The organism is Noviherbaspirillum malthae, from assembly GCF_015352985.1.
GTDB classification, from domain to species: domain Bacteria; phylum Pseudomonadota; class Gammaproteobacteria; order Burkholderiales; family Burkholderiaceae_D; genus Noviherbaspirillum; species Noviherbaspirillum malthae.
Genome location: NZ_JACYXF010000041.1, coordinates 1 through 54943, shown reverse-complemented (window position 1 = coordinate 54943; position 54943 = coordinate 1). Strand labels below are relative to the sequence as shown.

The window sequence follows — 54943 nt, the reverse complement described above, 5'->3', positions numbered from 1 at the left end:
AACCTCAAACCTCAAACCTCAAACCTCAAACCTCAAACCTCAAACCTCAAACCTCAAACCTCAAACCTCAAACCTCAAACCTCAAACCTCAAACCTCAAACCTCAAACCTCAAACCTCAAACCTCAAACCTTCCTAACAACACCCCCAAACACCACCTGCCCGCACGGATTCCCCCCAATCCCGTAAGCCAGCTCCCCCGGCCGCTCCACCTCCCACAGCGCGAAATCCGCCGCCTTTCCCACCTCCAGCGTACCAATTTCCCCGCCCAGCCCCAGCGCCGCCGCCGCATGGCGTGTCACGCCAAGCATCGCCTCCAGCGGCGTCATCCTGAACAGCGTGCACGCCATGTTCATCACCAGCAGCAGCGAGGTCATCGGCGAGGTTCCGGGATTGCAGTCGGTGGAAATTGCAATCGGCACGCCCGCTTCGCGCAAAGCGGCGAGCGGCGGCAAGGTCGTCTCGCGCAGGAAGTAGAAAGCTCCCGGCAGCAGCACCGCCACCGTGCCTGCCGCAGCCATCGCCGCGACGCCTTCCGGCGACAGATACTCCAGATGATCCGCCGACAGCCCGCGATATCGCGCCGTCAATGCCGCACCGCCCTGGTCCGACAGCTGCTCCGCATGCAGCTTCACCGGCAAGCCATGCCGCTCTGCCGCCTGGAATACCCGCTCGGTCTGCGCCGAGGAGAAACCGATCTTCTCGCAGAAGGCGTCGACCGCATCGACCAACCTTTCGCTCGCCAATGCCGGGAGCATGCGGTCAGAGACTTCGTCGATATACGCGTCCGCCTTGCCCGCAAACTCCGGCGGTAGCGCATGCGCGCCGAGAAACGTCGTCTTCACCCGCACCGGCAGCTGCTCGCCGATACGCCGCGCCGCGCGCAGCATCTTGCGCTCGGTCTCGAGATCAAGACCATAGCCGGACTTGATCTCGAGCGTGGTGACGCCTTCCGCCAGCAGGCTGCGAACCCGGCGCAGGCTGGCCTGCATCAGCGCATCCTCGCTTGCCGCGCGCGTGGCGCGCACGGTGGACATGATGCCGCCGCCGCTGCGCGAAATCTCTTCATAGGTCGCGCCGTTGAGGCGGGCTTCGAACTCGCCGCTGCGGTTGCCGCCGTACACGATATGGGTATGGCAGTCGATCAGGCCGGGCGTGAGTAGACGGCCGCCGCCGTCATGCTCAACCGCAGCGCGCGCGCCGGCCGGCAATGCGGATCTCGGCCCCAGCCAGGCGATGCGGCTGCCGCGCACGGCAATCGCCGCATCGCGGATCTCGCCGTAGCCCTGCGCATCGGCCAGCGTGGCAAGGTGGACATTGGTCCACAATGCATCCCAATTCAATTCATGTTCAGTTGTTGTCGGCATTTCGTTTCTGCATGAGGCGCGCGATGTACAGCATGGCAGCGGCCTTGGCGGACAGGTCGATGTGTTCGCCGTCGCTGGCGTCGATCAGCACCGATTCGCCTTCGCCGATCCCGGCTTCGCGGCCTGCCAAAGTCTTGCACTGCACGGCATCGCCGCGCGCGTTGAAGATGAAAACAAGATCGGCCTGCATGTCGCATTGCAAGCTGCCGCTGAATTGCAGCTTTTCCAGCGTATGCGTCCAGCAGGCGCGGCGGGTAATGACATTCAGATCCCTGATCGGCCCGTCGAACAGCGCCGCATGCACCTGCTGTTCGCCGCGAAAGGCCAGCGGCTTGTTGTCGGGCGTCAGGATGGTGGCGTGCAGGCTGTCGAGTTCCAGCATCAGCCCGTTGCCTTCCAGCACGGCCAATGAGCGGTCGAAGCCTGCGAACAGGGAAAACGGACCGGAACTGTCGACGTCGGCGCTGCTGATACGCCATTCGAAACTGCTCAGGTCCGCGCCTTCCGGCGCGATCGCCAGCTGCAGGGTGTGGCCGCCGCCGTTTTTCCACGGCATCGATACATAGTCGTCGCGTGTGAATTTGCGCATGGTCTCCTCATGTCCCGGTGCGCTCCGCGAGCCTTGCCAGCAGGCGGGCGGCGACCCGGGCTGTCCTTTGGTCGATGTCCCGGCCGGGATTGAGTTCGGCAATATCGGCCAGGCGCAGCTTGCCGCTGACTGCGATCAGATCCGCAATCGGTTCGACAACGTCCAATGGTACGCCACGCGCAGCCGGTGCGCTCACCCCGGGCGCCACGCCCGCCGGCAGCACGTCGAGGCAGATCGTGAAATACACATGGTCGACTTCGGACAGGAAGGCTTCGACCTGCGCGCGCACCGCATCGAAGCGCGCGGCGCTCATGTCTTCGTCCAGCATCCAGCGCACGCCGAGCTGCCGCGCGCGTTCGAACAGGGCCTGCGTATTGGCAAATTCGCTGATGCCTAGGCAGCAGTAGCTGAAGGGCCAGCCGCGCGCCGCGCAGTCTTCGGCGATCTGCCGGAACGGCGTGCCGGAACTGGCGCGCTCGGCCTGGCGCAGGTCGAAATGCGCATCGAGATTGATGACGCCGATGCGCGGCTTGCCTTCCTTCTTTTCCAGATGCCGCGCCAGACCGCCGAAGGAACCGAAGGCGATTTCATGCCCGCCGCCCATCGCCAGCGGCAGGTAGCCGGCATCGAGCAGCTCGGCAAGATGCGCCGACAACTCCTGCTGCGCGTCTTCGAGCGCATCGTCCACGCAGGCCACGTCGCCCGCATCGACAATCACTGTACGGCGGCGCACCGGCATGTTGCCGAGCATGGCGCGGATCGCCGCCGGCCCTTCGGCAGCGCCGGTGCGGCCATGGTTGCGCGCGACGCCGGCATCGCAGGCGAAGCCGATCAGGGCAACGCCCTTGCCATTGCCGCTGCTGCCAGCGGTATCCGGATCGAAAACCTGCACGATCTGGTGCCAGCGCCTGCCGCCAAGACCTTCTGCTTCATCGATGCGGCCTTGCCAGCGGCTCATGTCGGCTTTGCGGTACATGGTGCTTCCTTTTGTTCAGTTACTCAGTTCGAATACAGCGGCAGGAACAGGTCGTGGCAGCCGGCACTCAGGTCGCCGCGCAGCACCATCTGCCGGGCCGCCTCGATGTCGGGTGCGAACAGGCGGTCCTTGTCATAGAAGGGCACGCGCTGGCGCAGGTGCTGGTGCACGTCGGCCAGCAGCGGCGAGGTCTTCAGCGGGTTGTGGAAGTCCACGCCCTGCGCGGCGGCTAGCGCCTCGATGGCGACGATGGTGGCGGTGTTGTCGGCCATCTCGTTCAGGCGGCGGCCGGCGAAGGTAGCCATGCTGACATGGTCTTCCTGGTTGGCCGAGGTCGGCAGGCTGTCGACGCTGGCCGGATGGGCGAGCGACTTGTTTTCCGAGGCCAGCGCGGCGGCGGTGACGTGGGCGATCATGAAGCCGGAATTGAGGCCCGAGGAAGCCACCAGGAAGGGCGGCAGGCCCGACAGCGTGGCATCGATCAGGAGGGCGATGCGGCGTTCCGACAGCGCGCCGATTTCGGCGATGGCCAGTGCCAGCGAATCGGCGGCGAAGGCCACCGGTTCGGCATGGAAGTTGCCGCCGGAAATGACATCGCCTTCTTCCGCATAGACCAGCGGATTGTCGGTGACGGCATTGGCTTCGATGAGCAGCGTGCGGGCCGCATTGCCGATCAGGTCGAGGCAGGCGCCCATCACCTGCGGCTGGCAGCGCAGGCTGTAGGGGTCTTGCACGCGCTCGTCGTTTTCCAGGTGCGAGCGGCGGATTTCGCTGCCCTGCAGCAGGGTGCGGTAGATCTGCGCCACCGCGATCTGGCCGGGCTGGCCGCGCACGATGTGCACGCGCGGGTCGAAGGGGGCGTCGCTGCCTTTTGCGGCATCGACCGACAGCGCGCCGGCCACCGTCGCGGCTTCCAGCATGCGCTCGGCGAGGAAGAGGCCGTTGAGGGCGAAGGCAGTAGAGACCTGGGTGCCGTTGATCAGGGCGAGGCCTTCCTTGGCGGCGAGCGTGACGGGGGCGATGCCGGCTTTCTCGAGCGCTTCCTTCGCGGGGACGATGCGGCCGTCCACGCGCACGTCGCCTTCGCCCATCAGGGCCAGCGTCATGTGCGACAGCGGGGCGAGGTCGCCGGAGGCGCCTACCGAGCCCTTGCTCGGGATGCAGGGCATGATGCCGGCGTTGTAATGGGCGATCATGGTGTCGATGACCGAGGCGCGGATGCCTGAGTAGCCGCGGGACAGGCTGCCGATCTTCGTCGCCAGGATGAGGCGGGCGATGTTGTCTGCGATGAGTTCGCCGCTGCCTACCGAGTGGGAGAGGATGAGGTTGCGTTGCAGCTCTTCCAGCTGGTCGTTGGGGATGTGGGTTTTGGCGAGTTTGCCGAAGCCGGTGTTGATGCCGTAGGCGGGGGCGCCTTTTTCCACGATTTTCTGGATGGTGGCGGAGGAGGTGTGGATGGCTTGATAGGCGTCTTTTGCCAGTCCCAGACTGACTGTGCCGCGCCAGATTTGGCGCAGGTCTGTGAGGGTTAATTTCCCTGGATTGATTGTTAGAGTGTTCATGGTGATGGCTCTTCCTGATGCTGTGTTCGGGTCGCTCTTCGGTGATGCGGTGCGATGGGTTCTTCGGACGGGCTTGCCGGGTCTGGCCCCGGCGGGCCACCTACTTTCTTTGCTTCGCCAAAGAAAGTAGGCAAAGAAAGGCGACCCCGTTGCCGGCGCCCCTTCGGGGTTCCCAAAAGAGCGTTGCACAAAGCGGGAAGCGCAGAAACTCGCCTTCGGCTCAGACAGTCTGCGCTTCTTTTTCCGCTTTGCGTAACGCTCTTTTGGCGTCGGCAAAGGGGGAAAGGCACAGCCTCTTTGTTTTGCCTTGGTCTGTTTTGCTGCTGCCCGCTTTTTCTTTCCTTTTATTTCACCATCGGCAGGTTCAGTCCGTTGCGCTTCGCGCATGCTACGGCTGTTTCATAGCCGGCGTCTGCATGGCGCATGACGCCGGAGCCGCTGTCGTTGACCAGCACTCTTGCCAGGCGCTTCGCTGCAGCTTCCGTGCCGTCTGCGACGATGACCATGCCGGCGTGCTGGGAGTAGCCCATGCCGACGCCGCCGCCGTGGTGCAGGGAAACCCATGTCGCGCCGCCTGCGGTGTTGAGCAGGGCGTTGAGCAGGGGCCAGTCGGAGACGGCATCCGTGCCGTCCTTCATGCTTTCCGTCTCGCGGTTGGGGCTGGCGACGGAGCCGGTGTCCAGGTGGTCGCGGCCGATGACGATCGGGGCCTTGAGTTCGCCGTTCTTCACCATTTCATTGAAGGCCAGGCCTGCAATGTGGCGCTCGCCCAGGCCGAGCCAGCAGATGCGGGCGGGCAGGCCCTGGAAGGCGATGCGCTCGCGCGCCATGTCGAGCCAGTGGTGCACATGCTTGTTGTTCGGGAACAGTTCCTTGATCTTGGCGTCGGTCTTGTAGATGTCCTCGGGATCGCCGGAGAGCGCGGCCCAGCGGAACGGGCCCTTGCCTTCGCAGAACAGCGGGCGGATATAGGCCGGAACGAAGCCGGGGAAGTCGAAGGCGTTGTCCACGCCGGTGTCTTTCGCGACCTGGCGGATGTTGTTGCCGTAGTCCACCGTGGGAATGCCCATCGCGTGGAAGTCGAGCATTGCCTGCACATGCACGGCGCAGGATTTGGCGGCTTCGGCGGTGAGGCGGGCGTGCTGGCCGTGGTCCTGCTGCGCGGCCTTCCATTGCGCGACGCTCCAGCCCATCGGCAGGTAGCCGTTGATCAGGTCGTGCGCCGAGGTCTGGTCGGTGACGAGGTCGGGCTTCATGCCGCCGGCCTTTGCACGCTTCACCAGTTCCGGCAGGATCTCGGCGGCGTTGCCGAGCAGCCCGATGGACACCGCTTCCTTGCGCTCGCAGTGGTGCTTGATCAGCGCCAGCGCATCGTCGATGTCTTTCGCCTGCTTGTCGAGGTAGCGGGTGCGCAGGCGGAAGTCGATGCTGCTCTGCTGGCATTCGATGTTCAGCGATACCGCGCCGGCGAGGGTCGCAGCCAGCGGCTGCGCGCCGCCCATGCCGCCGAGGCCGGCGGTGAGGATCCAGCGGCCGGACCAGTCGCCGTTGTAATGCTGGCGGCCGGCTTCGACGAAGGTTTCATAGGTGCCCTGCACGATGCCCTGGCTGCCGATGTAGATCCAGCTGCCCGCGGTCATCTGGCCGTACATGAACAGGCCCTTGCGGTCGAGTTCGTTGAAGTGTTCCCAGTTGCCCCATTTCGGCACCAGGTTGGAATTGGCGATCAGCACGCGCGGCGCATCGGCATGGGTGCGAAATACGCCGACCGGCTTGCCGGACTGCACCAGCAGGGTTTCGTCGTCTTCCAGCTTGCGCAGGCTGTCCAGGATCTGGTCGAAGCATTCCCAGTTGCGCGCGGCGCGGCCGATGCCGCCGTAGACCACGAGGTGCTTCGGATTCTCGGCGACTTCCGGGTCGAGGTTGTTCTGCAGCATGCGGTAGGCGGCTTCGGTCAGCCAGCTCTTGCAGGACTTGTCGCTGCCGCGCGGTGCGCGGATCACGCGGCTTGCATCCCAGCGCGGGTCAGTGGAGAGTTCGATGTTGTCGGTAACGGTATTCATTGTTGTCTTCCTTCCATTAATGCAAGCCGAGATAGGCTTCCGTGAGTTCAGGGTTGTTGCGGGCGTCGGCCGCCTTGCCTTGCCAGACGGTGCGGCCGGATTCCAGCACGCAGACCTCCTGGGCGACGGACAGCACGCGCTCCGTGTTTTGTTCCACCAGTAAAATCGTCATGCCGTCGGCCTGCAGCTGGCGCAGCGCGGCGTAGCAGAGGTCGATGACCTTGGGCATCAGTCCGAGCGAGAGTTCGTCGATCATGATCAGCTTGGGACGCGTCATCAGCGCGCGGCCGATGGCCAGCATCTGCTGCTCGCCGCCGGACAAATTGCCGGCCAGCGAATGCAGCCGCTCGCCCAGGCGCGGAAACAGGCCGAGCACATAGTCGCGGTCCTTTGCGAAATGCCCGGCCGGCTGCACCAGTCCGCCCACGCGCAGGTTGTCTTCCACGGTCAGGTCCTTGAACAGGCGGCGGCCTTCGGGCGAGATCGCGATGCCGCGCCGTACCCGTTCGTTGGGCGCCAGCCTGCCGATGTCCTGGCCGTCGAAGCGGATGCCGCCGCCCTGCAGCGCGACATGGCCGGCGATGCACATCAGCGTCGACGACTTGCCCGCGCCGTTGGCGCCGAGCAGGCCGGTGATGGTGCCGGGCTGCAGCGACAGCGACAGGTCGCCTACCGCGTGGAAGGCGCCGTAGCCGCAGGAAAGATTGTTCAGTTCAAGCATGGACGCCTCCTGCGGTTTCCGGTTTGGCATGCTGTTCCGACAGCGTGTCGCCGCCGAGATAGGCGCTGCGCACCACCGGATCGTTCATCACGGCGCGCGGGTCGCCGCTGGCGATCTTGCGGCCGTTGTCGAGCACCACCAGGCGCTGGCAGATGCGCATCACTTCGCCGAGGTTGTGCTCGATCAGCACGATGGTGACGCCTTGCCGGTTAATCTCGGCGATGGTGGTGGCCAGGGCATGCGCCTCTTTTGAGTTGAGGCCGGCCAGCGGTTCGTCGAGCAGCAGCAGCTTCGGATTCAGCGCCAGCGCACGCGCCATCTCCAGGCGCTTCAGGATGCCCAGCGGCTGGATGCCGGGTTTCTGGTCGGCATAGGCTTCGATGCCGACCCGCTTGAGCAGCTCACGGCCGAGCGCGGCTTCCTTTTCCTGCGATACATGCATCAGCGCGGCCAGCGGCGAACGCGTGTACTGCGCGCCAGCGGCCAGCGCGACGTTGTCGAGCACCGAGATTTCACGGAAGGGCTTGACCAGCTGCTGCGACAGCGACAGCCCCTTGCGGATACGCTTGTGCGTCGGCAGACCGTTGAGGGCCTCGCCGGCGAGTTCGACCTTGCCCTCGGTGACGCGGACCACGCCGGTGATCGAGCGCAGCATGGTGGTCTTGCCGGCGCCGTTGGGGCCGATCAGGCCGAGCAATTCGCCTTCGCGGACTTCAAAGGAGACCTTGTCGATGGCGGTGAGACCGCCGAAGCGCACGGTGACGCCGTCGACTTTCAGCAGGGGATTCATGCGCGGCCTCCCTTGGTAACTTTGGATGAAGAGACCATGCGTGTCACCAGCGCAGCCATGCCGCCCGGCGAGAAGCGCATCATCAGGAACAGCAGGCCGCCGTAGACCAGCAGCTTGTAATCGCCGATGAACTGGAACCAGGCGGGCAGCGCGCTCAGCACCGCCGCGCCGACGGCTACGCCGGTGACGGAGCCGATGCCGCCGACCACGACCATGGACAGCACCGTGACGGACTCCACGAAGCCGAAACTGTCCGGGCCGATGAACTTCAGGTTCTGCGCATACAGGCCGCCGGCCAGGCCCGCCAGCGCGGTGCCGATCGCGAATGCGGCCAGCTTGTAGCGCGGCACGTCGATGCCGAGCACGCGCATGGTGTCTTCGTCTTCGGCCACGCCGTTGAACACGCGGCCCATCCAGGAGCGGCGGATGTAAAGGCAGAGCAGAGCGGTGGCGATGCACAGCGCCAATGTCAGCAGCATGAAGCCCATCTTCGACAGGCCCGAATCGGGAATCGCCGACACGCCCATTTCACCGCCCAGCCATTCCTGCTGGCGCACCACGCCGACGAACAAAAAGCCCACGCCCATCGTGGTGATCGCGAGGAAGTCGGCGCGCACCCGCAGGCTGGCGAGGCCGACGATGATGCCGATCACGCCTGCCAGCAGCATCGCCAGCGGCAGCGTCGCGAGAAAGGGCAGACCGGCCTTGCACAGCAGCGCCGACAGGTAGGCGCCGATGCCGAGGAAGGCCGCATGGCCGAGGCTGATCTGGCCGCAGAAGCCGGTGATCAGGTTGAGCGACAATGCGAACAGCACGCTGATGCACATCGACGTCAGGAGAGAGATTTCGTATTCCATGGCTGTCCTTTCAGCTGCGCGCGAACAGGCCCTGCGGGCGCATCATCAGCACCACGATCAGGAAGGCGAAGGCGATCGCATTGCGGTCGAGCAGCTTGCCGAGATAGATCGTGCCGAAGGATTCGACGACGCCCAGCACCAGCGCCGCCATCAGCGTGCCGCGCACCGAGCCCATGCCGCCGAGCACGATGATCGCGAGGCCCTTGTACGAGGGCACGCTGCCCATCGTCGGTTCGACCAGGTTGTTGAGCAGGGCGACCCAGACGCCGGCGAAGCCCGCCAGCGCGGAGCCGACGAAGAAGTTGATGTCGCGGACCTGCTGCAGCTTGATGCCGAAGGACTGCGCCATCTGCGGATCGGACACGGTGGCCTGGCAGGCGACGCCGATGCGGGTGCGGGTCTGCAGGTAGAACAGCACGCCGATGATCGCCGCGGTGCCGGTCATCACAAGGATTTCCGCCAGCTTGAATTGCAGGCCGCCGAACAGCGCGATCTGTTCCTGCAGCGGCGGCGCGACATACGAGAGGCCGGAAGCGCCGAAGACGATGCGGAAGATTTCTTCGAAGGCGATGTACAGGCCGATCGATGCGATCAGCGCGACGAAGGGCGGCTGCTTGAGGATGGGTTCGTAGCAGAGGCGGTACATGGCCACGCCGGTGAGGCCGGCGGCGAGCATGGCGATGACGAAGGCCAGCGCGAGGCTGCCGGTGGCATTGGTGACCATGACGCCGAGATAGCCGCCGAGCGTGAACAGCGCCGCGTGGGCAACATGGAGTATGCGCAAGAGGCCGTAGACCAGCGTCAGCCCCAGCGCGACGAGCGCGTAGATGCTGCCCTGGACCAGGCCCTGTGCGATCAGCTCGAGGAAGAGCATGATGGTTCCTTGGGACGAATGAGATGGAGCGGATGTAAAGGCGCTTCAGCCTTTGCTGCCAGTCTTCCCTCGCTTGGTGATGGAGGGAAGACCGGCTTTTAAGAGATTTACTGCTTGGCCTTGCTCGGCGGCGCCAGCATCGGACCGGAGATCACCGAGTGGCGGTGGAAGGCCTTGTCCTTCACGACCTGCACCTGCACATCCTTCTTCACTTCATGCAAGTCGTTGAAGGCCAGCTTGCCGATCGGCGTATCGAAGCTGCCGGCTGCCAGCGCATTCTTCAGCGCCTCGCCGCCCTTGCCGCCGGTTTTCTGCAGGCCTTCGATCAGCACGCTGGTCGCGGTGTAGGTGCCGGCCGCCACCATGTCTGCATTGACGCCGGTGGCCTTGCGGAATTCGCTCATGAAGCTCTTTGTCGCCGGCGAATCCGCGTCGCGGTCGAGCGAGGTGGTGAGCAGCGTGCCTTCTGCGGCGGCGCCGGCGATTTCGATGAACTTGTCGGAATCGTAGCCTTCCTGGCCGATGATGGGCGCGGTGATGCCGGCGGCGCGCAGCTGGCTGACCAGAGGACCGGCGGTGAAGTAATAGCCGGAGGCATAGATGATGTCCGGGTTGTCGGACTTGACCTTGGAGACCAGCGCGCCGAACTGGCGGTCCTGCATGCCGTATTCGTATTCATTGACGATCTGCAGGCCGAACTTCGATGCGCCTTCCTTGAAGCCGGCGGCGAGCGCCTGGCCGAAATCGTTCTTCAGCGTGACGACGGCGACGCGCTTCTTGCCGAGGTTCTGGACCAGCATCGCGCCCGCGCGGCCCTGGACTTCGCCCATGGCGGCAGTGCGGAACATGTAGTCGCCGGTCTGCGTGATTTCGGGATGGATCGCATAGGCAACCACATAGGGAACCTGGCGCTGCTGGAAGATTGCCGCGGCCGCGCGGGTAGAGCCCGAGTAGGAACCGGACACCGCACCCACGACCTTGTCCTTTTCCACCAGCTTGGTGGCGACCGGCACGGCTTCCTTCGGCGAGGCCTGGTCGTCATAGATCACGAGTTCCACCTTCTGGCCGGCGACGCCGCCCTTGGCATTGGCCTGTGCGACGGCCAGCTTCGCACCTTCCAGCGCGGACTTGCCGTCGGCGGCCGCAAAGCCGGTCAGCGGCACGTTGAAGCCGATCTTGATGTCGGCGAACGCCGGTGCGGAAAATGCCGACAGAATCAATGCGGCAGTGAGTAATTGCTTGGGTTGAAAGCTTGCCATCTGGTGTCTCCTGTGGATGCTGATGTCTGCTCACGCCGACCATCCGGCGTGATGGGTGTTGCGAAAACCTGTCTGGCAATGCCTGCCGGCTGCCAGGAATGCCTGCGATTTGAAGTTTAAGTTGTATAGACAACTTAGGCAAGTATAATCTGAGTTGATGATACAAATTTACGTTCGGGCATTCGGCGGCATCGCGAAGGTGAGCGACAATGCCGGTTGTCAGTCATGAGGAGAAAGTTGTGCGGGTGGATATGGAAGAAGAGGGCGGCGGCGCGGAACGGATACCGGCTTTCCTGCACATCAAGAATTATTTACTGGGCGAAATCCAGGCCGGCCATTGGAAGGAAGGCGACGCGATTCCTTCCGAGCAGGCATTGGCGAAGCAGTTCGGCGTTTCGCGCATGACGGTCAACCGGGCGGTGCGCGAATTGACCGACGAGCAGATCCTGACACGGGTGCAGGGATCGGGCACCTATGTGGCGCAGCAGAAGTACCAGTCGACGCTGGTGGAGATCAAGAGCATCGCCGACGAGGTGCGCATGCGCGGCCATGTGCACCGCAGCGAGCTGCATCTGCTGGAGCGCAGCAAGGCGTCGGAACTGCTGGCGCCGCCGTTCGGCGTGAAGTCGGGGCATCCGCTGTTCCATTCCATCATCGTGCACTTCGAGAACGATATTCCGATCCAGGTCGAGGACCGGTGGGTCAATCCGGACGTGGCTCCGGATTACATGCAGCAGGATTTTTCGGTGATTACGCCGAATGAGTATCTGATGGCGGCGGCGCCGCTGCAGGGGGTCAATTACAGCATCGAGGCGCTGCATCCGCCGCGGGAGATTGCGGAGATGCTGCAGATTCACAAGGATAGGGAGGCTTGTTTGGTACTCAAGCGGAGAACTTTATCGAAGGGGTTGGTGGCTTCGGTGGTGACGATGTGGCATCCGGGGGGGAGGTATCAGTTTGCTGGGAGTTTTTGAGGCGGTGCAGGCCTTGTACCTGCACAGAGGATGATCATTCAAGATGATGTCAATGGTTAGCGAATGAACCCCTCTCCCGCAGGCGGGAGAGGGGCAGGGGTGAGGGGCGTCGCCAAGACCTTGGAAGCTTGCTATTCCCTATCTCGCATCTTCATTGAGTTTGCCAGGCCGGTTTAGCACCTGCAGGTCTCTAATAAGCCTGTACCTAATCTTGACCTTGGTCTCTCCGCAGAAACTTGCTTTGCCGGGACTGGCCCCGGCGGGCCACCTACTTCTTTGTGTCGACAAAGAAGTAGGCAAGAAAACGACCCCGATGCCGTCGCCCCTGCGGGGTTCCCAAAAGAGCGCGGCACCAAGCGGGAAGCGCGGAAACTCGCCTGCGGCTCAGACAACCGCGCTTCTTTATCCGCTTGGCGCCGCGCTCTTTTGGCGTCGGCAAAAGGGGGGATTCAACAGCCTCTTTGTACTGGCATGGTCAGTCAAACCCGCTCTCCCGCAGGCGGGGCGAAGGCAGGGTTTCGCAAACCAGCGGTTTGCGCTGCCATAGCCGGTTCGGCTTGCAAGCCGAACCGTGGGGCGCGGACCGAGGGTTGGGGATGAGGAGGGGGGGCAAGACCTCGTTCGATATTGTCTCCATTCTCTTGGAAAAGAGAATTTGTCCTTTGTCTTAATCAACTCAAGGCCGTGTACCCATTCCACTCAAACAGAAACCGCACTGGCCTCCACCACCGCCCTCTTCACCGGCTGCTTGAACCCGATCGCCAGCCTGTTAAACGCATTCATCACCGCCACCGCAAACCCGAGATCCGCTATCTCGCGATCGGTGAAATGCGCCTTCAATGTCAGGAGCACCCGATCCGGCACCTCGCCATTGGTCAGCCGCGTCGCAGCCTCTGCCCAAGCCAGCGCGGCCCGCTCGCGTTCGCTGTAGAAGCTCGTTTCACGCCAGGTTGAAAGGCTGTTGATGCGCTGAAAATCCTCGCCCTGCTTGAGCAAGTCGCGCGCATGCTTGTCGATGCAGAAGGCGCAGCCATTGATCTGCGACACGCGCAGGTAGATGAAGTCGATCAGCGTCTTGCCCAGCGGCGATTGTTCAAGTGCAGCGCTGGCGGAAGCCAGGCCGCGGTAAGCGTCGATGGAGAGCGAGTGATAGGAAATGCGCAGGTCCGACATGATGTTGTCCTTTCCGGAAGTTGTCTGAAATGGCGATGACTGCGATCTGTGCGATCGTTGCGATCACCTGCCAGACGAACCGGCTTCCGGTTTTGTGACAGCTATCTTCTTCTTAATCGGACAGCACGATGCCCTGCAGCTTGTCGGGATTGCGCACGCTGTACATCTCGACGATCCTGCTGCCGTCGGTCACGAGCGAGATCACCGAGTCGAGCTTGCCGTCGACCAGCCGCAGGATGCCCGGTTCGCCGTTGATGTCGGCGATGCGGTAGCTCGCGCGTTCGCCGAATTGCCGCGCCACCACATGGAACAGTCGGGCGATGCGGTCGGCACCGTGCATCACGGTGTTGACGGAGATCGCCTTGCCGCCGCCGTCGGCGGTCATGCTGGCGTTCTCGGCGAGCAGGGCGGTCAGCTGCGCACGGTCGCCCGACCTGGCGGCGTCCATGAAGCGCTGCAGCAGCGCCACATGCGTCTCGCGGCTGATGGCGAAGCGGCGGCGTTCCTGCGTGACGCGCTCGCGGGCGCGGTGCACGAACTGGCGGCAGGCGGCCTGCGACTTGCCGAGCATGCCGGCGATCTCGTCATAGCCGAGATCGAATACCTGGTGCAGCAGGAATGCCGCACGCTCCTCCGGCGCCAGCCGCTCCAGCACCACCATGAAGGCCATCGACACGTCGCTGGCCAGCTCCGCCGATTCTTCCGGCGTCAATGCCGAAGGCGCCACCAGCGGCTTCGGCAGCCAGGGGCCCTGATAGGTTTCGCGTTCCAGCTTGGCATGACGCAGGCGGTCGAGACAGAGCCGGGTGACCGAGGTCACCAGCCAGGCTTCGGTGCTGCGGATGTCATTGACGGCGGCTTCATCGAGCCCATGCCAGCGCAGGTAGGCATCCTGCAGGATATCCTCGGCGTCGGCGCGCGAGCCGAGCATGCGGTAGGCGATGCCGTACAGTTTCGGACGGCAGGCATGAAAAGTGTCGGCGCGCTGGTTCACGGCATGGCTCCTTCAAGCAGATTCAGGCAGATAAAACCGCAAGACGCGCCAGGCGCCGGTTTTGTGACAGGTTCAGCGGCCTTGGATACTGAGGATCTGGCTGCCGGTCCAGGTCTGGCCCGGCGCCAGCGTGACCGGCGTGATGATGTTGGCCGCCTCGACGCAGAGCATGCGCAGCCAGTCCTCGTCCGGGAAGTCGGGCAGGGCGGCGGCCTTGACCGGTCCGGGGTTCCAGACCACGGTGTCTTCGAAGCCGACCTGCTCGATGTGCAGCGAAGGCTGGCCGTTTTCCAGCAGCACCAGCTTTTTCGGCGGCGACATGTAGACGCGGTCCAATTCGGCGGCGATTGTCACCGAGGCATCCTGCTGCACCACTTCCACGCAGTTCGCCGTCGCATCCTGGTAGCGGACCTGCTGCAAGCCCTGCAGCTCCACCTGGCGGATGTCGTCGACCCGGAAATAGGTATGCAGCGCGGCGGTGAAGGAAAACGTCGTCTCGCCGCGGTTGGTGGCGGTGAGAGTGATGACTAGGCGGCCGGCGTCCAGCACCACGCCGACCTCGGCATGGAAACTGTGCGGCCAGATCTGCAGGGTCTGCGCATCGTCTTCGATGAAGAAGGTCGCCACTGAAGGCGACTGCGCGGACGGCGCGGCCGCGACCTGCCAGGGGAAGCTGCGCACGAAGCCATGCTTCATCATGGGTCCGCGGTCGGAGAACTGGGGGAAGCAGACCGGCACGCCGCCGCGAATCGCTGCCGCCGGAACGGCTTCGTTGGCGCGCGTCATGCCGCCGGTGCTTGCCGACATGTACATGCGCTCCCTGCCGTCGGCGGTCTTCCATGAAACGACCTGCGCGCCCTGGCGGGTGACGAAAGCGGACTCGCCCTGGGCATTCGAGAGGCTCAGGCCGGGCAGCGACTGGAATTCCTCGGTAAAAGGATCGGCGGTCGATCCTTCCGGGATGCCGAGGTCAATGCCGCCGAGATCGGCGACTTCGCGCAGGTTCACCGCATGGCCGACGAAGGGGCTGCGGTCCTGCCAGCCGTTGTCGCGGGCCGGCACCTGCCAGTAGCCCTGCTCGTCGTGCACGATCCAGAAATGAGGCTGCTGTGTGTATTCGTAAATCTTGGTCATGGTGATCCTTGATGTGATGAGAGGGCGGTGAGGGGCCGGTTACAGAACCTGCCGGGTCACCGCGACCTTGATGATGTAGGCGAAGATGAGCAGGGCGGCGACGAAGGCGGCGAGGCGCACGCCCTTGGTCCTGCCGCGCTTGAGCGCGATCGTGCCGACCGCGATATAAGCGACCAGCGCAACGACCTTTGCCGTCAGCCAGGGCTGGACGAAGGGATACTGGGCGCTCCACACCACCATCACCAGCGCGCTGGCCAGCAGCAGGGTATCGACGATATGCGGCGCTACCCGGAAAAAGCGCCGCTGCAGCGCCCCCGACTCGGCCAGCATCAGCAGGCCGCGCACGAAGAACAGGATGCCGCTCAGCGCGGCGAAAGTCATGTGGAAATGCTTGACGGCGAGATAGCTCATGAAAGGACGGGGTGGTTGGAAAAACGGTCAGGCCGGGTCCGCAGGACGGTAACTCAGCTTCGGCATCATCAGCAATGCGATCACGCAAACAACGGCCACCATGGCGGTGACCCAGATGACCGGCCGATTGTCGGCAATGCGTTCCGGATAAATCTTGCTGACGGCGCCGATCGCAATGGCGTTGCCGGCGGCGACCAGCACGGCCGAGGCAAAGTCGTGAAAACGCCGCGCCTTGTTGGCGCTCTGCGACCAGCGCGGATCGGTGTTGTAGCTCGGCAACGCCAAGTGGGCGTTATTCAGGCGCTCCAGCGTGGACAGGAAATGGCGCAGGTTGGTCAGCGCGCTTTCGGTCTTGTAATTCAGGAAAGCCAGGCAGGTCGAGGCAACCGGGAAGCCCAATACCAGCCATTCGATCGGCAGGCGGGCCTGCGCTTCCCCCGGCTTGAGGGCCACCAGCGCCGCGAGCAGGCTCACCACCAGCGTGACATACAGCGTCAGCGCCTGCTGGCGCTGGGCTATGCGCGCATTCACCTCGTTATAGGCGGCGATGAATCGGTAATTGGCATCGACATGGGACTGCACCGGCATGGCCTTTCTTTTTCTGTTCCGGCTGGCATTTTAACAACGCCGGTGGAACTGCAGCCGATGATGCCGTCACTCATCTCTTGTCTTTCCTGAAATCAATGCATTAGGGATTTGATATTTCTCCAGTGAAATGCGAACGGAAAATATCTGATATCTGAACTTGGAATTGGAATTATATCTGTCCCGTCCATACACTCTATTCGTAACAGACACTTTTAAAGAGGAATACACCATGTCTACAGCAACATTCACATCCGCACAAACCGCCGGCCTGAGCTATACCGAAAACCTCGGCCGCGCCGCCCGCGCCTTCCTGCAAGCTCTTCTGGCCATCACACCGGAAGCCAAGCCGGCAGCCGCAAAAAAGCGCGACGTTGCCTCGATCGCTCAACTGTACCGTCTCGCACGCAGCTACGATTCCGTCCAGCCGAACCTGGCCCAGGAACTGCGCGCAATCGCCGCACGTGGCTAATCACTGACCAGCAAGCCAAGCATAAGCAAAAGCAGAAGATAGAAGCAGCAGTTCAGGCAAGGCGCAGGCAGCAAGAGCATCAGCCCGGCAGCCGCCGGCAGCAGTAAATAGCAGGACCCAGACGGAAGCAAGGCGCAAGACCCGCAACGGGCTTGAGAGGAGACCGCCTTACTTTCCGCCGTTACCCCTCTCGGTATCGCTCACGTACCGGATCGAACATCCGGAAGCAGGCCAGCACAGCGCGGCTCTTCGCTTCTTCCCTCATTCAAGCCGCATCCCGCCCGTTTTTCCATTCGCTTCATCTACCCTTGCAGGCCAGCCTCGACCAGGCGAAAACGCGGCACTTGCTTGCCATCGACTTCCACCTGCTCGAAAAACATGTCGGCATTCCGGTGCACCAGCTGCGGCCAGTCGGTCTCGTAGAGGGGCCGGTAGACGACGCAGACTTCATTGCTCTCGGTGTTGCGCGACAGGCCGAGCACGAAATAGCGCTTGCCCTTGTAGTGTTCGTAGACACCCGGAGTGATCGAGGTTCTGGTCATGATGCTTTCCCGTGCGTTGCCATCTGGCTGTCATTTCGGCCACAGGATCATCTGCGTGCAGCGGAAGGTTGCGATCAGCTTGCCGGTATCGGCGTGCGTGACCAGCGCATCCCAGACTTGGGTATTGCGGCCGAGATGCACCGCCTTGGCTTCGCAGGCCACCACGCCTTCGCGCGCGGTGCCGAGGAAGTTGCTCTTGAGTTCGATGGTCGTGAAGTTGACCGCGCCCTTCGGCAGGTTGGCGACGCAAGCATAGCCGCAGGCGGTGTCGGCAAGGGTGATGACGCTGCCGGCGTGCAGATAGCCGTTCGGCGCGAGGTGGGACTGCTGCACCTTGATCTGTGCCTGCAGCGTGGCTTCGCCGACGCCGGTGATTTCGATGCCCAGCAGGCCGGGCAGGTAGCCGGTGCCGACGCGGTTGTAATGGGCGAGGTCTTTTGAAGCTTCCATGAGGTGTCCTTGTTCCTGTTCTTATGCGGCCTTGAGCACCAGCTGGTGCACGGTGCGGGTCAGCGCGTCGAGATCGACATCGCTGGCCATGTCGGCAAATTCCTTCTGGACATTCATCCACAAGGGTTCCGCCTGGCTGATGCGCTGCTGGCCTTCGCCTGTGATCGTCCAGCGCCGCTCCCGCCTGTCCTCGCCCGGCGCGGCGCTGATCCAGCCGCTGTCGCAGATGATCTTCAGCGTGCGCGTCAGCGTGGTGCTGTCCATCGCCAGCAGGTCCGCCATTGCGCCGGTGGTCAGGCCAGGCTGGGCGCTCAGCAGGCGCAGGATGCCGAACTGCGTGATCTTGAGTCCGGACGGCTTGAGCGCCTGATCGTACATCTGCGTCACGACGCGCGATGCCTGGCGAAGCGATCCGCAATAGCAGGGCAAGCGTAAGGGTTTCACTGGGGGAAGGTCCGGGTGGCGGTAGACGCGACGAATATAAATGCATGTACATGTATTGTCAAACCGGCTCCTAACCGTCTGGATTTGCCGCACTGCGCAAAAATGGACAAGCAGGCATTGAACTTCATGCAAGTACCCCACTTCCAACGGGTTTATCTATCTTGGGAGCAGAACACGTGAATCCTTATTCCACGCAGTACGAACCCGATCATTACTCTTCCGATCTTCCGGTCTCGTCGAATTCGCGGCGCACGCCCTGGCTGGCAGCCGGCGCAGTGGCGCTGGCCGCGGCTGCGCTGGTAGTGCGGCAGAAGACGCGCCAGGCCGAGCTGGAGAACCCGCCGGTCGGCGAATTCCTGAATATCGATGGCGTGCGCCTGCATTACCTGGAGCGCGGGCAGGGGCAGCCGGTCGTGTTTCTGCATGGCGACGGCAGCATGATCCAGGATTTCGAAACCAGCGGACTGATCGATCTGGCTTCGCGAAACTACCGCGTCATCGTCTTCGACCGTCCCGGCTACGGCTACAGCGACAGGCCGCGCAGCACGATCTGGACGCCGCAGGCGCAGGCGCGGCTGCTGCACCGCGCCCTGCTGCATCTGGGCATCGAGAATCCCATCATCGTCGGGCATTCCTGGGGCACTCTTGTCGCAGTATCGATGGCGCTGGAGCAGCCCGATTACGTCAAGAGCCTGGTGCTGATGTCCGGCTATTACTATCCAACCGCCCGGCTCGACGTGACGCTGGCCTCGCAGCCGGCCATTCCCGTGGTCGGGGATCTGATGCGCTTCACCGTTTCCCCGCTCTTGAGCCGCGCGATCTGGCCTGCCGTGCTGGGCAGAATCTTCGGCCCGGCCCCGGTGCCGGCGCGCTTTGAAAATGAATATCCGGTATGGATGACGCTGCGGCCGTCGCAGCTGCGGGCGGCAGCGGCCGAAGCTGCGCTGATGATTCCGGCTGCCTACAGCTTGCACGAGCGTTACCATGAGCTGACCATGCCGGTCGTCATCATGGCAGGTGCCGACGACAAGCATGTCACCACCCGCCTGCATTCCGAAAGGCTGCATGCGGAGCTGCCGCACAGCAGCCTGCACATTACCGCCGGCGCCGGCCACATGCTGCACCATGTGGCGCAGGAAGAGGTGCTGGCCGCCATCGATCAGGCCGCCAGCGCGGTGGGTGCGGAATTGCGCGGCAGCGGCGTGCTGGCGGCTCCGGCCCCCACGCAAGTGCAATGACGGCCGGGCCGATCGCCTATCCGCCGAGCAGCGCCTGCCGGTAGCGGGTGGGCGCCACGCCAGCCATCTTGCGGAAGCGGTGGCTGAAGTGGCTGAGATCGGCATAGCCACAGACATCGGCCACCTGCTGCAATGACAGCGCCGGGTTCCTGAGCAGCGCCTGCGCCCTGTCGTGGCGGCGTGCGGCGATCCAGGCGTAGGGCGGCATGCCGAAGGAAATGCGGAACATGCGCGACAGGTGGTATTCCGACATGCAGGCCAGCTCGGCCAGCATGCCCAGGGTGATCGTCTGGTCGAGATGGGTTTCGATGTAATCGGCCAGCCGCCGCCGCATGAGCGGCGCCAGGCCGCCCTTGAAGCGCGGCGCGCGGCGCAGCACGCCCTGCGACTGCAGCAGGCTGCTCAGCAGCTCATGCGCCGTTTCGTTCACCCGCAGCAGTTCATCGGTGCCTTGCCAGGGCATCTGCTCCAGCGCCTGGCACAGGCGCGCAATCTGCGCATGTTCGAAATAGGTGCGGTCGGCCAGGGTCAGTTCGCGCGGTTCGCGGTCGAGTTCGATGACGGCGCGCCGGGTGAAATGCTCGGGCAGGAAATACACATGCAAAAAGCGCAGCTCGTCGCGCACCACCCAGCGCGATTCGTGTTCGTCGGGCAGCGCGCACAGGCGCCCCGGGCTGCCGTACAGGCCGGGCAGCTCATTGCGCTCGGTGCGGTAGCCGCCGCCGAGATAGCAGGACAGGGTATGGTGGCCGGGCCGGATGTAGGCAGTCTCTTCCTCCTCGGTCTGCCTGTGCCAGATCGCAATCGCCATCTCGTCACCCAGCCAGGCGAAGCGTTCCAGTTCGGCGTTGGTGCCGCGCAGGGTATTGAATACCGCATGCGTGATGCCGCTGGAATGAGGGGGCAGGGATGTCGATGAAGTCTGCATGGCAACAGGCGGCGAAGGTTCCGGCTACTGTAACACTTTCGAACGGCCGAGGTATCTGCGGATTCCGAGGCGGGCCGGCCGGACCCTAAAAAGCGCAAGAATGGACAACCGCGCCGTCTTGGGTGCACAACGCCGCAATTCCAGACAAGTCGTCCGCGCCCAGCCGTAGCATGCTGCAGGTTCGATTACACGGGATGTCTGCGATGAACGCCTTTCTCTACCTGATTACCGTCCTGATCTGGGGTTCGACCTGGATCGCCATCAAATGGCAGCTCGGCGTCGTGCCGGCGCCGGTCTCGATCGCCTACCGGTTCTGGATTGCCGCGGCGGTGCTGCTGCTGATCCTGGTCGCCATGCGCAAGCAGGTACGGCCGCCGCGCGAGGCATGGCGCTATCTCGTCGCGCAGGGCGTCGCGCTGTTCTGCTGCAACTTCCTGTGCTTCTACTATGCCAGCCAGTGGGTGCCGAGCGGCCTGATCGCGGTGGTGTTTTCGACGGCGCCCTTGTGGAATTCGATCAACGGCCGGATTTTCCTGGGCCGGGCGATACAGCCGCAGGTCATCGTCGGTGCGCTGCTGGGTTTGGCCGGCATCGTCATGCTGTTCCTGCCGCAGATGAGCGGCCACTGGACCGACGGGGCGATGCTGCGCGGACTGGGCCTGGCTTTCCTCGGCACCTTGTTTTTCTCGACCGGGAACCTGCTGTCGAGCCGCATGCAGTCGCTCGGCCTGACGCCCTGGCTGACCAATACCTGGGCCATGTTCATCGGCGCCGCCGTCCTTACGCTGATCGGCGCCGTGCTCGGCATGCCGTTTACGCTGGATGCAAGTCCTCTTTATATCGGGTCGCTGCTGTATCTCGCAGTGCCGGGGTCGGTGATCGGGTTCACCGCCTACCTGATGCTGGTGGGGAGGCTGGGGCCGGAGCGGGCGGCTTACTGTACGGTGCTGTTTCCGGTGGTGGCGTTGAGCATTTCCACGGTGTATGAGGGATATGTCTGGAGCTTGATGGCGTTTGTCGGGTTGGCTTGCGTGCTGGGGGGGAATTTGCTGGCGTTTATGCCGGTGCGGAGGGTGGCCAAGGTGGCGGCGGCTTGATGATTGAGCGGTGCAGGTCCTTGGTGCCTGCACAAAGGGCGGTCATCCAGAGGAAAATTGAAAACTTGATTTTTCAATACGGAGAAAAGAACCCCTCTCCCGCGGGCGGGAGAGGGGCAGGGGTGAGGGGCGTCGCCAAGACCTTACAAGCTTGTGGTGCCCTCATCCCTAACTCTGCGTCAGCTTTCAAAAGCCGGCTGGCATCGTTAAGGTATCAATAAGCCTTTACTTGATCTTTAAACTTGCATCTCTCCGCAGAGACCTGCGTTGCCGGGACTGGCCCCGGCGGGCCACCTACTTCTTTGTGTCGACAAAGAAGTAGGCAAGAAAACGACCCCGATGCCGACGCCCCTTCGGGGTTCCCAAAAGAACGCAGCACCAAGCGGGAAGCGCGGAAACTCGCCTTCGGCTCAGACAACCGCGCTTCTTTATCCGCTTGGCGCCGCGCTCTTTCGGCGTCGGCAAAAGGGGGATTCAACAGCCTCTTTCAGCTGGCTTGGTCAGTTGAATCAGCCTGTCTTCTTTTCCCGTAGTTCGGGTCTCAAGCCTGCACAGAAACGTGCCTCCCAGTCAGGGAGGAGTTTCAACGGTTGTTCGCTCAACACCCCTCAATACGACGCCCGGTACCGATACCCCTTGTAATTCAGCACCATGCCGGTCGGCGTCATTCTTTCCAAAGTAAGACCTGGTGCGATTTCGTCGCCTTCTCGCAGCAGGCGCTTGTTGATCACCACCGAGCGGTCGGCCTTGTTGCCTGAATAGATGTAGCCGCCCACGCTGTATTGCGGCACTTCCTGCTGGATCTGTACCGGCAGGTCGCGCAGCGTGCCGACTTGCGGTTCGGGAGCGGGTTTGGGCTTGTCGGCCGGTGCGGGCGAGGTTGCAGGTGCGACGGCGACTTTCTCCTCTTCCTGCTGCGGCTTTTTGCTCGCCTTCGCGGCAGCTTCCGGCGCCTTTCTTTCCGCTGGCTTGCGTTCCGCGGCCTTGGGTTTTTCGACAGGCTGCTCGGGTGCTTTGGCGGGAGCCTGCGCCGCAGGAGGCGTCGGCGGTGGAGCTGGGGTCGAAGGCGGCTGCATGGCGGGTGCAGGAGCAGGAGCGGCCGGCGCCTGGGCAACCGGCGGTATTGCCGGTGCGGCGGCAGTTGGTGCCGCTGGTGCCGGCGGTTGGGCCTGCTGCGAGGCCTGCGCAGGCGGCTGCGCTTCCGCAGGCTGCGTGCCGGTGCCGCGGTTCATCCAGATCAGGCCGCCTGCCACCACGGCGGCGGCCGACAGCACCGACCACAGCCAGGGCCGGCGCCATACCGGCGGACGCTGCGCATGCACATGGAAGGAGGGCGGGATCGGGCCGGCGGCGTACTGGCCGCCGCGCCGTTCGGCTTCCGCTTTTTTCAGGGCGTCGAGAATGTAGGACATGGCTTCATTTTCCTGCGGTCGCGCGGTCGCGGCCCGCGCGCGGGCTGGCGCCCAGGCGCGGCTCCTCGATGCCGGCCGCGCGGTTGATATGGATGGCGGTGACAGGGCCGACAATGCCGTCGACATGCAGGCCGTGCGCCTGCTGGAACTGGCTCACCTGCCGGATCATGTTCTGTCCGAACGGCGTGCCGGCGGGCGGCGCTTCGGTACCGTTGATCCTGGCCATGCGCTGCGCCAGCCAGTCCACGGCAGGGCCGCGGTCGCCGGGCTTGGCCGGGCCGTCGAAGCCGGGAGGCATGCGCCACAGGGTCACGAACTCGCCGTGGAAATAGCGGCTCAGGACGGCAAGGTCCACATTCTGGCTGATGTCGCCGGCATGCAAAGTGGCATCCGTATCCCGCAGGTCGGTCAGCAGCACATAGTAGCTGCGCTTGCGCTGGTCTTCCAGCCTGATCGCCACCGGCCGGTCGATGGCGCGGATCTCGCCGAAGCCGCGGCTGCTCCAGTAGCAGCGCAGGCTGGCCTGGGCGGCGCCTTCGCAGGGCGCATCCTGCAGCGACAGGCCGGGAGAAAAATAGGCGGCGAGCTCGCGGATCGCCGCGTTTTCGTCGAGCGCCGTGCCGATCGGGCTGCCGTCATGTTCGGTGAACAGGCGCTGCGGCACGCCCAGTGCGGTGACGGTAGGTACAGGCGCCGGCTCGGCCTCCTTGGGCGCGGCAGTGGTAGCGGCAGCGGCCTGTGCCGGCTGCGATCCGGCATCGTCCGCCGCGTTCTCCGCTTTCGGCGCCGCAGTGGCCTGCGCGCCGCCCGGCCCCGGCTTTTGAGGGGTCTTTTCCTTCTCTTTAGCCGGAGCGGGATTTTGCCTTGCCACCATGGCGGCAAGGCGCGCCCATCCGTTCTCGGCCGCATGGCGCAGTGCGCCGGCATTGGCCGTGATCGCCGCCACGCCGAGAATGATGACGCCGGCCAGCACGCCCAGCAGCGGATAGTGCCAGGCGCGCATCCGCGATTTGGTCGCGCGGTGCTGGTTGATGAACAGTTCCGAGCCGGCCGCCGCGATGATGTCGCGGTCCACCGCCGGCAGGCCCTTCGCATAGGCGCCCAGCATCGCGCGGTCGCACAGCAGGTTGATGCGGCGCGGCACGCCGCCGGTCAGCCGGTGGATCTGGCGGATCAGGGAATGGCGGAAGGGCGAGGGCGATGCCAGTCCGGCGGTCGACAGCCGGTGCTGGATGTAGCTGGCGGTTTCCTCTTCCGACAGGGCCGTCAGGTGGTAGTGCGCGATTACGCGCTGGGCCAGCTGCTCCAGCTCCGGCCGCGCCAGCATGGCGCGCAGTTCCGGCTGGCCGATCAGGATGATCTGCAAGAGCTTGCGCTCGCTGGTTTCGAGATTGGTCAGCAGGCGCAGCTGTTCCAGCACCTCGGCCGACAGGTTCTGCGCCTCGTCGATGATGAGCACATTGTTGCGGCCTTCCGCATGCGAGGCGAGCAGGTAGCCGTTGAGCGCATCGATGTAATCCTTGACGCTGCGGCGCTCGCTGTCGGCGAGCGGGACATGGAATTCCTCGCAGATCGACTGCAGCAGTTCGGGCACGCTCAGCTTCGGATTGAAGATGTAGGCGACGTTGCAGTTCGCCGGCACCTGCTCCAGGAAGCAGCGGCAGATCGTGGTCTTGCCGGTGCCGATGTCGCCGGTCAGCAGTACCAGGCCGCCGCCGCTGTCGATGCCGTACAGCAGATGCGCCAGCGCTTCCCGATGTCGCTCGCTCATGAAGAGGTAGCGCGGATCGGGAGAAATGGAGAAGGGGGCTTGCCTCAGCCTGAAGAATTCGGTGTACATGGCAATCGCAAATTGAGCCCGACAGCATAGCACGCATGTCAGTTACGCAATTTGCGGGGTCACAAGCAACTTCGTTCCAGGAGGAAATGTCAGAGGCCCGGAAAAGACGGCCGCGCCCACAGCGCCGTCAACCCCCGTCAGCGCAGCGGGGTGCTTCCTGTCGGAGTGGTCGTGGTATTGGTCGTGGCGGGTACGGCGCCGGACGTCCCTGTGCGCAGCCGGATCTGGCCCCGGATCTCGCCGGATGCAAAAGCCGTGCTGGCGGCGCTGAGATAGAACTGGCCGGCGCGCAGGGAGGCATGCTCGGCCACGCTTAATGTGGTTGATCCGGTCCAGACACCGCTGCCGCGCACCGTTTCGACCAGCGCAAGAATGATGGGGCCGGTCGAGCCCGGCGCGCCCTGGTACAGATTGACCGAGATGGCGGTCAATCCGACCAAGGTGACGGTCGCCGTCATCTGGCGCGTGGTCGCGTTTACGGTGATGCTGCCGCTGCCTTGCGCACTGGTGATGCGCGGCGGCACCTGTTCCGCGCCGCTCAGCGTGGCGGCATAGGTTTCGCTCTGAGCCTGGGCGGCCGGCGGCGTGACTGCGGCGGAATCCAGGCTGGCGGTACCGGTGCCGCTGTCGCCGCCTCCGCCGCCGCAGGCAGCCAGCGTGAGCAGCAGGGACAGCGCAAGGATGCAATAGTGACGCGGCATGATGTCTCCCGGTGAAAGGGGGTGGTGTCTGCATGGCGCTCGGAGAGACCAAAGACAGGCCAGCGACATACCAACCCATTCTCCGCATTGTGCGCCGCTGCCGCGCCGGCCTTGCGATTCAGCGCAAGGAATCAGGCTGCCGACGCCATCTCGATCTCTTCGTCGTACGCAGCCGTCCTGCCGATCAGCAACTGCTTCATGGCCTCCAGCGCCACCGACTGGTGTCCGCGCCGCCAGACCAGGCAGGTGCGCGCCCGCGCCACCTTGGGCGGCAGGTCGAACACCGCGACTTCCCTGTCGGCGCGCACCACGCCGAGCACCGAGCGCGGCACGATGGCAATGCCGGAGCCGGCCGCCACGCAGGCGACGATCGCATGGTAGGACGCCAGCTCCAGCACGCGTCCCGGCATCACCGAGGACATGCCCAGCCATTCCTCCAGGATGCGGCGATAGGAGCAGCCGCTGGAAAAGGCGATGAGGGTGCGCTTCTGCACATCTTTGGCCGACTCGATGCGCGGCGCATGCCTGGGCGCGATCAGCACCAGTTCCTCGATGAAGACTTCGATCATGTCGAGGTCGGCGGCATGGAAGGGTTCTGCGACGAAGGCCGCTTCCAGTTCGAAGCGGTTCACCCGCTCGACCAGCGCGCCGGAAGTGCCGGTCGCCAGTTCGATCTGCACGTCCGGGTAGCTGCCGTGGTACTTCGCCAGCAGCGGCGGCAGGCGCGCGGCGGCGGTGCTTTCCATGGTGCCGATGCGCAAGGTGCCGCGCGGCGTGCCGCTGCGCAATGCGTTTTCGGCTTCGGTGGACAGGCGCAGCAATTGTTCCGCATAGGTCATCAGCACCTTGCCTTCGTCAGACAGCACCAGCTTGCCGGCCTGGCGGCGGAACAGCTGCACGCCGAGCCGCTCCTCCATGTTCTTGATGCGGGTCGTGATATTGGATTGCACCCGGTTGAGCTGGGCGGCGGCGCGCGTGACGCCGCCGTGGTCGACGACGGCCTTGAAGATATGCAAGGATTCCAGATCGATGTTTCTCATTTTGAGAACCTCCTATCTTTATTATTCATTTTTCAGAATAGGCAGGTCAAGCTAGACTGCGAACATGAATTCTTCTCCTTCTCCCCGTTCGTCGGCTTCCCTTCCCGAAAGCCGGACCGCCTCCTCCGCGTCCGGCATCGTCCCCGCGCTTGCCGGCCTGGCCGCCTTGGCGGTGGCCATGGGCATCGGCCGCTTCGCCTTCACTCCGGTGCTGCCGATGATGCTGCAGGACGCCGGCCTGGGCATCGCCGCCGGCGGCTGGCTGGCTTCCGCCAACTATGTCGGCTACCTGCTCGGCGCGCTGAGCGCCATGCGCATCCGCCTGCGGCCGGAAACGGCGATCCGCGCCGGCCTGCTCACCATCGGCATTTCCACCCTGGCGATGGCCGCGCATCTTCCCATCGCCGCCTGGGCGGCATTGCGGCTGGTGGCCGGCATCGCCAGCGCCTGGGTGCTGATCTCGGTGTCGGCCTGGTGCATGGAAAACCTGAGCCGTTACCAGCGGCCTTTCCTCAACAGCGTGGTCTTCGCCGGCGTCGGCACCGGCATCGCCGCCGCCGGCCTGCTCTGCCTCGCGCTGATGCAGGCGCACGCGACTTCGCCCGCGGCATGGCTTTGCCTCGGCGTGCTGTCGGCCGGCGTCACGCTGCTGGTCTGGCGCTTTTTCCGTCCGCATGCGCATGAGGTTTCCGGGAAGGCGCAGGCCAATGCGGCAGCCGGCGAGGCCGCCGCCTTCCGCTGGAATGCGCGGGCGGTGCGGCTGGTGCTCTGCTACGGCGTCTTCGGCTTCGGCTATATCATCCCTGCGACCTTCATTCCCGTGATGGCGAAGCAGGCCTTGCAGGGCTCAAATGCATTCGGCTGGTCGTGGCCGGTGTTCGGCCTGGCTGCCGCGCTGTCGACGCTGTGCGTTGCCGCCCTGGTCAGCCGCATGGGCAACCGGCGGCTGTGGACGGTCTGTCACTTCATCATGGCGGCCGGCATACTCGCACCGGTGCTGTGGACCGGCCTGCCGGCGATCTTCGCCGCGGCGCTGTGCGTGGGCGGCACCTTCATGGTGATCACGCTGGCGGCGCTGCAGGAAGCCAAGCGCAGCGCCGGGCGCAATGCCACCGTGCTGCTGGCGGCAATGACTTCCGCCTTCGCCGCCGGCCAGATCATCGGCCCGCTGACGGTCGGCGCCGGCAGCTTCTCCGGCGGCCTGATCGTGGCTGCGGTCCTGCTGGCCGCGAGCGGCGCCGCGCTGGCCATGGAACGCGATTAAACGAACGACTGACAATTCAAGAGAGGAAACCATGACTACTGCCAAACCCATCAACCTGCAGGATTGCATGCCGGGTCCGGAACGCATGCCGGCGCTGCCCATGGACAGCATGGACGCGGCGCAGCGCGCGGCGGCCGAAGCGCTGATTGCCGGTCCGCGCGGCGCGGTATTCGGGCCCTTCATTCCGCTCATGCGCAGCCCGGAACTGCTGAACCGGCTGCAGAAGGTCGGCGAATACCTGCGCTTCGACAGCGTGCTCGACAAGCGCATCAGCGAATTCGTGATGCTGATCGTGTCCCGCCAGTGGACCCAGCAGTTCGAATGGTGCATGCATTACCCGCTGGCGCTGAAGGCCGGCGTGCGCCAGGAGGCGCTGGATGCGCTGGCCCAGGGCTGCCGGCCCGCCGGCATGGCCGCGGACGAGGAGGTGGCGTATGACCTGTGCGAAGAGCTGGCGCGCAACCACGGCGTGTGCGACGCCACCTATGCGCGCGCGGTCGATGCCTTCGGCGAGCGCGGCGTGGTCGACCTGCTCGGCCTGGCCGGCTATTTCACCACGGTGTCCATGGTAATGAATGTCGCCCGCACGCCGCCGCTGGCCGATGCTAGCGCAGCGCCGCTGGCGCCGTTCCCGCGCTAGAGCAGTTTCGGTCTGACTGGCCGATCAAGGCCGAGGCGGATTGTCTGCAGGACAAGGCGCGGCGACGCGTCGTAGCGGGGCTACGGCAAGGAGGACTCGGCGTCCCCACACAACGCAGTACTGCAGGCAAGGCGGCCGGCATTGACGGTACAGTTAGGCCGAAACTGCTCTGGATTTCCGTTCTATCCACCACGCCGCAACCGACAGGGCGAAATAGGTCATCAGCAGCTGCTGCGCCACGCTGGCCGCCTCGGGCGGCTGGTGCAGCAGGCTGAACACCTGCACGCCGCTCATCACGGCGCCGAAGACCAGGTATTTCGTGCGCGCCGCGCCGGCTGCCGGCAGGCAGAATGCAATGGCCAGCCACAGCAGCGCCAGTTCCAGCAGCAGCGCGAACGTCCGGTAATTCCACCATCCCAGTCCCACCTTCATGCTGTCGAACCAGAGCGGCAGGTCGGGCACATGCACCAGCAGATCCAGCGTCCAGTGCGACGACACCGTCACGCCGATGACGATGGCGGTGCGCAGGCGGGCTGTGCTGCCCGGCGTCGCCAGCCAGCACAGCAGGGCCGCGCCGAACGACCAGACCAGCGCCGACGACAGGCTGTGGGTATAGGGCATGTAATACAGATCGAGGTCGTTGGAGGCGTTGAAGCCGGGAACGATGCGCAGTTTTTCGATCCCGAGCAGCACGAAGCTGCCCCAGAAGATATCGATGATCTGGCAGGCGACGAACAGCAGCGGCAGGGGCAGGGAAGGTGCGGCGCGCTTGGCGGCGAAGGCGGCGGAATAATGACCGATGAACATGGCGGGCGGGGGTATCGATGGTCCAGGTTGGTTGCAAGGCGGTGTCTTCCCTGCAGAGCAGCCCGCCGGACCGGCATGAGCCCGGCTTCATGCCGGCGACGCGGACGAACAGCGATGAGCAGGTCTAATCAGGAAAACCTCGCGAATATTGCACAGAAATGCAGCGAAGTGAACATGCATCAGCATTTTGAGGATGCACTCCTGCTCCCTGGTCCTGCTATTCCGAGCTGCTCGTCGCGCCGGTGCTTCTTCTGGTCGGCCTTGGCGGCCTTGATGAATTTGAACCCCTCGACAGGACAGCATCTACTGCTCTGTCGGCCGATTGGGCAATGACATGTGAAATTTTTACGGCCGAGGGAAAACGCTTCGCTAAGCGCAGCGCCACCTCCACCTTTTTGATGCGTTCAGCTCGCGTGGTGCCGTCGGGGAGCCGCTCCTGAAGGATTCGCTCTGCGAAGTTCAACAGGAAATTGCCGCTTGCGGGAGCAGGCGACTCGGAGTCGAGAGACTCCGGCACGATAATTTCGCTTTTCATTTTTCTGACTTCGGCCAGCATCTGAGTGACATTGGAGTACGCTTGTTCTCGATTCCACTCCAGTTCAGTGGCGGGCACGGTCGGCGCGTTCTCGTTGCGTGCAGCTGCGCCGAAGTTCCAGTGGGCTGCAATATACGCAATGGCGCGTTGGCTCCAGCTCGGAGTTTCCTGCGCCGGCTTGGCTTCCGGCGCAACTTGCTTCTGCAGATCCAGCAGAGTGCCTTCGATCTGCGCAAGCGCATCGTGCGCATGCTTGAGCTCGTCGCAGCGATGTTGATAAACTCGCCTTCGCGCCGCCAGCTCCTTCGGCGAAACCGCATCCCAGTGGTCGCGCCGCCAGATGCCGGCGGGTTTGAGACTTGGCTTCATGCTGATGGTGGGGCGGTTCGCGTAGAGATGGTCCAGCCGCTGCTTCGTCTTGACCAATTTGCTTTTCTCGAGGCCGCGAGCAATCTTCGAGCACTCGCGGTGGCGCTGTTGATAGTAAATCTTCGAGGCATCCTCGTCATTTCCGGCTTGGCGACCTGCGGCGCGAAGAGAAGTGACGGCCCGTTTGGCTTGGCGACCTGCGGCGCGAAGAGAAGTGACGGCCCGTTGGTATTGAGGACTTGCCAGGTACAGTTCCAGATGAGGGCGGAAGATTTCGGGCAATTCAAAGCCTGAAGCGATTTCTCCGGCAGCTGGTGTTTTTTCGATGGCTTCTGCCAGCGCGTAGGCTGCGATACGCTCTCGAAATTTTTGGATATGCCTCAAACTCGAATTGCTGTTAGCGGCCTCCAGGAGGAAAGCGGACGGCGTACTGAGATCCAGTTCGACGAGCTGCCGATTCAGCTCCACAGATCGTGCTCCCAGCATGCTTATCTGTTCGGCTTCGGTCGGGAAAAGCTGTGCGCTGAACGCTTGGTGCGCGTCGAGATAATCCTCCTTCGACAGTGTGTTATTGAGGACACGGTCGTATGGAGACGGAATCGAGGGCAGAGGCAGGAGGAGCTGCCCCAGGGACGATAATTTTCGATGAGTCAGCTGGGCTTCGAGATAAATCCGGCCTAGTTGATCAAGTGTCAGCAGATCGGCGAGTGCATGCTCCAGCGCATCGCTGACATCGAGGAAGCGCGCCTCTTTGACGGCCTTGGACTTGAACGCCATGTCCGCCACTTTGGCTAACAAAGGGTTTTTCATCGAATGTTGCGGAGCGCCGTTGCGTGCGATCCGGGCGGATTTGTGGCTCGTATCCGTACTGGCTGTCGTCCAGTTGGGAGCTCCTGGGAAGTTTGCCTTGAGGCTTCCATCGATTTTCGCCCTGTCAGGCACGATCTTCTCCGCAATGGCAGTGTTGACTTGGCCGATGCGTTCTTCCAGCGGCGTTGTCGTTCTGATAAATGACGGGAGATTCATTGGCATGATTGGCAAAATCGTAGGTCGGTCACATGAGTGGCACACAACTTTGCGACGGTTCCTGCCGAGTTGGGCATCAAGCGCATGACAGGGTTTGAGTGCGTCGGTATTTGTGGCATATTGCTACATGGAAAGCAGTTTCGTGCTGGGCGGCCTTTTGTCATGGCGCGATTCAAGACGCACTTAATGGGGGAGGACAGGGGATGTTATTTTTGAAAAGTACTGCCGCGCCGGTGGCGCCGGGTGTCTATGTAGTCGATGTCGCCGCCAAGCCGCCCGGCAAGACCTTCATGATCTATACCGCGCTCGATGCGGCCAACCCGCCCGCCGAGTTCATTCAGGCGGTCGAAGGCCTGGGCTTCAAGCAGGTGCTCTCCAAACCCTATACCCATCATGACGGCAAGAAGATCGTCGACATGCACTTCCAGAAGGCAGGCACCGATATCTTCGAAGGCTGGACCGCCGCGGAAAAGGACGCCAACCTCGCCCAGCTGACCGAAGCACTCGGCAAGTTCAACATCCAGTTCACGCCGCGCGTGATGTCGCTGGCCGAAGCGTTCCGCTGAGACGGCATTGCCGGCGATGCCGGCAGCACTCCCGGGGCTCAGGCTACCGAACTGTTCAATGCCTCGTGCACGAGGCCGTCGATCTCGCCGGTAATGTCCGACAGCACGCCCGCCACCACAGAAAACTCCTTCCCCGCCTGCCCGGCGCGCGCGGCAACGATCTGCGCATTGAATGACACCATGCGTGCCTGCCGGGCGATGGATTCGATATCGTTCATGATGCCGTGCAGCTGCTTGCGCACCTGCGATGCATGCTTCTTCGATAGCTCCTCATAGACCTGCGTCAGCCGGTTGAGCACCGACAGCAGCGGCGTGGCTTCGTCGACCAGCTTGTCCAGCAGTGCAGGCGCCTGGCGCGCCCCGGATTCGATGGCGTCGAGGCAGCGACCGGCGAGATCGATGAAGCTGCGTATATGGCGGTCGCCCTGCGCACTGCCGAAGTAGGCTTCCTCCAGTTCCGCGCAGAACACGCCCGGTACCTGCTGATTGCCGTTGACCAGCGCAAGGTGGGCATCCGTGAACAGTTTCAGCGCGTCACGCGAGGTTTCGACGGCACGCTCGTGGCCGAGCGATGCCAGCACCGCATACAGGACCAGTCGCTGCGAAGTGAAGCGGCGCCGGCCCGACAGGTTGATCATCGAGGCGAAAAGCTCGCCCGAGAGTTTGGTTTTGGCGGAAGAGGGCGCCGGCATTGACGTCCTTACGAGGCTGGATTGATTCATGGCTGCTCCATTGCAACGATAGTTTCTTTGGAGAAAGCAGAATCCATACCATCCGCTGCGGTCCGGCCGCCGCCGGACGTGCACCGTCTCGGGGCGAGGATGCGGCGGCTGCACCTTTGCGGCACGCGGCGGTTTTACCTGTTTCGAAAGAGTATGCTAGGCTAGCGCTCCCCGGCGGATTGCTTCGCCACCCCCGGGTTCGCGCAGTTTGACCGCTTTCCCCTATCCGCGGGACAAGCCGGTGCCGCTCCGCATCGATGCGGCAGCACCTTCCACGGCACGCCGGGACATTACCAATTCCCGTGCGCACCGCAAACGACGGCGAAAACGTTTGCACCCCCATTCCAGCGTTGCATGCCTGACCCGCCACCACCAGGGCGGTCACGGGATGCCGCACCACGGCGACTCCGACGCCGAACAAGCACGACGTCCAGGCTTGACGCATGGCACACGGCAGCACGGCTGCGGCCGTTGCGTTGCGTCGTCCCGGCGTCGGCGCGCCTGCCTTGCTGGGAAAGGCAGGTGCGATCACTCATCTACTGCAAAGAAAAATATATCTATCATGCTGGAACAAGAAGCCCTCGAATACCATTCCGCCGGACAGCGGGGCAAGATCGCCATTCAAGTCACCAAGCCGGTCGCCAGCCAGGCCGACCTGTCGCTCGCCTATTCCCCCGGCGTCGCCGTCCCCTGCGTGGAAATCAACAAGGACCCGGCCAAGGCTTATGAATACACCGCCAAGGGCAACCTGGTGGGCGTGATCACCAACGGCACCGCGGTGCTCGGCCTCGGCGACATCGGCGCGCTGGCCGGCAAGCCGGTCATGGAAGGCAAGGCGGTGCTGTTCAAGAAGTTTGCCGGCATCGATTCCTTCGACATCGAGATCGACGAGACCGACCCGGAAAAGCTGGTGGAGATCATCGCCGCGCTGCATCCGACCTTCGGCGGCATCAACCTCGAAGACATCAAGGCGCCCGAGTGCTTCTACGTCGAGCGCAAGCTGCGCGAGCGGCTGTCGATCCCGGTCTTCCATGACGACCAGCACGGCACGGCCATCGTGGTCGGCACCGGCTTTCTCAATGCGATGCATCTGACGGGGCGCGACATTTCGCTGGCCAAGGTGGTGTGTTCCGGCGCCGGCGCGGCGGCCATCGCCTGCCTCGACATGCTGGTCGACCTTGGCGTCAAGCGCGAAAACATTTATGTCTGCGACAGCCGCGGCGTGCTTACCGCCGACCGCGAGCTGACCGAAGAGAAGCGCGCCTGGGCGCAGAAGACCGATGCCAAGACGCTGTCCGACGTGATCGGCATGGCCGACGTTTTCCTGGGCCTGTCCGGCCCCGGCCTGCTCAAGCAGGAAGACGTGAAGAAGATGGCTGCCAAGCCCATCGTGTTCGCGCTGGCCAATCCCGAGCCGGAGCTGCGGCCCGAATTGATCCGCGAAGTCGCGCCGGATGCGATCATCGCCACCGGCCGTTCCGACTATCCTAACCAGATCAACAATGCGCTGTGCTTCCCCTACCTGTTCCGCGCCGCGCTGGACACCGGCGCCACCGGCATCAACCAGGACATGAAGCGCGCCTGTGTTGTAGCGCTGGCGGAAATGGCGCGCAGCGACGATCAGTTCGGCCGCCAGTACATCGTGCCGACGCTGCTCGACAAGCGTTTGCTGACGGGCGTGACGCCGCGTATTGCGGAGGCGGCGCAGGCGAGCGGGGTGGCGCGCAAGACGCTGGATGCGGGGGGGTATCTCGCGCAGCTGGAGGCGTTGGCCAAGACGCTGCTTTGAGGTAGGGTTTATAGCGGCGTTAACTTGTCTTGGCGGCGCCCCTCATCCCCAACCCTCGCTCCGCGCCCCACGACTTGGCTTGCAAGCCAAGTCGGCTTCGGCAGCGCAAACCAGTGGTTTGCGAAACCCTGCTTACGCCCCGCCTGCGGGAGAAGGGAGCCATGCACATCTGACTGCAGTGACTTGAAGCCCCTCTCCCGCAGGCGGGAGAGGGGTTGGGGTGAGGGCGGTCGTGGCAGCGAGAAGGTTTTTATAAGCGCAGTGCTCACCATGCTCCGCGAACTCTCTGCCTCACCCCCTCAAGTTCTCCTTGTGAAACTTGAGATGATCCTCCACGAAGCTCGCAATGAAGTAATACCCGTGGTCATACCCTTCATGCAGCCTTAAGGTCAGCGGCTGCTGCGCCTCGATGCAGGCCTGCTCGAATTCCGTCGGCAGCAGCTGCTCCTTCAAGAACTTGTCCCCCAGCCCCTGGTCAATCAGGATGCCCTTTGGGAAGGGCGTGGTGCGGCGCTTCATCAGTTCGCTCGCATCGTGTTCCTTCCATGCCGCCTGGTCGCTGCCCAGGTAATTGCCGAATGCCTTCTGCCCCCAAGGCGCGCGTACTGGCGCGGCGATCGGGGCGAAGGCCGATACCGAGCAGTACTTGTCGGGATGGCGCAGCGCCAGCGTCAATGCGCCGTGGCCGCCCATCGAGTGGCCGAAGATGCCCATGCAGCTTTCCTCCACATTGAATTCATCGATGATGATGCGGCGCAGTTCCTGCGTTACGTAGGTCTCCATCTTGAAATGCTTGCTCCACGGGTCCTGCGTGGCGTCGAGATAGAAGCCTGCACCGTGGCCGAAGTCCCAGTCCTTGTCGGCGCCTTCGATGCCGGTGTTGCGCGGACTGGTGTCGCAGGTGACGAGCATGATGCCGTGCTCGGCGGCATAACGCTGAGCGCCGGCCTTGATCATGAAGGTCTCCTCGGTGCAGGTCAGGCCGGCGAGATAGAACAGGACGGGGACCATTTCCTTGCGTTCCACCGGGGGGTGGAAGACGGAGAATTGCATCGGGAGGCCGATGGATTCGGAGTCGTGGCGGTAGTAGGCTTGGATGCCGCCGAAGCAGCGGTGTTCGGAGAGGATTTCTAGCATGGGACACCTGTTGGTGGTTGGTTGCTTGTGTTTGCTCTTGCCCGGCGTTTCTTCGGTGATTCAACACTTCGGGCTCTTCGTTGATGCTTGCCGGGGGCGGCCCGGCAGCCGCTCACTTTCTTTGCTCCGCCAAAGAAAGTAAGCAAAGAAAGGGGGCCGCCGAGGTGCGGCCGCAGGCAAGCAGCCCTTCGGGTGCCCGAAGAAGCGCATGCATCAGCGGGAAGTGAAACAAACTCGCCCTGCGGGCTCAGACAAGTTTCACTTCTTGTCCGCTGATGCATGTGCTTCTCCGGCTGCTTGCAAGCGGTCTACTGCCACAGCCTTTATTGACTGCGGCAGTCAGGCTTGGCTACTTCTGCTTTTGTTTCTGTTTCTGTTTCTGTTGCATGCTGCTGGACTGTTCAGTACATCACCACCGACCGGATCGACTCGCCGCGCTTCATCAAATCAAAACCTTCATTGATCTGGTCGAGGCTCAGCTTGTGGGTGATGAGGTCGTCGATGTTGATCTTGCCTTCCATGTACCAGTCGACGATCTTCGGCACGTCGGTGCGGCCGCGGGCGCCGCCGAAGGCGGAGCCTTTCCATTCGCGGCCGGTGACGAGCTGGAAGGGGCGGGTGCTGATTTCCGCGCCGGCTTCGGCCACGCCGATGATGACCGACTTGCCCCAGCCCTTGTGGCAGCATTCCAGCGCCTGGCGCATCACCTTGGTGTTGCCGATGCATTCGAACGAATAATCGACGCCGCCGTCGGTCAGCTGGACGATGGCGTCGACGATGTTTTCATGATCGTTCGGATTGAGGAAGTGCGTCATGCCGAATTTGCGAGCCATCTCTTCACGCGCGGGATTAAGGTCGATGCCGATGATCTTGTCGGCGCCGACCATCTTCGCCGCCTGGATCACGTTCAGGCCGATGCCGCCCAAGCCGAACACCGCGACGTTCCCGCCGGCTTCCACCTTCGCCGTGAACAGCACTGCGCCCACGCCGGTGGTGACGCCGCAGCCGATGTAGCAGACCTTGTCGAAAGGTGCGTCGGAACGGATCTTGGCCACGGCGATCTCGGGCACGACAATGTGGTTGGCGAAGGTCGAGGTGCCCATGTAATGGAAGATGGGCTCGCCGCCGATGGAGAAGCGGCTGGTGCCGTCGGGCATCAGGCCCTTGCCTTGCGTGGAACGGATGGCCTGGCAGAGATTGGTCTTGCGCGACAGACAGAATTTGCACTGGCGGCATTCCGGCGTGTAGAGCGGAATGACATGGTCGCCTTTCTTCAGCGAGCGTACGTCCGGCCCGACATCGACCACGACGCCTGCGCCTTCATGGCCGAGGATGGCCGGGAAGATGCCTTCCGGATCGGCGCCCGAGAGCGTGTAGTAATCAGTGTGGCAGATGCCGGTGGCCTTGACTTCGATCAGCACTTCGCCGGCGCGCGGGCCTTCGAGATCGACTTCTTCCACGGAAAGAGGGGCGCCGGCCTTCCAGGCGATCGCGGCTTTGGTTTTCATTGGAGAGCTCCTGAACGGTAATTTGATCGGTGTGTTCGATGATCGGAGCGCAGGAAAGATTGCCTCTCCCTTCACCGGCATTGCGCCCGACATGCGGCCACATTCTACCGGTCGGAATGGAGTCGCGCAGTAAGCCGCTCAATCAGCTGCATAAGCGGCCGCTCAGGTATTGCGTATCGTCACCAGCCTCGACAGGCCGAACAGGTTCACCTTCTTGACCGACTCGATCTTCCAGTCGTACTTGAGGATCTGCTCGTCGAAGCAGAAGCTGGAGCGAAAGCCGATGCGGTTGGCCAGCTTGTGCACCGCGCGTTCCATGAACCACCAGAAGCGGCTGCCGCTGAAGTGGTTGACGATGAGGATGGTGCCGTCCTTGCGGCAGACGCGGCGGATTTCAGCGACCAGCCGCTCCGGATGCGGCGTGACCGACAGCACGTAGGGAATGGCCACGCAGTCGAAGGAGTGATCGGGAAAATCCATCGCCTCGGCATTCATCGCGGCGAGATGGATGCTGCGCTCCGGCATCTTCGCAGCGCGGTCGCGCGCGATATTGAGCATCTCGTCGGAAATGTCGATGCCCACCACCGAAGCCGATGCCGGATAGCGGGCCAGCGTCAATCCGGTGCCGACGCCGACTTCAAGGATGGAAGCCGGCTTGATCGCGTTCACGGCCTCGGTCAGTGCGCGCCGGCCGGGTTCCAGCACCGCGCCGAACAGGCTGTCGTAGAGCGGTGCATAAAAACGGTAGGTACTGACTACGTTGTCGACGGAGATCGGATTCATAGGCCTGTGTGGAATGGGAAGTTGTCGGGACGGATTTTTATTCTGATCAAATCGATAAGACATTTGGAGAGCAGAAAGTTCATCCTTTCCATGTCGGCATGCAAAACCGTCTGCTATCCCCTCCAGGCAACAAAACAAACATGGGCTGCATGGCTTCCATGCGGCAATGCGTGCGTGTTCCTGTACATGCGCGTGAAACAGCGTCCGCCGAAACCGCTGGTTATTGCGACAGTTCGCGCTCGGCAAGCTTGCGCTTAATATCCTGCAATTCAATCTCGATTGCATTGGTGCTGATCAGAATCTCGTACAGGGAAAAGACCAGCGACACCACCAGCAGGAAAATGCTGATGCCGAAGATCACCTGGCCGGCATCGATCAGGTCGACGAACACGAGCAGCATGGCCAGTGCGCAAAAGATGAAGCTCAGCACGCCCATGGCCTGCATGCGGCGGATCAGCTGGATGCGCAGGCCCAGGTTGGAAATCTGGCGCACCACGACGTCGGTCAGGTTTTCCTGGTTCTGGCTGTGCAGGTGCCGGATCAGCTGGGTCAGGACGATGAAGCGGTTGGTGTAGGCAAGCAGGAGCAGGGAAATGGCGGGGAAAAGGAGGGCGGGCGTGGTGAGGTTCATGAGCGGTATGACGGGATTCAGCGTCGTTTGGATTTGTCGTGCGAATCGTAATACGCCGGATGCTTTTTTTGAACCCACTTGACGAATTTGCGGATCTCTTCGTTTTCCAGGAGACGCTCGGGCGTGTGGTAGTACTGGGCCAGCTCCCGCTCGCTGAATACCGAATGAATCTTGTTGTGGCAGATGCGATGCATCTTCACCGTCTCTCGGCCGCGGTAGGTGCGCGGCACCAGGTGGTGTTCGTTGACCGAGGGGCCGTCCAGCATTTCACGGCCGCAGAGAGGGCAGTTTTCCATTGCGTGTTCGCATCCTTTGGGCAAGGGTTTCATTGGGGGCATCGGCGCCTTGCCCATGTGCTTGTTGCCTGTGCTATCGAGGCGAAACCGCACTAGCACGTATCGCTTCCGTAGTGATTTCTTCTTGGTCCGCTAGTTCAAGACCCGTTGAGACCGCTCAAGTTGCACAAAACCGTCCTTGAAAACCCCGGGCGCGCCGATAAAGATGGTGGGGCAAGCGAGCCGCCACAGTCTGTGAATGCATCTTTGGTGCATGCACCTCATGAAGAATGAGCCGCGGCGAGAAGAACGATGTGGCATCGCTGTGCGAAAAGCCGCCGATGATCGGCGAACTTGTCAGCCGTGCAGAGCCCGTGTGGTGAGGGACTGTCGCACGGCTTTCCATTTAAACGTGCAAATGAATGCGTGACTGCCGCAGGACGAAACACGTCTGCAGGAAAGTGCGGCGAATTCATTCAAGATTTCTCAAGGAGTTTGACATGACGGATATTCAACAGGGCTTCAACAGCGGAGTCGCTGGACAGCAGCTCATGCCGCAAGGCTTTCTGGGCGGCTTGCTCGGCGGCCCGGTGGGCGGCCTGATCGGCAAGGGCATCGGCGGGCTGCTCGGCAATGCCTCGCTGGGATCGCAGATCGGCCAGATCGCAGGCGGCGTCGGCGGTTCGCTCCTGCCGTTCGGCGTCGATCCCGCGCAAGCCTATGCGCAGCAGCTGCAGCAGGCTCAGCAAGCGCAGCTCGCGCAGCAGCTGGCGCCGCAAGGATTCTTCGGCAATCTGCTGGGGCAGATCGGCCAACCGCTCGGGAGCGCCATCGGCGGTGCGCTGGGCAACCAGCAGCTCGGCGGCACGATAGGCGGGTTCGCCGGCCAGCTCGGCAAGATCCTGCCTTTCAGCGCGGATCCGGTAACGCAGGCGTATGCGCAGCAGCTGCAGCAAGCACAGCTTGCGCAGCAGCTGGCACCGCAAGGCTTCTTCGGCAATCTGCTGGGGCAAATCGGGCAGCCGCTGGGCAGCGCCATCGGGGGCGCATTCGGCAACCAGCAGCTGGGCGGCACGATAGGCGGACTGGCGGGCCAGCTCGGGAGGGTGCTGCCGTTCAGTGCGGACCCGGTCTCACAGGCGTATGCGCAGCAGGCCCAGCAGGCACAGCTCGCGCAGCAGCTGGCACCGCAGGGCTTCTTCGGCAACCTGCTGGGACAGATCGGGCAGCCTTTGGGCAGTGCCATCGGCGCGTTCGGCAACCAGCAACTGGGCGGCACGATAGGCGGACTGGCAGGGCAGCTGGGCAAGATCCTGCCCTTCAGTGCCGATCCCGTGCAGGCCTACGTGCAGCAGCTGCAGCAAGCGCAGCAAGCGCAGCAGGCGCAACTTGCGCAGCAGCTTGCGCCCCAGGGCTTCTTCGGCAACCTGCTGGGGCAGATCGGCCAGCCGCTGGGCGGTGCCATCGGCGGCGCGTTCGGTAACCAGCAGCTGGGCAGCACGATAGGCGGGCTGGCCGGCCAGCTCGGCAAGATCCTGCCGTTCGGCGCGGATGCCTATGGCCAGGCGCTGGGCGGCATGCCGGGCTATCAGGGCTTCCAGGCGCAGCAGGGAGGATACGCGGGGCAGCCGACCATTCACTAACAACGAAGCATGTGCACCTGCGCCCGGTATGCATGTACCGGGCGCAGGCTTACCGGAGGGCAGCGAGCATGGCATCGATATCCAATCAGCAGGGCAAGGGACCGCAGCAGGAACGCTACATCATCCGGGCGTCCGATCCGGCCAGACTGGCCGAATTTGTCGCAAGCGTCGCCGATGACCCGCACATCACGATACTCGACCTCATCGGGCCTGCGGGAATGCAGCACACCGCCGTGGCCTCCATGCCGCGCGAAGCGGCGCGGCTGCTCGAAGAGCGGTTCCGCGCCTCCAGGCAACTCATGATCGAGCCCGACCGTCCCCTGTCGCTGTTCGCGGACGGTCCGGCTTCTCAAGGAAAGGCAATGCCAAAAACAACCGATATCAATCAGCCCGGCGCATCCGGGACATCCAGTTCATCAGGCACATCCGGTACATCCGGCGCACAGGACGGCGCGGCGGGCAAACCCGCTGACGCCCAGGCCCGCCACGGCGGACGGCACATCGCGGAACGCCGCGGCCAGTTTCTGATTACCGCGCGCCGCCTGCCCGGCCTCATGCCGATGGGCCTGATGCCGCTGCAGTTTTCGCAGATCGAACAGACGCTGCGCGCCAATCCCGACATCGAGGTTGTCGATACCGTCGGCCCCAAAATTATCGTCGGCATGATGGGCGACGGCATGGGCGACGTGCCGGGCGTGCTGGTGGCGCGCATGACGCACCAGAAGGCCGGCATGCTGCACCAGCAGGCGCAGGGACGGCTGGTGGTCGAGCACGACCAGCCGCTGGTGCTGCACGACGTGGCCTACCAGCCGCCGGCGCTGGTGAACGGCGCCTTCCCCGCGGCCGGGCCGGTGCTGGCCGCCCTGTTCGTGGTGCTGGGCAAGGACAACGCGCCGGTGCAGGATGCCGAGGTCTACCTGTTCGGCAGCATGCTGCCGGTCAGCGGCCTGACCAACGAGCGCGGCGAAGTCACGCTGTCGATGTACGGGGAAACGCCGCAAACCATCCGCGCCCTCTACGTCAAGCCGAAATCCGACTACTGGACCTTCTACCAGGCGCAGCCCGACATCACGCCCGACGAAGCCAATCTCGTCGGCCTGAGGCCGCTGTCGGACTGGCCGCCGCTGACCAACTTCCCGCAGCAGCAGGTGATGGGCTGGGGGCAGAAGGCGATGCGGCTGGACCAGCTGCCGGGCAATTACCGCGGGCAGGGCATCAAGATCGCGATCATCGATTCCGGCGCCGCGACCACCCACGACGACCTGAAGAAGATCCGCTTCGGCGTGGACGTGATCAACAAGGCGACCAACCCCAACGGCTGGACCGACGATACCGTCATGCACGGCTCGCATTGCGCCGGCATCATCGCCGGCGCCGACAATGCCTTCGGCGTGCGCGGCTTCGCGCCGGATGCGGAAATCCATGTCTGCAAGCTCTTCCCCGGCGGGCAGGTCAGCCAGCTGATCGATGCGCTCGAATACTGCATCGAAAAGCAGATCGACGTGGTCAACCTCAGCCTCGGCGGAGCGGAGCCGTCGGAGGCGCTGGAGCAGCAGATCATCCGCGCCAAAAATGCAGGCATTGCCTGCATCGTCGCCGCCGGCAACTCGGGCGGAAGGGTGCAGTATCCGGGGTCCTCGCCCAATGTGCTGGCGGTGTCGGCGATCGGTCATCTCAATGAATTCCCGCCCGACAGCTACCACGCCCAGGCAGTCACGCCCATGATCGACGCCAACGGCTACTTCTTTGCGCGCTTTTCCTGCTTCGGTCCCGAGATCGGCGTCTGCGGCCCGGGCGTGGCGATCACCTCGTCGGTGCCGGCCAACAATTTCGCCGCATGGGACGGCACCTCGATGGCAACGCCGCACATCACCGGGCTGGCGGCGCTGGTGCTGGCGCATCATCCCGACTTCCAGGCGGCCTACAAGGCGCGCGGGCCGGAGCGGGTGGAGCGGCTGTTCCAGATCATCAAGGCCAGCGCGCGGCCGATCAACCTTGGCGATACCAGCCGCACAGGCTTCGGCCTGCCGGACGTGCTGACGGCGATCGGTATCCAGCCTGGAGCCGGCGCGGCGGCGGGGGCAGGCATCGCTGCCAGCGTTGCCGGCATCGCCGGCATGGGTGCGCAGCCGGCTGCGGCTTCCGTGGGCATGGGGCCGCAGCAGGCCGGCTTCTTCCCGCTCGGTGCGGTGTACGCGGATCCGGCGCAGCTGGCCCAGCTTGCGCAGTTATCCCAACTGGCGCAGATGTCCCGGCCTTCCGCCGCGCCTTGGGTGCAGCAGGGCCAGGGCGGCAGGCTGGGCGTGATGGCTTCCGATCCGTTCGGTATGGTCTTCGGCCGCCAGGGCATGGGTGCAGGCAGCATGATGCCCTTCCAGATGCCGCCGGGTGGCGTGATGTCGGGTCAGGGCTGGTAGGAAGGGGAGGAGAGCGCCGGCAGCGCAGGCAGAGCCTGTGCTGCCGCCTTCTTGCGGGTACCTTGGTTCGAAGGACTCACTTCGCGCGCGGATGCTGCAGCCGGGCATCCGGCACCGACAGCCTGCCGCCGCGCAGATCGGCGACCGCCTGCGCGACGGCGCGGGCCACGTTGCGCACTTCTTCCTGCACCGCGGTGTCCTGGTCCAGTGTTTCGTGGCTCTGCGCATAGGATTCGTAATAGCCGATATAGCGGTCCAGCCGCGCCTTCATGCCGGCATCGATCAGGCCCATCCAGTCCAGCCAGTCGGACAGGTTGCGCCGCACGCTTTCGATGCCGGCCACATCGCCGTGCACCGCCAGCCCGTAGACGCGGCCGGCCAGATGCTTGGGATAGGGCCAGCCTTCGTTTTCCATGGCCTTGGCCTTTTCCGCATTCTTGCCCGAGGTGCTGGTCGGGTCCGGGTTGCCGCCGTCGGCGCAGACCAGGCGGTCCATCATCAGCTTGAGCACGCTCGGCGCCTGGTACCAGTAGACCGGCGTGAGAATGATGATGCCGTGGGCCGAGACCCATTTCTCGTAGATCTCGTTCATCCAGTCGTTGGTCTGGCGTTCGCCGTGGTTGGGATAGCAGCTGCAGGGCCAGTGGCACAGCGGCATCGCGGTCGAGGCGCAGCCCTTGCAGGGATGGATATGGCGGTCGTAGTCGGAAATCAGCAGGCTCAGGTCGAGCAGGTCCACCTCGATATCCTGCCCTTCCAGCACTTCCCGCGCCAGCCCGGTGAGGCGGAAGGTCTTGGACATTTCTCCGGGGCACGAGCCGTCGTTGCGGGCGGACGCGCAGATGAGCAGCACCCGCGAGCAGGTGGCCGGATCCTTCTGCTTCGCTTCCGCGATCAGCAGCCTTTCATGCGCCTGGCGCCATTCGACCGACAGATCGTAGTCGGGATCGGCGAAGCCGGGCCCGGCCTTCGAGGTGACCGGCGCCTTGCGGCTGCCATGGTAGTTTTCCCAGGCGATCTGTTCGATCTGGTCGAGCGCCTGTGCCGCCTCGTTGAAACTCGGGTCCATGAAGGAATTGCGGAAACGGATGCGAAACTCTTCGCGCGTCAGCTTGGCGGGCGCCTGCCCGGTACGAGGCTTGGTCATGGGGATTCGTAAGCGGGTTGATCGGTCGGCCACGGTTTGGTCCGTGCCGGAATGGCGGCGCCGGAAAATTGCTGCAAGGCTTCAATGCCCCCGCCGGACGTGACGCCGCGCCGGCTGACGGCGGACCACATGCACCCGCTGCGCTTCGCCGCCCATCCACAGCCACTGGGGGTCGGCGCCGCCGCGGTTGAGGCACCATGCATGCCAGCGGTAACTTGCGTAAAAGCCCAGCGTGATCGCCACACCCGCCAGCAGGATGAAGGCAGTGGTCCATGCCAGCACGGGTACCAGCGGAAGGCCGGGAACGGTCTGGCTCGCCAGAACCATGATCATGGCCGCGAGGGCCGATGCGCCTGCCAGGAGGCGCGCAAAAAATCCGAAGCGGGGCTTGCGGTTCATTCTTGCTCCTTCGTTGCTCCGTGAATGCGGCTTCCGATTCGGTGCCGAAAACCGCGCAGTGTACGGTTTGAGACGTGGCCTGCGGCAATGGTTCATTCCGGCGGTTGAGCAAATGCAAGAAGGCAAACTTGCGCCGCCGGACGAAGTCTCAGAGGGTGATGGATCCTGCCCGAAAATAGGATGGGCCGGATCCCCTCACTCCGGCCCTCTCCCAGAGGCAGAGGGTGAGACCAGCGCCCCGAAAAATGAACCATTTCCCGGGGCGAATCAATAGAACGCAGGCTTTACCCGCGACAATAATCCACCGCCCCGGAAGGCTAATGACGACTTTCCTGTTCGCCGGCACCATCTTTTGCAGTGCCTTCCTGCTGTTCCTGGTCCAGCCGCTGATCTCCAAGCAGATCCTGCCGTGGTTCGGTGGCTCGGCGGCGGTGTGGGCTACCTGCATGGTGTTCTTCCAGGTCGTGCTGCTCGGCGGCTATGCCTATGCCGACTGGCTGGCGCGCCATCTGGCGCCGCGCCGGCAAGCCATGGTGCATGGTGCCTTGCTGGCGTCGAGCCTGCTGTTTCTACCCATCGCCGCCGATCCGGCATGGAAGCCCGTGTCCGCGCAAGACCCCGCGCTGCGCATCCTGCTGCTGCTCGGCGCGACCATAGGCCTGCCGTATTTTCTGCTGTCCACCACCGGGCCCCTGGTGCAGGCGTGGATCGCGCGCACCCTGCCGGACGCCAGGGTCTACCGCTTCTATGCACTGTCGAATTTCGCCTCGCTGCTGGCGCTGGTGTCGTATCCTTTCCTGATCGAGCCGTCGGCAGCGCTTTTGCTGCAGGCCAAGCTGTGGTCGGTGCTGTACCTGCTGTTCGTGCTGCTGTGCGCGGCTGCGGCATTGCGCTTCGCACGCGGCGCTGCCGCCGTAGTGCGCGTTTCAGACGCCGACGGCGATACGCCACCGCGCCTGCGCGACTACCTGACCTGGCTCGCACTCTCTGCGATGGGTTCATGGACGCTGCTCGCGGTCACCAGCCACATCACGCAGAACATTGCGCCCGTACCTTTTCTCTGGCTGCTTCCGCTCACGCTCTACCTGCTGAGCTTTATCCTCTGTTTCGAAAGCGACCGCTGGTATAGCAGGCCGCTCTATCTCGCGCCCGCTGCGGTGGTGATCGCCTTCTGCGCCTACGCCCTGCAGCATGCCACGCTCGGGCTCAATCTCAAGGTGGCGGTGCCGCTGTATGCGCTGGGCCTGTTCCTCATTTGCATGCTGCTGCACGGCGAACTGGCGCAGATGCGGCCGAAGGGCCGCTATCTCACGCGCTTCTACCTGATGCTGTCGCTGGGCGGTGCCCTGGGCGGCATCGTCGTCAGCCTCGTTGCGCCGCGCGTGCTGCCGGCCTACTTCGAACTCGGCATCGGCTTCGTGATCGTCGCCTGCCTCGCCGCCTGGGTGTTTCGCCGCAGGCCGCTGCAGGCGGCGGCGATGCTGCTGCTGGCTGCGGCCTGCGGCTATTTCGTGCATGCGCAGATCAATCTCTACCGCAAGGACATGCAGGTACTGGTGCGCAATTTCTACGGCAGCCTGCGCGTGGCCGATACCCGGCTGGGCGATCCGCGCAACCATGTGCGCGGCCTTTATCACGGCGTGATACGGCACGGCGAACAATTCCTCGATCCGCAGCGCAGGCGCGAGCCGACCAGCTACTACGGCCGCGAATCGGGGATCGGGCTGGCCATCCTGAATGCAGGCGACGGCCCGCGCCGGGTCGGCCTGGTGGGCATGGGCGCCGGCACCCTCGCTGCCTACGGACGTGAAGGGGACATCTACCGCTTCTATGAAATCAATCCGCAGGTCATCGATATTGCAATGCGCGACTTCAGCTTTTTGCGCGACAGTCCGGCGCGCATCGAAACGGTGCTTGCCGATGCGCGGCTGGCACTGGAAAAGGAAGCGCCGCAGCAGTTCGACGTGCTGGCGGTCGACGCCTTCTCGGGCGACGCCATTCCGGTGCATCTGCTGACGCGGGAAGCAATGGCGATCTACCGGCGCCACCTGCGGCCCGGCGGCGTCATTGCCTTTCATGTCACCAACCGCTATCTTCAGCTGGCGCCGGTGGTGCGCCAGCTGGCCGACGAGCAGGGCCTGGCCTCGCTGCTGATCCGGGACGACGGCATGCGCAGCACGCGGCACAAGACCGACTGGGTGCTGGTGGCGCAGGATCGCGTTGCATTGCAAAAGCCGGCGCTCGCCATGTCAGGCAAGCCGATTGCACCCCTTCCGGGCCTGCGCCCCTGGACCGACGACTTCAACAACCTGTTCCAGGTATTGAAGTAGACATCACCCTCAGCTTCCCGGTTTGCCGGCAATGATGCATTGCGCATCCTTGTACGGACCGTCGGCTTTCGTCCAGCCGCCGCCCGGCGGTGTCTGCATGCAGATCAGCGTGCCGTCACTCTTGCTGCGCCACTTGTACCATGCAGCCGGCGCGGACCAGGCCATGCCCGCGTTCAGAAAAGCGAGGGCGAGCAGGGGGACGATTGCGGATTTGAGCTTCATCATGCGCTCACGGGAAAAGCTTGATGCAAGTCGCATGGCGCCCCTGCGCGGTGTAATTCCCATGCGTTGCCGCAAGTGAATAAACGATATAAATCATAAGTCGCGGACTCTTTCCTCTGCATCATGTAGTTCATAAACGCTGGAGAGCATGGCTCCCGGCGTATTTGAACATACAGGGGGAAAGATGATTCGCGCAAGTGTTGTGCCGGCAGTGGTATTGGGTATGAGTCTGGGTCTGGCAGGTTGCGGCGGGGGCGGCGGCGACAGCATTCCGAACCTGGCATCGAGTTCCGGCGGCAGCGTCAACTCCAGCGCGGGCTCCGGCGGCGCCAATGCCAACACCGGCAGCAGTGCGCAGACAGGCAATGCGGATACAGGGAGCAAGCCGGGTACGGCTAAGCCTGCCGGAGGCGGGCAGGGTGGTGCGGAAAACACCGGCAGCACCGAAAACACAGGCAGCACAGGCAGCACAGGCAGCACCGGAAACACCGGAAACACCGGAAACACCGGAAACACCGGAAATACCGGAAACACCGGAAATACCGGGAGCACGGGCAATACTGATAGTGCCGGCGGCAGTGGAAGCGCTGGAGGTACCGGAAGCACGGGCAATACGGGCAATACAGGCGGCTCAAGCACACCTGACACAACCTGCGTCGACATCAGCCGCTGCCTGAATCTCTCCTCGGTCAACGTGGCGCGTTACAAGGACAACAAGCGGGCTGCCGCTTCCTACACCTTCGACGATGGCTACGCCACCAGCCCGGCCATTGCCACGCTGTTCGAACGCGCCGGCTTGCGGGCAACGTTCTATATCGTCCCGGGACTGGTGGCGAACACCGACTGGACGATCTGGCAGGACCTGTCGCGCCGCGGACATGAAATCGCCAATCATTCCATGACCCATCCCGATTTCGTCGCCACGCCGATGACGGACCAGATGCTCGACACCGAAATCGTGCAGTCGCAGCGCTTGATCGAGCAGAAAGTGGGCGTTCGTCCTCTAACCTTCGCCTTCCCCTATCACCTGTCGACGCCGCGCGCGATGGCCCTCGCGCAGCAAAGCCACATGGCGGTGCGCATGATGGATAACGGCGAGCCCGGTTATCGCTTTGCCTTCTTCGACACGGATCACGGCACCGATCTCGCCGGCACGCTGAGCACGGTGAACCGCCAGCTCGATGAAGCGGTGCAGGGTAACGGCTGGTTCGTCGCCGGAGGACACGGCATCGACGGCGACGGCTGGAGTCCGGTGACCACCGACTTCCTGCAGAAGCATCTTGCCTATGCGGGTACGTATGCATCTTCGCTGTGGATCGATACTTTCGCCAATGTGTCGCGCTACCGCCTGTGCCGCGACACGGTCAAGCCTGACGTGCAGGCCCTGTCCGCGAACAAGGCCAGCGTGAAGCTCGGCGGCGCCTACAATGCGGCGACCTGCACTGCGCCGATGACGGTGACGCTGCCGGTGACGGCGATGAAGGAAGGTTGCAAGCTGCGGGCGCGGGGTGCGGATGGCAGTGAATTGCCGGTGGTGATTCAGGGGGGTGTTGCGTATTTCAATGCCAAGCCGGGAGAGACGGTGTCGGTGGAACTGGTGGCGGCGGGGAAGTAAGGTTGGATTGGCGATATGGGCTGCTTTAAAGCGGCGAGGTGGAGGGTTGGGGTGGGGATGGGTTGCAGCCATGTCACTGAAACCCATCCCCCACCCAACCTCTCCCTTGAAAGGGGAGGGGTTTTCTTTAGGCGTTCGGCTTCGGCTCATCTCGCGGCTTCCAGCTAGCCGCTCGCAAGCGGTGTGGGCGATCCATTCCACCCTGCCCCCTCTACAACACCACCCTGAAGTGGTAACACGTAATATCCATCCTGTTGCGCAGATAGAAGCGATGCGCACCATGCCGCTGCACGCCCGAATCGAGATGCAGCTCCGTGCATCCCAGCGACCTCCCATGCCCCGCAACCCAGTCCATCAACGCTTCGCCATGGCCGAACGAACGCGCATTCTCGTCCGAAACCAGATCGTCGATGTACACGTAATGCCCCCACGCCAGAGAATGCGTCACGCGGAAACCCGCCACCGCGCGCACCGCATTGCCGTCGTGCACGTAAGCCAGGCGATAGCCGGACTCCTGCGTCTGGCGCCGGATCAGCGCGACATAGTCGTCCCGCTTGAGATGGGTGCGCAGCTGCACCATGACGCCGAACGTCGAGGCAATCTCGTCATCGGTGTCGGCCAGTCGGATGTCATGCATGGTCAATCCTTGAGCAGGTGAAAGAATCTGGATGATGCATCATTATTGATTCGGTCCGAAAAGTGTTTCATTTTTCGGATCGCTGATCTCACCCTCTCCCTCTGGGAGAGGGCTGGGGTGAGGGATTCCGGCCCAATATGTTTTCACGCCGGATCCACAACAGCCTCACTGCCCGAGCGGTGCAAGCAAGTCGCCGACCGTGCGCAGCTGCCCGACCGTTTCGATGTTGAACGCCGGGCGTCCCAGAGCCTGCTCGACATCGAGCACCATCATGATGAACGCAAGCGAATCGATGCCGAGATCGTTCAGGCTGTCTGCAGGCTGCAGCGTGCCGGCGGGCCGCTGTGCGGCGCGCGCCACGATGTCAAGAATGATGTTCTGCTGTTCCGAGCTGGCGGTCATGTTAAAACTCCTTCTCTGTCTTCCGTTTCAGTTGAGGGAACGCCCGCAGCCAGGCTGCCGCGCGTCGGTTCGCGCAGGATCTGCGCGGCGTTGTCGTAAAAAATCCATCCCAGTTCCTCGTCGCTCAGAATGCCGCGGCGGGCGCAGTCGATGAAGGCATCCACCCATTGCTTCTGGCCGCCGAGGATGCGGTGAATCGGCCAGTCGGTGCCGAACAGCAGCTTGCGCAGCAGGCCGCTGCGCTTGTGTTCCAGCAGGATCGCGTCGAGGTCGCCGCGCCGCCATTCGGGCTGGAATCCCGACAGGTCCATGTAGACATTGGGCCGGTAGGCCGCCAGCATGCCGGCTTCCCGGCGCCAGACGACGCCCGCATGGCCGAGGATGAAATTCACCTTCGGAAAATGAAAGGCGGCATCCTCGATATCATCTGGACGGGTGAACTTGAACGAGAGCGTCGGCGAGGTCGGACCGATATGCGACAGCACGGGAACGCCGTATTGTTCACAGAGCCCGTAGAACGGGTAGAGCTCTTTCGCATCCGGCGAATAACCGCAGGGCGGATAAATCTTCAATCCGCGGAAATCCCAGTCGCGCAATGCCTGTTCCACCAGTTCCAGCCCTGCCTGTCCTCGGCGCGGATCGATGCCCGCAAACACGATGAAGCGGCCCGGGTGCCGCAGCATCAGCTCGCGGTGCATCGCATAGACCTCCCGCAGCAGGTCGGGCTGGTCGGGATAGGCAAAGGCGAAATCGACGATCAGCAGCACTGTCTTGGCAATGCCGGCGCGGTCCATTTCCGCAATCAGCTTGTCGCAGTTCGGGTCCTGGTTCAGCCGGCGGAACATCGCATTGAGCGCATTGCGCTGCTCCGGCGCCGCGTCCGGCGGCAGCAGGCGTTCGAGATTGTCCACCCAGCCGTCGAAGAAGCGCACCGGCAGGACGTCTTCGGTGGCTGCATGCGCATGGCTGTCGATGATCAGCATGCGACCGCCTCGCCGGCCTCGGCACGCAGGGCGAGCGCCAGCATTTCCCGGTGCGCGGCCTTGCCCGAGGGCGTACGCGGCACGCGTTCGATGAAGACGATGCGGTCCGGCATGTAGCGCGGCGTCAGCCGCTGATGCACGATGGCTTCGATCTGCGAACGCGCCATGGGCTGGCCGTCGGCGGTGACGATGAAGGTCCAGGCGACATCCGGCTTGCCCGGCCGGCACTGCACGAGGCTGGCACAGTCGACCACGCCGGGTGCATCGAACAAGCAGCGGTCGAGATCGTCCAGGTACACCTTTTCGCCGCCGCGGATCACCATGTTTTTCTTGCGGCCGGTGACGTAGATATAGCCATCGGCATCGACGTGCCCGATATCGCCGCTGAGGAACCAGCCTTCGTCATGGAAGGTTTTCGCGAAGCGGCCCTCATGGTCGCGGAAATAATGCTTGCGGATCACGGACGGCCCGCGCATCGCCAGTTCCCCGGTGGTATTGGGCGGCAGCTGCCTGCCGTGTTCATCCATGATGCAGACCTCGATGCCGGCGGGCTTGCCCACCGAGCCGGCGCGGATTGCGGCGCGCGGCGAGATCGCGGCGAAGCAGACGGTTTCGGTAAGACCGTAGCAGGGAACGATCGCATGGCCGAAGAGGTCGCCATAGGCAATGCGCGTGCTCTCCTTCAGCGGCGCCGCGCCGGCGACCGCGAACTGCAGGCTGGGCACGTCGCGCCAGGCACGCAGCGCGCAGCATGCCTCGAACACCACCGGCGCGGCGCTGTACGACTGCACGCCATGGCGGCGGAAGGTGTCGACCATGGATTTCATCTTCTGCAGATCGAAGGAGTCGACCAGCACGGTGCGTCCGCCCAGCAGCAGCGCGGGCAGCAGGTCGCTGATCAGCGTGAAGGTATGGAAGCGCGGCAGCAGGCTTCCCGCTACCCATCCCGGCTGGTAGCCGAGAGCGCCGATCGCATGCCGCACATTGGCCGCGATGTCGCGCCAGCCGAGCCGCACGCCTTTCGGTTCGCCCGTCGTTCCCGAGGTATAGATCAGCAGTCCGGCCTGTTCGTCGGCGGCGCTGCCGACATCGGCAAGGGCCGCCGCAACGGCGCTGGCTTCGGCCATGCGGGCGGGCTCGAATAGTTCGCTCCAGCGCAGGCATGCCGTGCCTTTCAGCGCCTCGGCGTTCAGGCCGTCGGGCAGGGCGGCGTCATTGTCCAGGATCAGCAGGTCGGGGCGCGCATGGCGCAGCTGTCCTTCCAGCATGCTCGCCGACAGGCCGGGGTTCATCGGGTGAATGGTGATGCCGTTGGCCAGACCCGCGATGATCGCAACCGCCTGATGCAGCGGCCGCTGCGACCACAGGCTGACGCAGGCGCCGGGCGCGAGCCGATGATGCGCCAGCGCATCGCGCAGCGCGAGCGTCTTCGATACCAGGTCGCGGTAGGACATCTGCTCGTCAGCCATGCCGTGCCTCGCCTCGATCAGCGCGGTCTGCTCGACCTGGGCATGCCGGCAGAGAATGCGGAACAGTTCCGACAGCGGGCGCCCGGTTTCCTGCCGTGCGCACACCGCCGAGAAATACTCGCGGAACCACTCCTTGCCGAATGCGGAGACGGGCACAGCGCGCTGGCTCTTCAGCTGATAGTCGGCAAAGGCCTGGCACGCGGCGCGCACGTAGGCGGAGTAGGTCAGGGCCAGGAACAGCTCGTCGTCCGTGTATGCATGGCCGCTCTGGCGGAACAGGCGCAGGTCGACCAGGCCGGGATGGATCCGGCCGTCCATCAGGATGGGTTCCGGGCAGCGGATGGTATTGCGCACCTGCGCATGCACATGGCCCGCATGATGCTGGTCCGACCAGACCGCCGTGTCCGGCATGCGCGGCGGCAGATAGAAATGCCGGTCGTCGGGCACGCTGGCGCGCGGGCAGTGTCCCGGCGTGTAATGCCAGCTGTTGAACTGCATGCGGCCCGAGCAGGCATACAGCATCTTGACCAGCATGTCCGGCTGGTGCCGCAGGCGCGCCAGCAGGGCCTTGCTGGGAAACACCGCGCAATAATGTTCGCCCGGCGCCCAGTCGCAGATCTCCTGCCATGACTGCGCCGCGAAGGCCTGCTGCCAGCGCAGCATGTCGCGAAAGCCGCGGGTCAGGCCGACGTCGCTGCCGGTCGCTTCAATGGCGCTGTCCACGATGGCCTGCAGCAGCCGTTCGAAGGCATGCATGCCTGTGTCGTCGGAGGCAAAGCCGTCGGCCGCCATGCGCGTGATGCAGGCCTCGAACAGCTGGTCCAGGCTGCCATGATCATCCGCATCGATGCCGCAAGACGCCGACAGATAGCGGCGCAGATCAGCAGGTATCGTTCTTACATCGGCACGCAGGGCGCGGCGCTCCACCAGCCGCTCTTCCTTGTAGAAGGTCAGGCCGTTGACCCAGCGGTAGGTGAGCAGTTCGCCTGCCGCCTCGCCGCGGTAACGTGCCAGCAGGCGCGCCTTGCCCGCAATCGATGCCGGCGTCTCATTGGCGAGCCAGGGCGCACGTTCGCGGTAGTCGCGCAGGCGCTGGCCGAGGTAAGCATCCAGCGTAGTCGGGCTCAGCTGGCGGGCATTGAATTCCTCGCCCCGGCAGCCGGCAACGCGCAGCCAGTAGAGGCAGAACACCATGATGCGTTCTTCCTCGGCCCACGCCTGCAGCTGCATGCGCGGAACCCGGTTGAAGAAGCAGTGCGGCAGGTCCGCGCCGTTGCGCGCCTGCAGGTTGTTGTACTTGCCGACGTTGGTGATGGTCTTGTCGCCGATGTAGAGCAGCACCGGGTCGGTGTGGTCCACGGCTTCGTGCACTTCGTACAGGCAGGCGCGCAGTGATGCGTCATCCTGCGCTGCAAAGAAGGCGTCCATTTCCGCATGCCTGCCGCGCAGCGCCTGCTGCAATTCCGCGGTGCGCGCGGTGATTGCCGAATCCAGTTCCTGCGGCACATGGACGAATCCGATCAGGCGGCATTCCGAATCGGAAGGTGCTGCATCGCTCAGCCAGAGACGGCCATAGCTCCATACGCCGAGAGCGTAGGGCTTGCCGTTCCCTTTGCCAGCGGAGTCTCTAGGATTGTGCAAGGGCAGTTGGGGCGCGACGTCGAGCAGCGCGGCCTGATGCGGCGTAAGCGATTCCAGCCCGAGCGGCAGGTCCACGCGGCGGCCAAGCGTCACGATATCCTCGACAGCTTCGCGCAGGCTGACACCGCGCCGGAGCCGAGCGACGATATCGTCGAGAATGAACTGGAATCCCGCTTTGGGCAAAGCGTGCCCTGGTGTGGAATGCATGGTCGGTCCTTTCAAGTCTTCTCGTTGAATGCGTTTAGTGCGTTGATTTCTTTAGTGGCGTTGATTCATGCTGGACGCGCAGCCAGTGCCGTCAACATTCCGCTTTGCGGGTACATGATTCAATTCGCCTGTGCGGCACCGCTTGCCGGCTGGCGCTTCCGCAGAATCAGCGCGGAGTAGTAGGTGCTCCCATGGCCGATCAGCAGGAAGTGCGCACCGGCCGCCGGCGCATTCTTTTCGCAAAAGTCATGCAGATTGATGAAGCCGTCGGCGCTCCATACATGCCCGAAATGCAAGGCGTTTTCGATATGGAAGTCCGTCTTCGTGAAGCCGTACAGGCGCAGCAGGGCGGCCATCATCATGACGTTCATGTTGTTCAGCAAGACGCAGTTGATCTGCTCGCGCGTGATGCCAGCATGTTCGATCGCACGCTTGATGACGCGCAGGCTCGCCGCCGTGCTCGTTGCTATTTCTTGCTGCATGGTGAAGTTGTCGCCCTCGGTGTAGGAAACGACCTGGTCCATCGCCAGCAGGTCGAATTCGGCAGTCCCGGTATCGCTGGTGACGACGAAGCTCACCGCGCCGTCTCCGAAGACGTTTTCCGGTGTATCGCCCGGCGCCGTTCCGGCAAGCCGTCTGCCGTCGTCGCGCATCAGATTCGTTTCCATCACCAGCACATTGCGATAACCGTCGACGACCACCATGTTGCGCGCGACCCTGAGCGCACTCGTCACATTGGCGCATCCGGCCAGCGTCACGCCGATCACAGGAATATGGTTCATGCCGAGGCGCACCAGGATGGCGCGGGTCAGCTGTTCGGGATAAGCGGTCCATTCGCGCAGCTCGGAGAAACCGATGACGACGGCATCGATATCGCCGGCCTGCATCCCGCACTTGAGCAGCGTTGCCTGCGCCGATTGCGCGGCCTGCTCCGGCAGCGAAATGTCGGACCGGGAAAAATTTCTGAAGTATGCAGCTTTGAAGCGAGCAAGCAGCTCGGCGTCGTTTGCCAGGCAGGACAGTTCCTCGATCGGTACGCTTTTTCCCACGTAGTAGGCGATGCCCTTCAGGCCGATGGCAAGGCTGCCTGAGCTCGCGTTGCGCTCTGTATCCTGCATTGCTTCTCCGTCTTGTCATGGCTGCACATGAAAGGCATTGAACTTAAGGAATCTCTGCAAAAGTCGTCCGTTTTATTGTGTCATGCGTTAAGCAGGTAGGCTTGAAACGGAAGAGGGAAATCTGACGATGAAACAACAAACGCTGGCACAAGGCAGCTTCGAGCTGTACC

Annotated in this window: 51 protein-coding genes; 12 read left to right on the top strand and 39 right to left on the bottom strand. The window is 63.5% G+C overall.

The features are described from left to right. Positions 1 to 123: 123 nt before the first annotated feature. The 10 genes from hutI to IGW03_RS26850 form a co-directional block, all read right to left on the bottom strand. Positions 124 to 1365: an imidazolonepropionase gene (gene hutI, locus IGW03_RS26895; RefSeq protein WP_194725620.1), complete on the bottom strand. Its 1242-nt coding sequence runs from the start codon at positions 1363 to 1365 to the stop codon at positions 124 to 126. Further along, positions 1349 to 1954, bottom strand: a complete 606-nt coding sequence (locus IGW03_RS26890) for a HutD/Ves family protein (protein WP_194725619.1) — start codon at positions 1952 to 1954, stop codon at positions 1349 to 1351. The genes hutI and IGW03_RS26890 overlap by 17 nt, the downstream gene beginning before the upstream one ends. A gap of 7 nt (positions 1955 to 1961) precedes the next feature. Beyond that, positions 1962 to 2930 (bottom strand): formimidoylglutamase, encoded by a 969-nt coding sequence (hutG, locus tag IGW03_RS26885; RefSeq protein WP_194725618.1) that lies wholly within the window; start codon positions 2928 to 2930, stop codon positions 1962 to 1964. 23 nt (positions 2931 to 2953) lie between these two features. Next, positions 2954 to 4492, bottom strand: coding sequence for a histidine ammonia-lyase (hutH, locus tag IGW03_RS26880; protein ID WP_194725617.1), 1539 nt, complete (start codon positions 4490 to 4492; stop codon positions 2954 to 2956). 344 nt (positions 4493 to 4836) lie between these two features. Beyond that, positions 4837 to 6555 (bottom strand): urocanate hydratase, encoded by a 1719-nt coding sequence (gene hutU / locus IGW03_RS26875; RefSeq protein ID WP_194725616.1) that lies wholly within the window; start codon positions 6553 to 6555, stop codon positions 4837 to 4839. 16 nt (positions 6556 to 6571) lie between these two features. Beyond that, positions 6572 to 7276 carry an ABC transporter ATP-binding protein gene (locus IGW03_RS26870; RefSeq protein ID WP_194725615.1) on the bottom strand — a complete coding sequence of 235 codons (705 nt, stop codon included), beginning with the start codon at positions 7274 to 7276 and terminating at the stop codon, positions 6572 to 6574. Then, positions 7269 to 8066 carry an ABC transporter ATP-binding protein gene (locus tag IGW03_RS26865; protein WP_194725614.1) on the bottom strand — a complete coding sequence of 266 codons (798 nt, stop codon included), beginning with the start codon at positions 8064 to 8066 and terminating at the stop codon, positions 7269 to 7271. The genes IGW03_RS26870 and IGW03_RS26865 overlap by 8 nt, the downstream gene beginning before the upstream one ends. Further along, positions 8063 to 8923, bottom strand: coding sequence for a branched-chain amino acid ABC transporter permease (locus tag IGW03_RS26860; protein ID WP_228536115.1), 861 nt, complete (start codon positions 8921 to 8923; stop codon positions 8063 to 8065). The genes IGW03_RS26865 and IGW03_RS26860 overlap by 4 nt, the downstream gene beginning before the upstream one ends. 10 nt (positions 8924 to 8933) lie before the next feature. Next, the gene (locus IGW03_RS26855; RefSeq protein WP_194725613.1) at positions 8934 to 9797 is read right to left on the bottom strand and encodes a branched-chain amino acid ABC transporter permease; all 864 of its coding nucleotides are present in this window, start codon (positions 9795 to 9797) and stop codon (positions 8934 to 8936) included. Between the two features lie 107 nt (positions 9798 to 9904). Beyond that, positions 9905 to 11056, bottom strand: coding sequence for an ABC transporter substrate-binding protein (locus tag IGW03_RS26850; RefSeq protein ID WP_194725612.1), 1152 nt, complete (start codon positions 11054 to 11056; stop codon positions 9905 to 9907). A gap of 251 nt (positions 11057 to 11307) precedes the next feature. Between IGW03_RS26850 and hutC the strand changes: the two genes are divergently transcribed. Continuing rightward, positions 11308 to 12030 carry a histidine utilization transcriptional repressor HutC gene (gene hutC / locus IGW03_RS26845; RefSeq protein WP_194725625.1) on the top strand — a complete coding sequence of 241 codons (723 nt, stop codon included), beginning with the start codon at positions 11308 to 11310 and terminating at the stop codon, positions 12028 to 12030. Between the two features lie 699 nt (positions 12031 to 12729). Here the strand turns inward: hutC and IGW03_RS26840 are convergent. From IGW03_RS26840 to IGW03_RS26820, 5 genes are all read right to left on the bottom strand, one after another. Beyond that, positions 12730 to 13203, bottom strand: coding sequence for a carboxymuconolactone decarboxylase family protein (locus IGW03_RS26840; RefSeq protein ID WP_194725611.1), 474 nt, complete (start codon positions 13201 to 13203; stop codon positions 12730 to 12732). Positions 13204 to 13315: 112 nt separating this feature from the next. Continuing rightward, positions 13316 to 14197 (bottom strand): RNA polymerase sigma-70 factor, encoded by an 882-nt coding sequence (sigJ, locus tag IGW03_RS26835; RefSeq protein ID WP_194725610.1) that lies wholly within the window; start codon positions 14195 to 14197, stop codon positions 13316 to 13318. 72 nt (positions 14198 to 14269) lie between these two features. Beyond that, positions 14270 to 15331 (bottom strand): D-hexose-6-phosphate mutarotase, encoded by a 1062-nt coding sequence (locus IGW03_RS26830; RefSeq protein WP_194725609.1) that lies wholly within the window; start codon positions 15329 to 15331, stop codon positions 14270 to 14272. Between the two features lie 39 nt (positions 15332 to 15370). After that, complete coding sequence (locus IGW03_RS26825; protein ID WP_194725608.1) at positions 15371 to 15742, bottom strand: SirB2 family protein; 372 nt, start codon at positions 15740 to 15742, stop codon at positions 15371 to 15373. A gap of 27 nt (positions 15743 to 15769) precedes the next feature. Next, positions 15770 to 16330 (bottom strand): hypothetical protein, encoded by a 561-nt coding sequence (locus IGW03_RS26820; RefSeq protein WP_194725607.1) that lies wholly within the window; start codon positions 16328 to 16330, stop codon positions 15770 to 15772. A 229-nt stretch (positions 16331 to 16559) separates the two neighbouring features. Here IGW03_RS26820 and IGW03_RS26815 point away from each other — a divergent pair, with 229 nt between their 5' ends. Further along, positions 16560 to 16799 carry a hypothetical protein gene (locus tag IGW03_RS26815; protein WP_194725606.1) on the top strand — a complete coding sequence of 80 codons (240 nt, stop codon included), beginning with the start codon at positions 16560 to 16562 and terminating at the stop codon, positions 16797 to 16799. Between the two features lie 302 nt (positions 16800 to 17101). On the opposite strand, the gene IGW03_RS26810 is transcribed toward IGW03_RS26815, so the two are convergent. The 3 genes from IGW03_RS26810 to IGW03_RS26800 are packed head-to-tail and all read right to left on the bottom strand — an operon-like array spanning position 17102 to position 18235. Then, on the bottom strand, positions 17102 to 17341 hold the full coding sequence (locus tag IGW03_RS26810; protein ID WP_194725605.1) for a DUF1653 domain-containing protein: 240 nt from the start codon (positions 17339 to 17341) through the stop codon (positions 17102 to 17104). Between the two features lie 30 nt (positions 17342 to 17371). Then, entirely contained in the window at positions 17372 to 17791 is a 420-nt protein-coding gene (locus IGW03_RS26805) for a PaaI family thioesterase (RefSeq protein WP_194725604.1), read from the bottom strand. A 21-nt stretch (positions 17792 to 17812) separates the two neighbouring features. Then, positions 17813 to 18235 (bottom strand): MarR family winged helix-turn-helix transcriptional regulator, encoded by a 423-nt coding sequence (locus IGW03_RS26800; RefSeq protein ID WP_194725603.1) that lies wholly within the window; start codon positions 18233 to 18235, stop codon positions 17813 to 17815. A gap of 176 nt (positions 18236 to 18411) precedes the next feature. On the opposite strand from IGW03_RS26800, the gene IGW03_RS26795 reads away from it, so the two are divergent. Beyond that, on the top strand, positions 18412 to 19473 hold the full coding sequence (locus IGW03_RS26795; RefSeq protein WP_323745032.1) for an alpha/beta fold hydrolase: 1062 nt from the start codon (positions 18412 to 18414) through the stop codon (positions 19471 to 19473). Positions 19474 to 19489: 16 nt separating this feature from the next. On the opposite strand, the gene IGW03_RS26790 is transcribed toward IGW03_RS26795, so the two are convergent. Beyond that, positions 19490 to 20401, bottom strand: a complete 912-nt coding sequence (locus IGW03_RS26790) for a helix-turn-helix transcriptional regulator (RefSeq protein WP_194725602.1) — start codon at positions 20399 to 20401, stop codon at positions 19490 to 19492. 203 nt (positions 20402 to 20604) lie between these two features. Here IGW03_RS26790 and IGW03_RS26785 point away from each other — a divergent pair, with 203 nt between their 5' ends. Further along, the gene (locus IGW03_RS26785) at positions 20605 to 21498 is read left to right on the top strand and encodes a DMT family transporter (protein WP_194725601.1); all 894 of its coding nucleotides are present in this window, start codon (positions 20605 to 20607) and stop codon (positions 21496 to 21498) included. A 608-nt stretch (positions 21499 to 22106) separates the two neighbouring features. Here IGW03_RS26785 and IGW03_RS26780 read toward each other — a convergent pair. The 4 genes from IGW03_RS26780 to IGW03_RS26765 form a co-directional block, all read right to left on the bottom strand. Next, positions 22107 to 22910: a general secretion pathway protein GspB gene (locus IGW03_RS26780; protein ID WP_194725600.1), complete on the bottom strand. Its 804-nt coding sequence runs from the start codon at positions 22908 to 22910 to the stop codon at positions 22107 to 22109. 4 nt (positions 22911 to 22914) lie between these two features. Then, a complete protein-coding gene (locus IGW03_RS26775) occupies positions 22915 to 24750 on the bottom strand; it encodes an ExeA family protein (protein ID WP_194725599.1) in 1836 nt (611 codons plus the stop codon). Positions 24751 to 24887: 137 nt separating this feature from the next. Next, entirely contained in the window at positions 24888 to 25451 is a 564-nt protein-coding gene (locus IGW03_RS26770; protein WP_194725598.1) for a CHRD domain-containing protein, read from the bottom strand. 131 nt (positions 25452 to 25582) lie between these two features. Next, a complete protein-coding gene (locus IGW03_RS26765) occupies positions 25583 to 26491 on the bottom strand; it encodes a LysR family transcriptional regulator (protein WP_194725597.1) in 909 nt (302 codons plus the stop codon). 64 nt (positions 26492 to 26555) lie between these two features. On the opposite strand from IGW03_RS26765, the gene IGW03_RS26760 reads away from it, so the two are divergent. Beyond that, positions 26556 to 27755 carry a YbfB/YjiJ family MFS transporter gene (locus tag IGW03_RS26760; protein ID WP_194725596.1) on the top strand — a complete coding sequence of 400 codons (1200 nt, stop codon included), beginning with the start codon at positions 26556 to 26558 and terminating at the stop codon, positions 27753 to 27755. A 31-nt stretch (positions 27756 to 27786) separates the two neighbouring features. Further along, positions 27787 to 28395 (top strand): carboxymuconolactone decarboxylase family protein, encoded by a 609-nt coding sequence (locus tag IGW03_RS26755; RefSeq protein ID WP_228536114.1) that lies wholly within the window; start codon positions 27787 to 27789, stop codon positions 28393 to 28395. A gap of 153 nt (positions 28396 to 28548) precedes the next feature. Here the strand turns inward: IGW03_RS26755 and IGW03_RS26750 are convergent, their stop codons facing one another. Together IGW03_RS26750 and IGW03_RS26745 are read right to left on the bottom strand one after the other, a co-directional pair. Next, complete coding sequence (locus tag IGW03_RS26750; RefSeq protein WP_194725595.1) at positions 28549 to 29202, bottom strand: hypothetical protein; 654 nt, start codon at positions 29200 to 29202, stop codon at positions 28549 to 28551. A 217-nt stretch (positions 29203 to 29419) separates the two neighbouring features. Next, positions 29420 to 31138 carry a hypothetical protein gene (locus tag IGW03_RS26745; protein WP_194725594.1) on the bottom strand — a complete coding sequence of 573 codons (1719 nt, stop codon included), beginning with the start codon at positions 31136 to 31138 and terminating at the stop codon, positions 29420 to 29422. A gap of 197 nt (positions 31139 to 31335) precedes the next feature. Between IGW03_RS26745 and IGW03_RS26740 the strand changes: the two genes are divergently transcribed. Next, on the top strand, positions 31336 to 31698 hold the full coding sequence (locus IGW03_RS26740) for a hypothetical protein (RefSeq protein ID WP_194725593.1): 363 nt from the start codon (positions 31336 to 31338) through the stop codon (positions 31696 to 31698). A 38-nt stretch (positions 31699 to 31736) separates the two neighbouring features. Here the strand turns inward: IGW03_RS26740 and IGW03_RS26735 are convergent, their stop codons facing one another. Continuing rightward, a complete protein-coding gene (locus IGW03_RS26735; RefSeq protein WP_194725592.1) occupies positions 31737 to 32420 on the bottom strand; it encodes a methyl-accepting chemotaxis protein in 684 nt (227 codons plus the stop codon). A gap of 562 nt (positions 32421 to 32982) precedes the next feature. Between IGW03_RS26735 and IGW03_RS26730 the strand changes: the two genes are divergently transcribed. Then, positions 32983 to 34209, top strand: coding sequence for a malic enzyme-like NAD(P)-binding protein (locus IGW03_RS26730; RefSeq protein ID WP_194725591.1), 1227 nt, complete (start codon positions 32983 to 32985; stop codon positions 34207 to 34209). Between the two features lie 291 nt (positions 34210 to 34500). Here the strand turns inward: IGW03_RS26730 and fghA are convergent, their stop codons facing one another. The 5 genes from fghA to IGW03_RS26705 form a co-directional block, all read right to left on the bottom strand. Then, on the bottom strand, positions 34501 to 35346 hold the full coding sequence (fghA, locus tag IGW03_RS26725; RefSeq protein WP_194725590.1) for an S-formylglutathione hydrolase: 846 nt from the start codon (positions 35344 to 35346) through the stop codon (positions 34501 to 34503). 401 nt (positions 35347 to 35747) lie between these two features. After that, complete coding sequence (locus IGW03_RS26720) at positions 35748 to 36854, bottom strand: S-(hydroxymethyl)glutathione dehydrogenase/class III alcohol dehydrogenase (RefSeq protein ID WP_194725589.1); 1107 nt, start codon at positions 36852 to 36854, stop codon at positions 35748 to 35750. Between the two features lie 162 nt (positions 36855 to 37016). After that, positions 37017 to 37637, bottom strand: coding sequence for a class I SAM-dependent methyltransferase (locus IGW03_RS26715; protein WP_194725588.1), 621 nt, complete (start codon positions 37635 to 37637; stop codon positions 37017 to 37019). A gap of 220 nt (positions 37638 to 37857) precedes the next feature. Next, a complete protein-coding gene (locus tag IGW03_RS26710) occupies positions 37858 to 38268 on the bottom strand; it encodes a DUF2721 domain-containing protein (RefSeq protein ID WP_194725587.1) in 411 nt (136 codons plus the stop codon). Positions 38269 to 38285: 17 nt separating this feature from the next. Then, the gene (locus IGW03_RS26705) at positions 38286 to 38564 is read right to left on the bottom strand and encodes an HNH endonuclease (RefSeq protein ID WP_194725586.1); all 279 of its coding nucleotides are present in this window, start codon (positions 38562 to 38564) and stop codon (positions 38286 to 38288) included. A 479-nt stretch (positions 38565 to 39043) separates the two neighbouring features. On the opposite strand from IGW03_RS26705, the gene IGW03_RS26700 reads away from it, so the two are divergent. Then, on the top strand, positions 39044 to 40186 hold the full coding sequence (locus tag IGW03_RS26700; protein WP_194725585.1) for a hypothetical protein: 1143 nt from the start codon (positions 39044 to 39046) through the stop codon (positions 40184 to 40186). A 68-nt stretch (positions 40187 to 40254) separates the two neighbouring features. Continuing rightward, positions 40255 to 42603, top strand: coding sequence for a S8 family serine peptidase (locus IGW03_RS26695; protein WP_228536113.1), 2349 nt, complete (start codon positions 40255 to 40257; stop codon positions 42601 to 42603). A gap of 76 nt (positions 42604 to 42679) precedes the next feature. On the opposite strand, the gene IGW03_RS26690 is transcribed toward IGW03_RS26695, so the two are convergent. Together IGW03_RS26690 and IGW03_RS26685 are read right to left on the bottom strand one after the other, a co-directional pair. After that, positions 42680 to 43750, bottom strand: coding sequence for a flavodoxin family protein (locus IGW03_RS26690; RefSeq protein ID WP_194725584.1), 1071 nt, complete (start codon positions 43748 to 43750; stop codon positions 42680 to 42682). A gap of 81 nt (positions 43751 to 43831) precedes the next feature. Next, positions 43832 to 44149: a hypothetical protein gene (locus IGW03_RS26685; protein WP_194725583.1), complete on the bottom strand. Its 318-nt coding sequence runs from the start codon at positions 44147 to 44149 to the stop codon at positions 43832 to 43834. Between the two features lie 320 nt (positions 44150 to 44469). Here IGW03_RS26685 and IGW03_RS26680 point away from each other — a divergent pair, with 320 nt between their 5' ends. Then, positions 44470 to 46479, top strand: coding sequence for a spermidine synthase (locus IGW03_RS26680; RefSeq protein ID WP_194725582.1), 2010 nt, complete (start codon positions 44470 to 44472; stop codon positions 46477 to 46479). A gap of 9 nt (positions 46480 to 46488) precedes the next feature. On the opposite strand, the gene IGW03_RS26675 is transcribed toward IGW03_RS26680, so the two are convergent. After that, positions 46489 to 46737, bottom strand: a complete 249-nt coding sequence (locus IGW03_RS26675; RefSeq protein ID WP_228536112.1) for a hypothetical protein — start codon at positions 46735 to 46737, stop codon at positions 46489 to 46491. Positions 46738 to 46924: 187 nt separating this feature from the next. Here IGW03_RS26675 and IGW03_RS26670 point away from each other — a divergent pair, with 187 nt between their 5' ends. Then, the gene (locus IGW03_RS26670) at positions 46925 to 48316 is read left to right on the top strand and encodes a polysaccharide deacetylase family protein (RefSeq protein WP_194725581.1); all 1392 of its coding nucleotides are present in this window, start codon (positions 46925 to 46927) and stop codon (positions 48314 to 48316) included. A 211-nt stretch (positions 48317 to 48527) separates the two neighbouring features. On the opposite strand, the gene IGW03_RS26665 is transcribed toward IGW03_RS26670, so the two are convergent. The 5 genes from IGW03_RS26665 to IGW03_RS26645 all read right to left on the bottom strand — a co-directional run bounded on the left by IGW03_RS26665 (position 48528) and on the right by IGW03_RS26645 (position 54773). After that, positions 48528 to 48953, bottom strand: coding sequence for a GNAT family N-acetyltransferase (locus tag IGW03_RS26665; protein ID WP_194725580.1), 426 nt, complete (start codon positions 48951 to 48953; stop codon positions 48528 to 48530). Between the two features lie 165 nt (positions 48954 to 49118). Then, complete coding sequence (locus IGW03_RS26660) at positions 49119 to 49355, bottom strand: acyl carrier protein (RefSeq protein ID WP_194725579.1); 237 nt, start codon at positions 49353 to 49355, stop codon at positions 49119 to 49121. Further along, the gene (locus IGW03_RS26655) at positions 49352 to 50338 is read right to left on the bottom strand and encodes an amidohydrolase family protein (protein WP_194725578.1); all 987 of its coding nucleotides are present in this window, start codon (positions 50336 to 50338) and stop codon (positions 49352 to 49354) included. The genes IGW03_RS26660 and IGW03_RS26655 overlap by 4 nt, the downstream gene beginning before the upstream one ends. Further along, positions 50332 to 53655 carry a class I adenylate-forming enzyme family protein gene (locus tag IGW03_RS26650; protein WP_194725577.1) on the bottom strand — a complete coding sequence of 1108 codons (3324 nt, stop codon included), beginning with the start codon at positions 53653 to 53655 and terminating at the stop codon, positions 50332 to 50334. The genes IGW03_RS26655 and IGW03_RS26650 overlap by 7 nt, the downstream gene beginning before the upstream one ends. Before the next feature lie 119 nt (positions 53656 to 53774). Then, positions 53775 to 54773, bottom strand: coding sequence for a 3-oxoacyl-[acyl-carrier-protein] synthase III C-terminal domain-containing protein (locus IGW03_RS26645; protein ID WP_194725576.1), 999 nt, complete (start codon positions 54771 to 54773; stop codon positions 53775 to 53777). Positions 54774 to 54943: the final 170 nt, after the last annotated feature.

What these genes read in the sequence shown, in the direction of transcription:
- IGW03_RS26710 (WP_194725587.1), bottom strand. Translation starts at nt 38,268, where the DNA reads ATGAACCTCACCACGCCCGCCCTCCTTTTCCCCGCCATTTCCCTGCTC.
- IGW03_RS26675 (WP_228536112.1), bottom strand. Translation starts at nt 46,737, where the DNA reads ATGCGACTTGCATCAAGCTTTTCCCGTGAGCGCATGATGAAGCTCAAA.
- IGW03_RS26820 (WP_194725607.1), bottom strand. Translation starts at nt 16,330, where the DNA reads ATGCCGGTGCAGTCCCATGTCGATGCCAATTACCGATTCATCGCCGCC.
- IGW03_RS26805 (WP_194725604.1), bottom strand. Translation starts at nt 17,791, where the DNA reads ATGGAAGCTTCAAAAGACCTCGCCCATTACAACCGCGTCGGCACCGGC.
- IGW03_RS26785 (WP_194725601.1), top strand. Translation starts at nt 20,605, where the DNA reads ATGAACGCCTTTCTCTACCTGATTACCGTCCTGATCTGGGGTTCGACC.
- hutI (WP_194725620.1), bottom strand. Translation starts at nt 1,365, where the DNA reads ATGCCGACAACAACTGAACATGAATTGAATTGGGATGCATTGTGGACC.
- IGW03_RS26745 (WP_194725594.1), bottom strand. Translation starts at nt 31,138, where the DNA reads ATGCCAATGAATCTCCCGTCATTTATCAGAACGACAACGCCGCTGGAA.
- IGW03_RS26740 (WP_194725593.1), top strand. Translation starts at nt 31,336, where the DNA reads ATGTTATTTTTGAAAAGTACTGCCGCGCCGGTGGCGCCGGGTGTCTAT.
- IGW03_RS26695 (WP_228536113.1), top strand. Translation starts at nt 40,255, where the DNA reads ATGGCATCGATATCCAATCAGCAGGGCAAGGGACCGCAGCAGGAACGC.
- IGW03_RS26735 (WP_194725592.1), bottom strand. Translation starts at nt 32,420, where the DNA reads ATGAATCAATCCAGCCTCGTAAGGACGTCAATGCCGGCGCCCTCTTCC.
- hutH (WP_194725617.1), bottom strand. Translation starts at nt 4,492, where the DNA reads ATGAACACTCTAACAATCAATCCAGGGAAATTAACCCTCACAGACCTG.
- IGW03_RS26770 (WP_194725598.1), bottom strand. Translation starts at nt 25,451, where the DNA reads ATGCCGCGTCACTATTGCATCCTTGCGCTGTCCCTGCTGCTCACGCTG.
- IGW03_RS26830 (WP_194725609.1), bottom strand. Translation starts at nt 15,331, where the DNA reads ATGACCAAGATTTACGAATACACACAGCAGCCTCATTTCTGGATCGTG.
- IGW03_RS26855 (WP_194725613.1), bottom strand. Translation starts at nt 9,797, where the DNA reads ATGCTCTTCCTCGAGCTGATCGCACAGGGCCTGGTCCAGGGCAGCATC.
- IGW03_RS26660 (WP_194725579.1), bottom strand. Translation starts at nt 49,355, where the DNA reads ATGACCGCCAGCTCGGAACAGCAGAACATCATTCTTGACATCGTGGCG.
- IGW03_RS26870 (WP_194725615.1), bottom strand. Translation starts at nt 7,276, where the DNA reads ATGCTTGAACTGAACAATCTTTCCTGCGGCTACGGCGCCTTCCACGCG.
- hutG (WP_194725618.1), bottom strand. Translation starts at nt 2,930, where the DNA reads ATGTACCGCAAAGCCGACATGAGCCGCTGGCAAGGCCGCATCGATGAA.
- IGW03_RS26655 (WP_194725578.1), bottom strand. Translation starts at nt 50,338, where the DNA reads ATGCTGATCATCGACAGCCATGCGCATGCAGCCACCGAAGACGTCCTG.
- IGW03_RS26860 (WP_228536115.1), bottom strand. Translation starts at nt 8,923, where the DNA reads ATGGAATACGAAATCTCTCTCCTGACGTCGATGTGCATCAGCGTGCTG.
- IGW03_RS26730 (WP_194725591.1), top strand. Translation starts at nt 32,983, where the DNA reads ATGCTGGAACAAGAAGCCCTCGAATACCATTCCGCCGGACAGCGGGGC.
- IGW03_RS26700 (WP_194725585.1), top strand. Translation starts at nt 39,044, where the DNA reads ATGACGGATATTCAACAGGGCTTCAACAGCGGAGTCGCTGGACAGCAG.
- IGW03_RS26665 (WP_194725580.1), bottom strand. Translation starts at nt 48,953, where the DNA reads ATGCATGACATCCGACTGGCCGACACCGATGACGAGATTGCCTCGACG.
- IGW03_RS26865 (WP_194725614.1), bottom strand. Translation starts at nt 8,066, where the DNA reads ATGAATCCCCTGCTGAAAGTCGACGGCGTCACCGTGCGCTTCGGCGGT.
- IGW03_RS26670 (WP_194725581.1), top strand. Translation starts at nt 46,925, where the DNA reads ATGAGTCTGGGTCTGGCAGGTTGCGGCGGGGGCGGCGGCGACAGCATT.
- IGW03_RS26755 (WP_228536114.1), top strand. Translation starts at nt 27,787, where the DNA reads ATGACTACTGCCAAACCCATCAACCTGCAGGATTGCATGCCGGGTCCG.
- hutC (WP_194725625.1), top strand. Translation starts at nt 11,308, where the DNA reads ATGGAAGAAGAGGGCGGCGGCGCGGAACGGATACCGGCTTTCCTGCAC.
- IGW03_RS26790 (WP_194725602.1), bottom strand. Translation starts at nt 20,401, where the DNA reads ATGCAGACTTCATCGACATCCCTGCCCCCTCATTCCAGCGGCATCACG.
- IGW03_RS26720 (WP_194725589.1), bottom strand. Translation starts at nt 36,854, where the DNA reads ATGAAAACCAAAGCCGCGATCGCCTGGAAGGCCGGCGCCCCTCTTTCC.
- IGW03_RS26810 (WP_194725605.1), bottom strand. Translation starts at nt 17,341, where the DNA reads ATGACCAGAACCTCGATCACTCCGGGTGTCTACGAACACTACAAGGGC.
- IGW03_RS26825 (WP_194725608.1), bottom strand. Translation starts at nt 15,742, where the DNA reads ATGAGCTATCTCGCCGTCAAGCATTTCCACATGACTTTCGCCGCGCTG.
- IGW03_RS26680 (WP_194725582.1), top strand. Translation starts at nt 44,470, where the DNA reads ATGACGACTTTCCTGTTCGCCGGCACCATCTTTTGCAGTGCCTTCCTG.
- hutU (WP_194725616.1), bottom strand. Translation starts at nt 6,555, where the DNA reads ATGAATACCGTTACCGACAACATCGAACTCTCCACTGACCCGCGCTGG.
- IGW03_RS26780 (WP_194725600.1), bottom strand. Translation starts at nt 22,910, where the DNA reads ATGTCCTACATTCTCGACGCCCTGAAAAAAGCGGAAGCCGAACGGCGC.
- IGW03_RS26760 (WP_194725596.1), top strand. Translation starts at nt 26,556, where the DNA reads ATGAATTCTTCTCCTTCTCCCCGTTCGTCGGCTTCCCTTCCCGAAAGC.
- IGW03_RS26645 (WP_194725576.1), bottom strand. Translation starts at nt 54,773, where the DNA reads ATGCAGGATACAGAGCGCAACGCGAGCTCAGGCAGCCTTGCCATCGGC.
- IGW03_RS26705 (WP_194725586.1), bottom strand. Translation starts at nt 38,564, where the DNA reads ATGGAAAACTGCCCTCTCTGCGGCCGTGAAATGCTGGACGGCCCCTCG.
- IGW03_RS26715 (WP_194725588.1), bottom strand. Translation starts at nt 37,637, where the DNA reads ATGAATCCGATCTCCGTCGACAACGTAGTCAGTACCTACCGTTTTTAT.
- IGW03_RS26650 (WP_194725577.1), bottom strand. Translation starts at nt 53,655, where the DNA reads ATGCATTCCACACCAGGGCACGCTTTGCCCAAAGCGGGATTCCAGTTC.
- IGW03_RS26850 (WP_194725612.1), bottom strand. Translation starts at nt 11,056, where the DNA reads ATGGCAAGCTTTCAACCCAAGCAATTACTCACTGCCGCATTGATTCTG.
- IGW03_RS26840 (WP_194725611.1), bottom strand. Translation starts at nt 13,203, where the DNA reads ATGTCGGACCTGCGCATTTCCTATCACTCGCTCTCCATCGACGCTTAC.
- IGW03_RS26690 (WP_194725584.1), bottom strand. Translation starts at nt 43,750, where the DNA reads ATGACCAAGCCTCGTACCGGGCAGGCGCCCGCCAAGCTGACGCGCGAA.
- IGW03_RS26890 (WP_194725619.1), bottom strand. Translation starts at nt 1,954, where the DNA reads ATGCGCAAATTCACACGCGACGACTATGTATCGATGCCGTGGAAAAAC.
- IGW03_RS26685 (WP_194725583.1), bottom strand. Translation starts at nt 44,149, where the DNA reads ATGAACCGCAAGCCCCGCTTCGGATTTTTTGCGCGCCTCCTGGCAGGC.
- IGW03_RS26750 (WP_194725595.1), bottom strand. Translation starts at nt 29,202, where the DNA reads ATGTTCATCGGTCATTATTCCGCCGCCTTCGCCGCCAAGCGCGCCGCA.
- IGW03_RS26815 (WP_194725606.1), top strand. Translation starts at nt 16,560, where the DNA reads ATGTCTACAGCAACATTCACATCCGCACAAACCGCCGGCCTGAGCTAT.
- fghA (WP_194725590.1), bottom strand. Translation starts at nt 35,346, where the DNA reads ATGCTAGAAATCCTCTCCGAACACCGCTGCTTCGGCGGCATCCAAGCC.
- IGW03_RS26765 (WP_194725597.1), bottom strand. Translation starts at nt 26,491, where the DNA reads ATGAGAAACATCGATCTGGAATCCTTGCATATCTTCAAGGCCGTCGTC.
- IGW03_RS26775 (WP_194725599.1), bottom strand. Translation starts at nt 24,750, where the DNA reads ATGTACACCGAATTCTTCAGGCTGAGGCAAGCCCCCTTCTCCATTTCT.